Source organism: Aedoeadaptatus coxii (genome assembly GCF_001553115.1).
GTDB lineage: Bacteria > Bacillota > Clostridia > Tissierellales > Peptoniphilaceae > Aedoeadaptatus > Aedoeadaptatus coxii.
In genome coordinates this window covers 148,237-205,907 of the sequence record NZ_KQ960181.1, presented here as the reverse complement: position 1 = coordinate 205,907, position 57,671 = coordinate 148,237, and the positions used below count along the sequence as shown (strand labels likewise).

Below are 57,671 nucleotides of genomic sequence, written 5' to 3'. Positions count from 1 at the left end.
ATCGGTTTCCACAGCGAAACCCGGCATGGTCATCGGCCGTGGCGGTGCAGGCGTCGAAGAGCTTCGCGCTGAGCTTGAAAAATTAACGGGCAAAAGCGTCGTCATCAACGTCGACGAAATCAAAAACCCCGATTTAGATGCGACCTTAATCGCAGAAAACATCGCCGCTCAACTCGAACGCCGTATTGCGTTCCGTCGTGCGATGAAACAAACCATCCAACGTGTTATGCGCTTAGGCGTAAAAGGTATCCGTACCCAATGTTCCGGCCGTTTAGGCGGTGCTGACATGGCGCGCCGTGAAGGCTACAGCGAAGGTACGATTCCTCTTCAAACCCTTCGTGCAGACATCGACTACGGTTTCGCAGAAGCGGACACAACCTACGGTAAAATCGGCGTCAAGGTATGGCTCTACAAGGGCGAAGTCCTTCCCGAAGCACCTCAAGGTCGCAGAAACCGCAGAGACAGAAAACGTCGCGGCAATGACAACAGACGCCGCGGAGCAAACCGCAACGATCAAGGCCAAGGCCAAGACAGACGGTAAGTGAGGAGGACAGCACTATGTTAATGCCGAAAAGAGTAAAATATCGGAGACAACATCGAGGGAGAATGAAAGGTGTCGCCCACAGAGGCAACACGTTAACCTACGGTGATTACGGCATCCAAGCATTGGAACCGACCTGGATCACTTCCAATCAAATCGAGGCCGCACGTCGTGCCATGACACGTTACATCCGTCGTGGCGGTAATATTTGGATTAAAGTATTCCCCGACAAGCCCGTAACCGAAAAACCTGCTGAAACTCGTATGGGTTCCGGTAAAGGTTCTCCGGAATACTGGGTAGCAGTCGTTAAACCGGGTCGCGTATTATTCGAACTCGGTGGTGTCGATGAAGAAGTTGCAAGAGAAGCAATGCGCCTTGCGGCCATGAAGTTGCCGATCAAGACTCGTTTCATCACAAGAAACCATGAAGAAAGTGAGGGCGATTCGAATGAAAAATAAAGACATCCGTAATTTATCCGGTGACGAACTGAATAAAAAGGTGTCCGAGTTGAAAAACGAACTTTTCAACCTTCGCTTTCAACTGGCTACTGGACAATTAGATAACCCGTCCACCATTAAAAGCGTGAAAAAAGATATCGCACGCGTTAAAACCATCCAAAGAGAGCGCGAGCTCAACATGGAAAAGGAGGCGTAACTTATGGAAAGAAATCAACGTAAAGTGATCTCCGGTAAGGTCGTAAGCGATGCCATGGACAAAACGATTGTCGTAGCCGTAGAGACCTTCAAGACTCACCCTATCTATAAAAAGAGATTTAAAAACACCACGAAATACAAGGTGCACGACGAGAACAATGAAGCGGGTATCGGCGATACCGTTCGCGCGATGGAAACCCGCCCCCTTTCCAAGGACAAGAGATTCCGCCTCGTCAAAATCGTAGAAAAAGCGAAATAAGGAGGTTCTCGGAATGATTCAACAAGAAACCAGATTAAAAGTTGCCGATAACTCCGGCGCAAGAGAACTTGGCGTCATCAAAGTTCTCGGCGGCACCAATCGTCGTTATGCGAACATCGGCGACATCGTCGTTTGCTCCGTCAAACAAGCAACACCCGGTGGCGTTGTTAAAAAAGGCGCCGTGGTAAAAGCGGTTATCGTTCGTTCGAAAAAAGGCATTCGTCGTCCCGACGGAACCTACATTAAATTCGACGACAACGCAGCCGTTGTTATCAAAGATGATAAGAATCCCCAAGGCACCCGTATTTTCGGGCCCGTAACCAGAGAGCTCAGAGGCGATAACTTCATGAGAATTATCTCCCTCGCTCCGGAAGTTCTTTAAGGAGGTGGCATAGAATGCGCATCAAAAAAGGAGATACCGTCGAAGTCATTTCCGGCAAGGACAAAGGTAAAAAGGGCAAAGTTGTTCGCACCCTACCGAAACAAGATCGTGTAGTAGTAGAAGGCGTGAACATCGTGACCAAACACGAAAAACCCAGAGGACCGCAAAACCCGGGGGGTATCACCAAAGCTGAAGCCCCGATCCACGTATCCAACGTCATGTACTATGACACCAAGACCAACAAGAGAAGCCGCATCGGTTATACTTTTGAAAACGGTAAAAAGGTACGTGTCATCAAGTCCAGCGGTGCTACCATTTCTGATAAATAAGGAGGCCTGTGATGACATCGAGATTATATGAAAAAATCACGAACGAAGTCGCACCTGCTTTAATGGACGAATTTAAATATGACAATGTCATGCAAATTCCTCGTCTTGAAAAAGTAGTGATCAATATAGGACTTGGAGAAGCTAAGGACAATCCGAAAGCGCTTGAAAGTGCCATTAACGATTTAACCTTAATCTCCGGTCAAAAACCCATCGTAACCAAAGCCCGCAAATCCATTGCGAACTTTAAATTACGTGAAGGTTCCAAAATCGGTTGTAAAGTTACCCTTCGCGGCAGAAGAATGTATGAGTTCTTAGACAAGCTCATGAACGTTGCACTTCCCCGTGTACGTGACTTCCGCGGCGTTAAGAGCACCGCTTTTGATGGCAGAGGCAATTATGCACTCGGTCTTAAAGAACAACTGATTTTCCCTGAAATCGAATATGACAAGATCGACACGTTACGCGGTATGGATATTATCATCGTAACGACTGCCGAAACTGATGAAGAGGCTAAGTCTTTCCTCGCGAAGATGGGCATGCCTTTTGCAAAGAAGGAGGGTTAAACTGTGGCAAAGAAATCCATGGTCGCAAAGCAAAAACGTAAAAACAAATACAGCTCCAGAAACTACACGAGATGTAGCATTTGCGGACGCCCTCACGCAGTACTTCAAAAGTACGGTATTTGCAGAATTTGTTTCCGTAAACTAGCTTACGCAGGTCAAATCCCCGGCGTAAGAAAGGCAAGCTGGTAAGGCTAACCGAAAGGAGGAATTGACTATGATGACAGACCCTATTGCAGATATGCTGACAAGAATCAGAAACGGCAATGACGCAAAACACAAATCTGTTGAGATTCCCGCTTCCAAAATTAAGGCGGAAATCGCCCGTATCCTTCTCGAGGAAGGCTATATTAAAAGCTTCGACGTGCTTGAAGAAGGACCTCAAGGCAAAATTAATGTAGAATTAAAATACGGTCAAAACGAAGAAAAAGTAATTAGCGGTATTAAACGTATTTCGAAGCCGGGCCTTCGCGTCTATGCTAAGAACACGGAGATCCCCAAAGTATTAGGTGGTCTCGGCATCGCCATCATGTCCACATCCAAGGGCATTATGACCGATCGTGAAGCACGTAAGGCAGAAGTTGGCGGAGAAGTACTCTGCTACGTTTGGTAAGGAAGGAGCGTTAAGATGTCCAGAATCGGAAAAAATCCAATCGATATCCCTTCCGGCGTAGAAGTAAAAATGAACGGCAATGTCGTCGAAGTAAAAGGACCGAAGGGCAGCCTCAAAACTGAATTCAATCCTATCATCAACATTGCCATCGAAGATAATCAAGTCATCGTGACACGCCCCAACGACAACAAAGACGTTCGCGCGCTTCACGGCCTCTATCGTACCTTGATCGCCAACAATATCGAAGGCGTCCTCAACGGTTACGAAAAGAAACTTGAAATCATCGGAACAGGTTATCGTGCACAAAAACAAGGTAAAAAATTAAACATGAACCTTGGTCACTCGCACCCCATCGAACTCGAAGATCCGGAAGGAATCGAAGTCGAAGTTCCGAGCAACACGGAAATTACGGTTAAGGGAATCGACAAACAAAAAGTCGGCGCCTATGCTGCTAAAATCCGCAGCTTCCGTTCCCCTGAACCCTACAAAGGTAAGGGCATTCGTTACGTCGGCGAATACGTTCGCAGAAAAGTCGGTAAGACCGGTAAGTAAGAAAGGAGTGGAGTGTTTTGTTTAAGAAAATTGATCGCCAAGGCAATCGTAAAGCGAGACAAGCTCGCGTCAGACAGAAGATTAACGGAACCGAATCCAAACCTCGTCTTGCCATTTACCGTAGTGCGCACCACATTTACGCACAACTTATCGACGATGTGAATGGTAAGACATTAGCCAGTGCTTCCACCTTGGATAAATCCTTAGGTTTGGAAAGCACCAAAAACATCGAAGCAGCAAAAGCCATCGGTAAGTCCATCGGCGAAAAAGCCAAGGCAAACGGCATTGAAGAAGTTGTTTTCGATCGCGCAGGCTATGTATACCACGGCCGTGTAGCAGCACTTGCTGAAGCGGCTCGCGAAGCGGGACTGAAGTTCTAAGGAGGGAAAGATTGAACCGTAACAAAAACAATACCAGAGATAGAGACACGGAACTCGAAGAAAAAGTAGTAGCTATCAACCGTGTTGCAAAGACCGTTAAGGGCGGTCGTAATATGCGCTTCTCTGCCCTCGTCGTCGTAGGCGATAGAAACGGTAGAGTCGGTGTCGGCACCGGTAAAGCCCTCGAAGTCCCCGAAGCGATTCGTAAGGGTACGCAAGCGGCTAAGAAAAACTTAGTAGATATTAACCTTGTAGGAAATACCATTCCGCACCAAACCGTCGGTGTATTCGGTGCAGGTCGCGTGTTCTTAAAACCGGCTCGTCCCGGTACCGGTGTAATCGCCGGCGGCAGCGTACGTGCCGTATGCGAACTCGCAGGTATTAAAGACATTTATACACACAGCATCGGCTCTCCCAACCCGAGAAACACCGTTAACGCCACCATGGAAGGCTTAATGGGTCTTAAGACGGCTGAGAGCGTTGCAAAACTGCGCGGCAAAAGCGTAGAAGAAATTTTAGGATAGGGGGATTAACATGAGTACCATTAAAATTAAACTCAAGAAAAGCCCTATCGGAAAGATTGAAAAACACAGACGTACGATCAAGGCTTTAGGTCTCAGAAAGATCGGTCAAGTCGTTGAAAAAGAGGACACTCCTCAAATTCGAGGCATGATCCACACTGTAGACTTTATGGTCGAAGTCGTCGACTAAGGAGGTGGACGTAATGAAATTGCATGATTTAAGACCTAATGAAGGTGGAGGAGTCAAGGCAAAGAAACGTCTCGGCCGCGGTATTGCATCGGGCACCGGTAAAACAGCCGGTCGTGGTCACAAAGGCCAAAAAGCTCGTAGCGGCGGCGGTGTTCGTCCCGGCTTTGAAGGCGGACAAATGCCTCTTTTCCGTCGTCTTCCGAAACGTGGCTTCACCAACATTTTCAAAAAGCAATATGCCATTGTAAATGTTGAAGCTCTTAACCAATTTGATAATGGATCAGATGTTACCTTAGATACCCTCGTAGAACGCGGTATCGTGAAGCGCTCCGACGCAGTTGACGGCTTGCGCGTGCTTGGAAACGGTGAAATCAACGTTTCCGTAAACGTAAAAGCGGAACACTTCACGAAATCGGCAGCTGAAAAAATTGAAGCGGCAGGGGGAAAGGTTGAGGTGATCTAGATGATCCAGACCTTTAGAGATGCTTGGAAGATCCCGGAAATTCGCAAAAAGCTTCTCTTCACCCTTTTCATGTTGGTCGTATTCCGTTTTGGCAGCCACATTCCGGTACCCTTTATGGACCGGGCAGCCATTGCACAAATCTTTAGCCAACAAGAAGGTGGTATACTTTCATTCCTGGATTTAATGAGTGGTGGTAACTTTGGACACTTCTCCATTTTTGCTACGAGCATTTATCCCTATATCACGGCGTCCATCGTCTTGCAATTATTGACCATCGCTATCCCCAGTTTGGAAGCGCTCAGTAAAGAAGGCGAAACCGGACGTAAGAAAATTGCGAAGTATACAAGGTATCTAGCAGTTGTTCTCGCCGCGGTACAAGCTATCGGTTACACCTATGGTTTCTATCGCAAAGCCGTGAACACGAGCAACCCGTTCCAAGACGTAGTCATTATTCTTTCGGTCGTTGCAGGAAGTACCTTCCTGATTTGGATCGGTGAAATGATTACGGAAAAAGGAATAGGCAATGGGATCTCTCTACTCATCTTCGCAGGGATCGTAGCCAGATTCCCCGCTGATATTTGGGCATCGATTCGCCTGGCAAGCATTGGCAGAGTATCGTGGGCATGGGTTGCCGTGTTCGCCGTTCTCGCCATTGGCATTGTCGTTTTAGTCGTCGCCTTAAACGAAGGGCAACGACGGGTTCCCGTTCAATACGCCAAGCGCGTAGTGGGACGTAAAATGTACGGCGGTCAAAGCACCCATATTCCGATTAAAGTTTTAATGAGCGGCGTTATGCCTATCATTTTTGCTCAAACCATTATGAGTATTCCTTCCATTATCGTCATGTTCCAAGGCCCCAATTCTGAAGCGGCCAAATTCATGACCAAATGGTTTACGCCGGCCGGTGATATTGGAGTCTTCATCTATAGCATCTTCATGATTCTATTGATTGTCTTCTTCACCTTCTTCTACACGGCGATTCAATTCAACACCGTGGAATATTCCAAAAACTTACAACAAAACGGTGGTTTTATCCCCGGTATTCGCCCCGGCAAGAAGACATCCGATTACTTGCAAAGCGTAGTTAATCGTCTCGTATTCCCCGGCGCTATAGCATTAGCATTCCTATCCGTCCTTCCGACGATCTTAGAAAAAATCACCAAGCTGCACTTCAGCTTCGGCGGTACGAGCTTAATCATCGTCGTAGGCGTCATTATGGAAACGGCAAGAGTACTGGAACAACAATTAATGATGCGACACTATAAGGGATTCCTAAAATAAGGAGGATCATATGAGACTAGTCATTTTAGGCCCGCCGGGAGCCGGTAAGGGTACGCAAGCAGCATCTATCGTAGACACATTTAACGTCGTACACATTTCTACGGGGGATATCTTCCGCGAAAACATTAAAAACGACACACCGCTGGGCAAAAAAGCCAAGAGCTACATGGATCGCGGCGAACTCGTCCCCGATGAACTCGTAAACGACCTCGTCGTCGATCGCCTTCAAAAGCCCGACGTCGAAAACGGATTTTTACTGGACGGCTTCCCGAGAACGGTCAATCAAGCAGTCGCATTAGATGCGGCATTGGAGCAAATGGGCACCAAGCTTGATCGCGTCATTAACATCGTCGTCGCAAGCGACCTTCTCATCGACCGTGCGGTCGGTAGACGCGTTTGCCCGACCTGTGGAAGAACGTATCACATTAAGAATCAAAAGCCTGCCGTCGAAGGCAAATGCGACGACGACGGAGCATCTTTGATTCAACGTGACGATGATACCGAAGAAACGGTGAAGAAGCGCATCGATGTTTACGAAAGGCAAACTTCCCCGTTAATCGACTATTATAAAGCGCAAGGACTACTGCTTGATATCGACGGTTCCAAAGACATTGACGTCGTGTTTGAAGACATTCGCGCAGGCCTCGACAAAGAGGCTTAATCAATGATCGGGACCTCTGATATTAGAGTCGGTCAGGTAGTAAAATCCAAGGCGGGCAGAGATAAAGAAGGATTCTTTGTAGTCTTGGAAGTCATCGACGACAGATATCTTCTGTTGGCGGACGGCAAGAGAAGAACGCTCGATCATCCCAAGCGGAAGAAGGCTATGCATTTGCAGAAAACTCATTCTCTTGTGGATCTAAAACCTGAGGATAGACCGTTAAACGATAGTTATATTCGTAAACAACTGTCTCGCTTCCAAGAGGCATAAGGAGGATCTTTCATGGCAAAAGAAGATGTCATTGAAGTGGAAGGCGTCGTAACCGACGCTCTACCCAATACAAACTTTAAAGTCAAGCTAGAAAACGGACATGAAATACTGGCCCATATCTCCGGAAAATTGCGTATGCACTATATTCGTATACTACCTGGAGACCGTGTAACAGTAGAACTCAGTCCTTACGACTTGACCCGCGGACGTATTACCTGGAGAAAGAAATAGTTTAGGAGGGGACGAAATGAAAGTAAGACCTTCAGTTAAGAAGATGTGCGATAAATGCAAAATCATTAAACGCAAAGGACGCGTTATGGTGATTTGCGAAAATCCGAAGCATAAACAAAGACAAGGATAAGGGGGTGTTGGCATGGCAAGAATTGCTGGTATAGACTTACCGAGAGAAAAACGAGCTGAAATCGGGCTCACTTATATTTACGGAATCGGACGTTCCCGCGCCCAAGAAATCCTAACCAAAGCCGGTGTCGACTTTAACACATACATTAAAGATTTGACCGAAGCCGAAGTTGGCGCCATTCGTAAGGTAATCGACGATTACCACGTAGAAGGTGATTTACGTCGTGAAGTGGCATTAAACATTAAGCGTTTACGCGAAATCAACTGCTACCGCGGCATCCGTCATAAGAGAGGCCTACCCGTTCGCGGTCAAAAGACTAAGACCAACGCCAGAACGCGTAAAGGTCCTAAGAAGATAGTTTCCAAGAAGAAGTAGGAGGGCTAAATGGCTAAACAATCTAGAGCTACGCGCTCCAAAAAAAGAGTGCGCAAGAATATCGAAAAAGGACAAGCGCATATCGCTTCTTCCTTTAACAATACCATGGTGACCTTAACCGATCCCAACGGCAACGTGATCTCCTGGTCCAGTGCCGGACAATTAGGTTTTAAAGGCTCCAGAAAATCGACCCCGTTTGCAGCACAAGAAGCGGCACAAGAAGCTGCTGCCAAAGCAAAAGAACACGGATTAAAAAGCGTCGAAGTATTTGTAAAAGGCCCGGGTAGCGGACGCGAAGCTGCTATTCGTTCCTTACAAGCATCCGGTTTGGAAGTTACGATGATTAAAGACGTAACACCCATTCCTCACAACGGCTGCCGTCCGCCGAAACGTCGTAGAGTCTAACTCTTGAACAGATTACCTGTTCACTTGAACGTCTCCACCTTTCACCAATAGGAGGGCGCATAACATGATTGAAATTGAAAAGCCTAGTATCGTAGCTGAACATGTATCTGACGACGGCAATAAGGGAAGATTTGTTGTAGAACCCCTGGAAAACGGATACGGGATCACATTGGGCAACTCGCTCAGACGCGTACTGCTCTCCTCACTTCCCGGTTGCGCCGTATCTTTCGTCAACATTCGCGGCGTCGAACACGAATTTAGCGTGATCGAAGGCGTCTTGGAAGACGTCCCCGAAATCATCCTTAACATTAAAGGCATCGTGTTCACAAGTGATCAAGACGAACCCGTACGCTTAAGCGTAGAGAAAAAAGGTGCAGGTGAACTTACCGCCGGCGACATCGAAGTTCCCGCCGGAGTTACCATCGTCAACCCCGATCACCACCTCGCCACACTTAATGCGGATGCCGACTTCTATATGGAGCTTGTCATCGAACGAGGCAGAGGATACGAACCGAGTGAACTTAAAAAAGACGAGATCACAGAAATCGGTATTATTCCCGTAGACAGTAACTACACCCCGATTCGTTCCGTAAATTGGAATGTAGAAAATACTCGCGTCGGCTTAAGAACCGACTACGATCGTTTGACGCTGGACGTCGAAACCGACGGATCCATGCCTGCCGATGAAGCCACATCCCTTGCGGCGAAGGTACTCATGGAACACTTGGACTTATTCGTATCCATGACCGCTGAGGTCAACGATATGGACATTATGGTTGAAAAACCCGAAGGCAAAAAAGAAAAAGTCCTGGAAATGACCGTCGAAGAATTAGATCTGTCCGTTAGAAGCTTTAACTGCTTGAAACGGGCGGGTATCAATACCGTCGACGAGCTCACAGATAAAACAGAAGACGAAATGATGAAAGTGAGAAACCTAGGGAAAAAGAGCCTTGAAGAAGTACAAGAAAAACTTGCAGAACTCGGCCTTTCTCTCAAGGAAAACGAAGAATAAAGGAGGAAACCATTGTGGCACAGCTTAGAAAATTAGGTCGTCCCACGCCGCATAGACGGGCTATGTTAAGAAACTTAACCACCGATCTATTACGTGAAGGCCGTATTGAAACCACAGTGACCCGTGCAAAAGAAACCAAACGCATGGCTGAAAAGATGATCACCCTCGGCAAACGAGGCGATCTTCACGCAAGACGCCAAGCATTGGCTTACATCTTCGACGAAACCGTTGTTACGAAACTCTTCGAAGAAATTGCACCGAACTACGCCGAACGTCAAGGCGGCTATACGCGTATCCTCAAAATGGGACCGCGTAGAGGCGATGGCGCTGAAATGGCGATTATCGAATTAGTATAAAAGCCGGGGACACTCCGGCTACATAAAAAGCATCTCCGAGAAAGGAGATGCTTTTTTGGTGGAAACAAAAGCCCCGGGGCGAAAGAAAAACAATAGCAGCTCGGGCAGAACCAAAAGACATAGACTAAAATACGTTCAACACCTTCCAAAAGATAAAACGATAGAAGATAAAAAGAAAGATTTTTTTAAGAAACTATAATATAATCAATGGACAAGGAGAGACATATGGAAGAAAAAAGAAAACTCAAACTCATTCTTTACGCCTTTGCATTTCTGCTGATTTTTGGCATGATAGGTTTCAAATTCTTGCTGCAGGTCGATTGGGTAGATGCCTTCTACATGACCGTCATTACCATCTCCACCGTCGGCTTTGGCGAAATCGGTACCACGAGCAACGCATCCGAACTCTTTTCGGTGCTAATGATCTTTCTCGGAGTGGGCATTGTGGGCTACGCATTTACCACCGTCGTGGCCATGTTCGTGGAAGGAAAAGTAGCGGATTATTGGAAGGGAAGTAAAATGAATAAAAAAATAGACGCATTAAACAATCACTACATTATTTGCGGATCCGGCGAGACGGCGGAAGTCATCATCGATAAATTTATCCACGAGCAATTAGATTTCGTCGTCATCACCGACAAGCGGGAAGACCTGGCCGATTACAGCCATCACGACATTTTAGTGGTGGAAGGCCACGCCACTGAAGAAAACGTGCTGGAACATGCAGGGGTCGAAAGAGCAAAAGGCCTTATCGCCACACTGGACACGGAAGTGGACAACATCGTCACCGTCCTCACCGCACGAAACATGAACGACAACATCTACATCATCGCCAATGCCACTACCAAATCGGGAAGCGACAAACTTCTGAAAGTCGGCGCCGATAAAACATTATCCGCTGTGGAAATCAGCGGCAAGCGCATGGCGTCCCTCATGATTAAACCCAATATCATGTCCTTCCTCGACGTGGTGACGAGAATCGGCGACATAGAGCTGGATCTGGAAGAAGTCGTCGTCATGGACGGATCCTATTTACAAAATAAAAACCTTATCGAAGCGGAAATACCGCAAAAAACCGGCCTTACCGTATTGGCGATTAAAAAAATCGAAGACGGCAAGATGCTGTTCAACCCGCCGGTAGATTACATCTTTAACATCGGCGATGTGCTGATTGTTCTCGGAAGAGGAGAGCAGGTAGATAAATTACGTCACTTAGGCGATGAAATCAAATAACCGGCGAATCTATTTCCGATCCGGTTATGGAAGATCCTCAAAATAAAAGACAATAAAAAATCTGCAGCCCATTGGCTACAGATTTTCGCGCACTCTTTCTCGGAGCGGTTTTCGTTTGATCGGTTTTTGTTTTTCCGGGAAGGATATAATCAACACGGCAACGAGAATAAGGGCCATGCCTAAAAAGTCGGTTCCGGAAAAGGACAAGCCGTAAATAAATACGGCAACGATGGTGGAGAACACGGCCTCCATCAGGTTAAACACACTGGAAAGGGTGGGGCCCGTTAAATGAGCGCCTTCCAGGAAAAGCCAGAAGGGAATGAGCGTGCCGCCGATAACGCAATAGGCGACGGATGCGATAGCCTCGAGATCCCACACGGCCGCGCCGTAATCGGGCCGCGCAACCAGCGCCAATACCACGCCGCCGAGGAGCATGGACGGCCCCATAATTTCCATGGAGCGATAGGTCTTCGAAAGCCCTGTGGGCGCGACATTAAAATTCATAAAGCCCACGGCGGAAAGAGCACCCCAGAATAGGGTTTCCTTGCTGATTTTTAAACTGTGAATATCGCCGCCGGTGACCATTAAGAATAGTCCGGCACTACATATGGCGAGGGCGGGATAGATTTTAAACTTCGGCGGCGTCTTTGTTTGGATCGCCACGACGGCGACGATAAGAAAGAGTCCGCCATATTCCATGAGCGTCGCCGTCGGCGCATTGGCAGTGGCGACGGAGCAGAAGTAGCTGAATTGCATAAGGGTAAGCCCACCGAGAGAATAGAGGAGAAAGCTCGGAATATTTTCCCGTTTTCTCACGACGCGGAAGGCGTAGCGGCCGCTTCGCTTTAAATCCAGGAGAAAAACGAAAATGCCTACGGCGATGAGACGAACGGAAACCAGAATTTCGGGGGTAAAGTTTTTATGTTGAAAAATAAAACCGCCTACATTTCCGTTAAAAGCCCACAATAAAGCCGCTGAGGCTATAAGTAAAAAGCCTTTTAGCATAAACCACTCCCTTCTCGTTCTGCACATACGTTTTGTATCATAAAAATAGCGATGCGCAGGGCGCACCGAATGCTTCTACCATTATTATGGGGTCGGAGAGAGGTTAAAGTCAAGGGGAATCATGGGGAAATACCGTGAAAATGAAAGGAAGAACGAAGTTTTTCTATCCATAATACACGAGTGATTATTAACAAACGGAATAGGGCGAGAATTGACGAAAACCGCCATTTTCCCTTGACAAGAAAACCTATAGAACTTATAATGGCTCAGATAGGTATCCTTGCTCGTTAATCGAGCCGTCAGTCCACAAGGAGGTGACAGACAATGAACAATTACGAAGTAATCCTTATGTTCTATCCCGATGTTGAATCTGAAAGACGTGAAAAACAATACGATCGTCTTAAAAAGATTATCGCCGATCACGGTACGATCAAATCGGAAGATGAATGGGGCACCCGTAAACTCGCTTACGAAATCGAAGATTATAAAGAAGCTTTCTACACACTCGTCGAATTCCAAGCTGAGCCGGAAGCCATTAAAGAATTCAGCCGTATCGCAGGTATTTCGGATACCGTTATGCGTCACATGGTCGTTCGCGTAGATGAATAAAAAACGGGATTGGTGATATCGTGAACTTAGTTGTACTTTATGGAAGATTGACTCGAGATCCGGAACTCCGCTACAGCCAAAACGGCACGGCAAACACCTTTGCCACCATCGCCGTAGACCGTGGTTTGAGTAAGGAAAAAAGACAGGAAGCGGAAGCTAACGGCCAACCGACAGCTGATTTTGTAAGCATTAAAGCTTTCGGAAAAACGGCCGAATTATTGAGCAATTACTTTCACAAGGGTAATCGGATTGCAATTGAAGGCAGGATCAGCACCGGAAGCTATGAAAAAAATGGCGAACGGGTTTTCACAACCGACGTTGTCGTAAACCGCGTCCATTTTATCGAATCGGCTAAAGAATCCGGTAATATGGGTGCTAATCCGGGTGGCGCAGGCTTTAACGCTCCGCCCACTAACATGGCTTATCAACCTGTAAATTCCGGGAATAACCCGAACGCCGGCGGCTTCGGTCCGAAGTCTGACGACGAGGGATATTATCCCATCGACAACAATGATATCCCATTTTAACTTCAGTTAAGGGGTGAGAATATGCAAAGAAGATTTCGTTCCAGAAAAAAAGTCTGCATTTACTGCGCAGATAAAGATAAAAAGATCGATTACAAAGATACACAAACGTTAAAGCGTTTTATTTCCGATCGCGGAAAGATTTTACCGAGACGTGTTACCGGCGCTTGCGCTAAACACCAACGTAAAATTACCACTGCCGTAAAACGTGCGCGTCAAGTTGCACTTTTACCTTACAGTGCCGACTAATCGGAGAGGCTCCCTGCACGGGGAGCTTTTTTTGTTGGATAAAATCGGCGAAGCAGTGAAAGATTTTTATAAAATTGTGTCAACTTTATGAAACTTTCATAATATTCGATCCGCTGTTAACCCAGGGAATAGGGAATATAAACATTGAAAAGAAGCCATTTTCAGTTCCGTAACGACAAAAAAGTAAACCGTGGTTAATTAAAAAAACTAAAAGTTCTTTCTTGACGGCAATAAAATTTTTGGCTATTCTATAGACGATAAAAGTTATCATTATCAAAGAAAAAGTGTTTTTGCTCTCGACTCTTAAAGAGTCAATTTATAACAGGAGGATTGAATGAAAGGAAAAATGAGAGGTAAACGTCAAATAAGTTTGGCCATGGCACTCATGACCATTTTGGGATCGAGTCAACCGATTTTTGCATTTACACCGGCAAAGGAGGATACAAAACAAGCGATCATCCGAAAGGCGGATGAGATTTTAAAGAATCAGTCGATTCAAAAACATCTCCTCGGCACCGATTACTTAGCACCGAAACATAACTCTACTTATACGCCGGGCATCGACCTGGGTGACTACGAAGATGTGGAAGGCAAGGGAAAGCTTTACGGCAAAGATTCCTATATTTTAACGCCGGACCAAATCATTGAAACGCCGTGGTACGAAATTTATAATTTGGTGGCTCGAGCTAAAGAAAGTGTAAATAGCTTAGATGAAGCGAAAGCACAACGTTTACTCGGCGAGTTGGATACGATTTTACAAATCTATGCCTTAAACAGTGATACGAAGCTAAAAGAAGATGGCGACTATAAAGGAAATTATAAACTGGTCGATGTTCAATTAGTGGATAGCGACGGGCAAACAAACATTTATAAAGATTTAGGTACGGAAAAAGCGGATGCGAAGGGTCTTTTCCAAGAAATGGAAGTGACCAAATGGGGCAATGAGTTGGAAGTGCTTTTTGTTGCCAATAAAAACAAAGTATCTAAAATCAACAGTATGGTAATGAAGAGCGTCGCGGGAAAAGAAATTCGCGTTTCCCTTGGCTCCAGCGACCCGCAAGATCCGACGAAGACAAACTTAGTCGCCATTCCCATTCCTGCTGAATTAGACGGCTCGCAACTCGTCGTCGAAAGCATGAGTTATGTAGATAATCAAGGTGCTACAAAGCGGACGGGTCCTTTCGGTATTAAAATTGACTACAATACCATGCGTAAAACGACAGATAATTATAACCGCTATGAGAAAAAGACCAAGGCGAGAATTAAGTATTGGATTAAACGGGGCGAAATTTTAATCGGTAAATACTTAGATGCCGATGTACCGAAGGATCAGGCACGGATTAAAACGGTGCGGGAAAGCATTGAAAAGCTTAACCAATTACGCAATTCCAAGAAACCGTCGATGACGGAGGCTTTAAACATCGCTCAGCCGATTTACGAAATCGAAAATGCCTTTACGTTGCTTGAAATTTTAAATGAGCGTATTCATGAAGCCATGGACGACTTAGATTCCGGTACGATCTACAATGACAAAAAGTATACCAAGGAAAGTTTGGAAGCTTTTAGAAAGTATCTCGAAAAAACGGAACAAGAAGCAGGCGATATGGATGTGCCGGAACTGGTATCCAAGATCAGTGAGGTGCAAACTGCAAGCCAAAACAATCTTCTGAAATACAATACGGAAGCCCTACAAAAGCTTTTGAAAAAGGCGGACAAGTATGAAGAAAAATACTATGAAGAAGAATCCTTTGCCCAGTTTAAGCTCGTAAAGATTCAAGCGAAAAAGTGGGTTGAAGATAATGCCACCTATTCGCCGAACTTAGATGAAACATCGGATCACGTAAAGGCATTGGAGCAGGCGATCAATGCACTGCAAGCGAAGTCCGGCATGACGCCGCCTGAAATTAAAGAAGATGAGCGGGGCAAACAAGGGAAAGTGATGTACTCCATCCCCGTCACTTGTGAAAATGATGCAATCAAAAAGTGTTTGGCAGGCCCTGTAAAATACATTCCCTCGGAAAAGAAATACATTTTCTCCTTTAAGAAAGATGGGGATAACTTTGTCAATGAAGCGACGTCTAATACATCAGATTTCACGAAGAAGACAGGCGAGGTAATTGAAACTCTAGGAGAAGATGGCGGATACAAAATTGCCAAGACCATTGAGTTTGTCGATCCGGATACCAGCCTTGGCCCCATATATGCGAATGTAAATTACTATGATGGAAATAGGATGGGCACCGATAAAAAGAGTGTCAAATTCACCTTAGATATGACCAAGAAACAATTAATCGGTGGCGAGGAAGACAAGCCGTCCACGGAGCCCTATGATGTTACCATCGAGTATCAAAACCAAAATGGCGCCGGCAAGACCCATATGGAACGCTTGGTATCGGAAAAAGTTAAGTATGATCCGGTACAAAAGACCCTTACTTTCTACGCGAATCCTGAAATGGACGGCAAAAAAGTAAAGTCTTACCTTGAAAATATTAATTACGCTCCGAAGGGAACGTATATACCGGCGGATATTACGAAGAAAGTAGAATATGGTTTAGTATCCGAAAAACCGGATGTGGCAGGAGGAGCTGCTGAAAAAGCAGATGTTCCCATGGCATTTGTCTTAAAATACGACATCGATTCCAAAGAGAAAATTGCCGTCAATACCGATGTGGTCATTGGTCATAGCGACAAGCAAACGCAAAAAACAGGTGACACCATTTACCTCCATGTAAAGGGCGGAAAAGTGAAGACGACGAAAGAAGAATTGAAAGAATTGCAACTGGCGTTGCAAAACCGCATCAGTGATTTAAAAACCAATCACGCCATGGTTTCTAAAATTCTTCCCGAAGAAATCGACGTCTTCGACCACGTCGATCGCGGCGGCTCCGAAGAAAAAGTCGTTACGAAGAAAGTTAAAATTAACGACGCTATAGAAAAGGCACTCGGCCGCGCAGAAGTAGTGGATACAAAAGATCCCGAAAAGATCAAAGCGTGCATAAAGGAATTAGATGATCTCTCCCTTTCGATTTTGCCTTGGGTCAGCTTTATAAATGCAGTGGACGGCGAATCGCAAAATCTCGAAAAGTATAAGGCGGACACCCATTTCATCCCATCGACAGTGGCTGAGGCGGAAAGCAAATGGAAAGAGATTAAAGGAAAAACCACGGCCGCTATTTCCCGCGAGGATATTCGCGCGTATTCCCAAACCCTTACGTCTCTCTATGACGGCTTGCGTTTAGATCCGGAACCCTTGGAAAAGCTGGTAAAAGCTGCAGAAGAAAAGATTCAATCGGGCAAATATCAAGATGCCGGCGTCAAGGCGCTTAAAGAAACAATCGACGGCTACAAAGAACCGGACATCAGTTACCAACCTTATCCGGGCGGCCCGAAAATCGACTATAAGGGTAACTCCAACTCCAAAGGGGCGAAAGCGTACCTTGCCGATATCAAGGCACCGAAGTCTACCTATAAGAAAGATCCAAGTGACACGACACAAAACGGCACCAATTTGGATACGTCGGTTTACGATAGCTGGGTTTATCGTGTAGATGCCGGAATCAAGGCATTAAAACTGAAAGAAGCCGGCGATGTTACCAAGACTGCCTTGGAAGATGCCATTCAAGAGGCTGAAAAAGCCTTAGAAAAGAATAAGTCGAAAGAGGCGAAGGATACGTTGCGTGCGGCCATCGCCGATGCGGAAAAAGCAAAGGACTTTACGGAACAAGATAAAATCAATGATGCGGTTGCAACATTAAATGCCGCTATAAAAACTTATGAAGAGTCGAAAGATGTCTTTAAAACCGAAGCCTTACAAGCTGAAATCGATAAGGCGAAGAAACTTTTAAAGGCGACTAAAAAAGAAGAAGTAGTTAATGAAAAGCTTGCCATTGCCATTCAAGAAGCGGAAAAAGGCTTGAAGGCGGACAGCCAAGACAAAGTCGATGCCGCCTTAAAGGCCTTACAAGATGCCGTGGGAGAGTTCCAAGCATCCCCCGACAGAGTGGATCCGAATGCGAAGATTGAAGCGACGAAGACGGTCAACATTCAGCTGTATAAAGAGAAGAAAGATGAGCCGTCTATGGCTAACAGTGCCCTTTGGAATCAAGGGAAGCTCACCAAAGAAAATGGCAAGTGGTATTTGGAAATGCAGTGGGTCGACATGACTGCAGGTGAGGACAATAAAATCACCGGCGCCATTACGGATCTTTCCTATGCTGTAAATGGTGAAATGAAAAAAGCCCAAGTCTTAGCAAAACGTGATGTAACAGTGGGCTCCAACAAGTATGAGTCGCCGACTCGTGTTAAAATCGAAGTGACGGAAAATCAACAATTTGTTCCCGTTAAGGTATCTTATAAGACATCCCTCGGACCTCAAGAACACTCTCCGGCAGCGCGCATCGCCATCGACTGGCAATCGGCGACGGATGGCTTTAACGAAAACACGTACAAGGTAGACAAAGGGCAATTAATCGATGCCGTCAAACTTTATGAGATGCTGGCGAATGCCGCACAAGGCGTCAATCAAGATTTAATTGACGGCTTAAAGACAAATCTTGAAAAGGCAAAAGCAGTGATCAAAAATGGCGACGCGACCATTCAAGAGGTCAAAGACGTTTACAGCGACTTGGATAAAGCGGGCAGCGCCGTCAAATTTGCCGATGAAATTTACCGCGTGCACTTAACACAATTAAAGGCCAACCTCAACGAATTCAAAGGCGAAACAGGAAAGTACACGAAAGAGTCCTTGGAAAAATACGAAACTGTTATTACCCAAGGTGAAAAGGCATTAAAAGATGCAAAAACCTACGATGAAATTAAAGCGGCTTACGACGCCATTAAAACCATCGACGATAATCTACGTTATGATACGTCGGCGTTAGAGGCAAAAGTCAAAGAAGCTTCCGCCATGATGAATGGCAAGTACACTCAAGAGAGCAAAGATAATTTAGACGTCAAAATTAAAGATGCAAACAAGTGGATTAAGGAAGCAAAAGAAAAAGGTATTAAAGCCGGCTATAAGGCGCCTGATCTGTCCAAGGCTTTAGATGCCGCCATGAAGGGCATGGTAAAAGAAGGTGAAGTGCCGGCTAAAGTGGATAAGACAAAGTTGAAAGACCTTATCCGCGAATGTGAAGCAATGGATCTTAGCAAGTATACCGATAAAAGCAAGGATGAATTTGCGAAGAGACTAAACGAAGCGAAAACCGTAGCGAACGACGGTGAGGCAACGAAGGAAAATGTAGATGCCGCCTTCAATGATTTAAAGGCGGCAAAAGAGGGCCTTGTAGAAAAACAAGCACCTAAGGAAAAAGTAACCGTCACCTTTATGAGCGACAAGGGAACGGCGCCTGCTGCAGTTACCGTGGATAAAGGAATGAAGATTGCTGTTCCCGCCGGCTTTGAAGAAAATGCTTCAAAAGTTAAGGTAGACGATGTGACCTATGTTTTCAAGGGCTGGTACGACGGCAATGAAAAATTTGATTTCACAAAACCTGTTAACAGCAACAAAACGTTAACCGCTCGCTGGGAACAAGTGGAAGCACCTGCCGATCAAGAGGCTATTTACAATGTAGAATTTTCTTGGAAGAAGATGAATAGCGATGACGACGCGATGATGGGTAAAGTCTTTAAACACCCCGCCCAATTGATCGTCAAAGGTAATAAGGCCTTCTTCAGAGTGGAACTGCAAGATGCAGGCGAAGGGATCTACGTTACCGACATGGCCTATAAAGGTGAAACCCTCGTGCCGTCGAAGACGACAGAAGTCACTGTCGGCGGTGTTACCCAAATGAAGCCTGCGGCATTTGATATTCCCGTGGATATGAATGATGTGAACAAGACCTTTAGATTGACAGTGACCGTTGGGGCAAAGGGAATGAAGGGCAAGGCATCGGCAGACTTTGTCGTCGATGGCGCCGGTAAAACCTCGACACAACCTGCTCCTCAAGTGGACAAGAAGGCGCTGAATCAATTAATCGCCGAATGCGATGCTTTGGATTTAAGTCGTTACGAAGAAAAAGGTAAGAGCGATTTTATTGCGGCACTAAAAGATGCGAAGGCGATTTCGCAAAAGAGTGCTGCAACTAAAGAGGATGTGGAATTGGCCCTCACGAAGTTACAACAGGCAAAAGGGGCTTTAGTACTGAAGAAAGCGCCGAAACCGGAAGAAAAACCGGATACGCCGAAGCCCGATATTAAACCGAGTCCTCAAAAACCCGAAGTGGATTCAGGCAATTCCGGAAGTGGGTGGTACTTCTCTCCGATTCCGTCAAAATCTGCAGGAAAACAAACGGAACCTGAAAAGAAAAAAGAAGCACCCGAAACGAATAAAAAACATGTGGAATCGTCGAAAGCTCCCGAAGCAAACTTTAGCGATACTGCAAACCACTGGGCAAAAGAATCCATTAATTATGTAGTTAGCAAAGGGTACTTTAAAGGCGTAGGCGGTAATCGTTTTGCGCCGAATAATTCGATCACCCGTGCGGATTTTGTTACCGTCTTGGGACGTATGGCGGGTGTCGACCAAAGCAAGTATACGAACAATGTTTTCAAAGACGTCAACGGAGGCTACTATGCCGCCTATGTCAACTGGGCAAATGAAAACGGAATTGTTCAAGGAATCGGCGATGGTAAATTTGATCCCAAGCGTCCCATTACCCGTGAGGAAATGGCTGTTATCATGAACAAGTTCTTACAAGTGACGAACAAAACGCTTCTTGAAAAAGAAAGCAAAGCTTTCACCGACGATGGAACCATTGCGCCGTGGGCAAAAGATGCAGTGCATCATATGGCGAAGCTTGGAATCGTTAAGGGCATGAACGACGGATCCTTTGCTCCTCGTTCAAGCTTAACGCGAGCACAAGTGGCACAAATCCTTTACAATGTAGATAACAATAAGTAGTGAATGATCTCCAAATAATAAAAATGAACTTCGTGAGCAGAAGCTTGCGAAGTTTATTTTTGTTAGGCGAAAAAGGGCGCGAATAGAACTATCGTGGGAATTATGGTAAAATAGATCGATATGAGGTGATAGATTGTATCGTAAAATGTCAGGCTTAAACGTACTTAAGCTGTTTTTATATTCCATTCTGTTGTTTTTAGGTGGAATGGTCATGCCCATCTTTTTTGCCTTTATTCCGGCACTTTTCTTGTCGGAGATGCGACGCCAAGGGGTTCTTCCCGTGGCGGGCGTATTTTTAGGTGTGTGCGTGATCTTGGGTTTTTTAACCGATCCCATGACGGCCCTTTCCCTAATGACCATTATGGGCCCGTTAATTCTCATATTGGATTATTGCATGCGCACCGACAAGAGCGTGGACTTTACCATGGCCGTCGGCACGCTTTTATTTATCGCAAGCTTCGGCTTTATTCTCTACCGGAGCGGCACTCTACACTTAATTCAAACCGGCGAATTTTTATCCTATGCCGATAATATTCAGCAAGAGATCATTAAAAACGCGGGCCTCTCCTCTATGGATCAGGCGCGCATCGCCCTGCAATTAAAGACCTTTATGCGCCGCGCCATTAGTCTCGTACCCGCCTTCGTTGTGCTTTCGGGGCTTTTAATGAGCTATGTATCCTATCGCATCAGCGGACGGAACATGCGCATTGCCGGCGAAAAAGTCGTATGCCCCGGACCTTTCTTCCTCTTGCGCTTGCCCCGATTGGCTATGATTCCCTCGGTGGTATTGGTGGCAATAGGTTACGGCCTTATGCAGTCGTCTTTCCCCGGAATCGAGCTTTACGTATTGAATCTCGGCGCCGTCGTGGCGACGCTCTTGGCCTTTCAAGGCCTTGCCATCGAAAGCTTCTTCCTACTGCGCTTTGTGCGTCAGCCTTTGGCGAGAGGTTTGATTATGTTTTTAACCCTAACCAATCCCGTAGGGCAAATGGCCCTGGCGGCTCTCGGACTCATCGATCAAGTCCTGAACATCCGAAACATTCAAGGAGTGTGATACTATGGACCATCGATTTTCAGTAAAAGATTATTATCTCTATTTAGTATTGATCGCCCTCTTGGCCGTGGCACTTTTTATCTTTAATCCCGTCCTCGGCACATTAGGCGTCATCGCCTGGGTTATTTCCGCCTCTTACGCTTATCGCACGGCGAAAAAGTTTAACGAAACCCTAAGCGAACAATTTCAATCCTTGCACAAGGATTTTGAAAAAGTAACGGAACGCGCTATTTTCTCCATGCCTTTTCCCATGGTGGTCACCGATAAAAGCGGCGTCATCATTTGGCACAACTCCCATTTCGCCACCCTTTTAGACGGCGACAATTTACGGGGCAATGTGCTGCAAAAAGAAATTCCCGACCTTGGCAAAAATGCGGAGAAAGAAGAGGACGGCGTGCGTACTGTGGAAAACGGCGAAACCGTCTTGATTAAGGATGTGCCTTTCGCCACTTATCGAAACATCGTCGACTACCAACGAAGCGGCAACGCAGACATACTCTGCCTTTATTATTTCGTAGACCGCAGTGCCCTCTACGATTTGGAACGTCTTTACGACGATGTAAGCAGCGTGGTCATGGTCGTGGAAGTGGACAACTTCGACGAAGTGGTGGACGCGGCGCCTACATCGAAAAAGCCGTTGCTCATCGCCGAAATCGACCATCGCATCAACGAATATTTCCGTTCCCAAAATGCCCTCGTGCGCAAATTCCAGGAAGATATGTATCTGATCGTCATGCGGAAAATGGATATGGAACCTATGGTGAACGAAAAGTTCGCCATTCTCGACCTTATTCGGGAAATCGACGCGGGCACTACCGTCAACATTACCCTTTCCGCCGGCGTCAGTCGTCCGGGCCTTACCTTTATGGAAGCCTATAAAGAAGCGGACACCTGCCTCGATGTCGCCTTAGGCCGCGGCGGCGACCAAGTGGTCGTGCGTACGGAAGATACCTACGCTTACTTCGGCGGCAAGAGCAAGGCCGTGGAAAAGCGGAACAAGGTTAAGGCGAGAGTATTGGGTATCGCCCTTCGCCAGTTGATTGAAAAATCGCCGAAAGTATTTGCCATGGGCCACACCAATCCCGACATGGACGCCATCGGCGCCGCCGTCGGCGTCATGCGCGCGGCAAAGAATCAGGGCAAAGAAGGCTATATTATTTTAAAAGAATCCAACCCTTCCATCGATTTGCTGTTAAAAGTCATGGAAAAGGAAGAGCCGGAGCTTTATAAGCACATTATTCCCGGCGAACGGGCGGAAGAGCTTTTGCGTCAAGACGATCTTTTAATACTCGTAGACAATCACAAGCCTTCCTTTACGGAACACCCGCCTATGTTGGAACGCACATCCAATGTAGTGGTTGTGGACCACCACAGACGGGGCAGCGAGTTCGTCAACGATCCGGTGCTGAATTATGTAGAGCCTTACGCGTCCTCTACCTGCGAGCTGATTACGGAAATGCTCACCTATATGTACGACGACATGGACTTAACGGAATTTGAAGCCAACGCCCTGATGAGCGGCATCGTCGTGGACACGAAGAACTTTACCTTTAAAGCCGGCGTAAGAACCTTTGAGGCGGCATCGGCTCTCAAACGTGCCGGGGCAGATATGTCGAAGGTACGCTACTTCTTTGAAGACGATTACGACACCATTATTTCCCGGGCGGAAGTGGTACACAATGCCCGCATTATTTTCGACAACATCGCCATTTCCAAACTGGAAGGCGACTCGCCCAATTCCGTCTTGGTCAGCGCCCAAGCTGCCGATGAACTTTTGGGTATTCACGGCATTAAGGCGTCCTTCGTCCTCAACAAGAAAAAAGACACCGTTCATATTTCCGGAAGAAGTTTCGGCGAAATCAGCGTGCAACTGATTTTGGAATCCATGGGCGGAGGCGGCCACTTGAACATGGCGGGTGCCCAAGTGAAAAACGACGATATCGATGTCGTTGAAGCACAATTAATTCAAGCCATCAAAGACTATTTAGAAAAAGGAGAAAAAGAAGAATGAAAGTAATCTTATTAGCAGATGTCAGTAAATTAGGCAAAGAAGGGGATTTAGTCGATTCTAAATCCGGTTACGCTCGCAACTTCTTATTCCCTCGCAAACTTGCCGTAGAAGCTACGCCTGAAAATCTCGAAAACTGGAAAGAAATGAAGGCGAAAGAAGCGGCCGATGAAGCGGAAAGAGTGCGTCAAGCGGAAGAAACCAAAAAACTTTTGGAATCCAAATCCGTAGACTTAAAGGCTAAAGGCGGCGAAGGCGGCAGATTATTCGGCGCCATTACGGCAAAAGATATTGCCGAACGCATGGATGAACTTTTCAACGTCAAAATCGACAAGAAAAAAATCGTCCTTTCCGAAAACATTAAGGCCACCGGCAACCACAAGATCACCGTCAAACTTCACGGCGACATTACCGCCGATATTACCGTCGTCGTAACTGCTGAATAATGAGCGGCGACGGAGCCAGAGTCCCTCCTTACGACGAGCAGGCGGAAGCCTCCGTCTTAGGTGCCATGCTTTTGGATAAGACGGCCATTACCACGGCCGTCGAAATTATCCGCGGCGACGATTTCTATTACGACAGCCACAAAGCGATTTTCGAGGGGATTCTTCGACTTTATAACAAAAATGAGCCTGCCGACATGATTACCTTGTCCGATTTTCTGAAGAAGAACGGACAATTGGACGCTGTCGGCGGTTATACTTATTTAGGGCGCTTAACCTCGGGCACCGGCGCCATTTCAAACACGGAAGCTTACTGCCATATTATTAAGGAAAAATCCACCCTGCGCTCCCTTATTCGTGCCGGGGGCGAAATCGTAAATGACGCTTACGAAGATGACGACGACGTAGGCGCCATTATCGAAAAAGCGGAAAAATCCATTTTCGACATTACCCAAGACAATCAACGCAACGGCCTCGTACCCATGAGCGACGTGATGGTGACCACCTTCGATATTATGCAGCAGCGAGCGGAAAACAAAGGCGGCCTTACGGGGCTGACCACGGGCTTTATCGATTTTGATCGCAAGACATCGGGTTTGCAAAAGGCGGATCTCGTCTTATTGGCGGCGCGCCCTTCCATGGGTAAGACCGCACTCATGGTCAATATTTCCACCAACGCCGCCTTAAAAGGCAATGCCTCTGTGGCCATGTTTTCCCTGGAAATGAGCCGCAATCAATTGTCTCAGCGTATCCTTTCCTCCCTTTGCCACGTGGACCTTATGAAAATTATTTCAGGCGATCTTACCACCGAGGAATGGACAAAGGTCATCGAAACCATGACCTACATGAACGAAATGAAAATTTCCATCGACGATACGGCAGGCATTACGCCCTTGGAAGTGAAAGCGAAATGCCGCCGCTTAAAGGCGGAAAAAGGACTGGATCTCATCGTCATCGACTACTTGCAACTGATGGAAGTAGGGGGGCGCTCGGAATCCCGTCAACAGGAAATTTCATCTATTTCCCGTCAGCTCAAGGGCATCGCCAAAGAACTCGACGTTCCCGTCATCGCCCTTTCTCAACTTTCCCGTGCGCCGGAAATGCGCGCCGATCACCGGCCCATCCTATCCGACCTTCGTGAATCGGGCGCCATCGAGCAGGACGCGGACATCGTCATGTTCCTTTACCGCGACGAATATTACAATCCCGACACGGAGAAAAAGGGTCTCGGCGAATTAATTATCGCCAAGCATCGTAACGGGCCCACGGGCACGGTGGAACTTCTGTTCAAAAACGAATACACGAAATTTGTCAATCTACAAGTTTAATCGGAGGATTTATGGATATTATTCGCGTGATCATTTTGGGGATCATCGAAGGGGTAACGGAATTTTTGCCCGTTTCCAGTACGGGGCACTTAATTCTCGCCCACGAGTGGATTTCACTCAACCCCCAAAGTTTTCAAAACGCATTCGACGTATGCATTCAATTAGGGGCGATTTTGGCCGTCGTCGTCCTGTACTTTTCAAAACTATGGCCATTTTATAAAAGCGACGAAAACAAAATCAAAATCGACAAAAAAACCATGACCCTTTGGTTGAAGGTTATCGTCGGCGTCCTGCCCTCGGCGGTATTGGGCTTTTTGTTCGACGACTTTATCGACGCCCATCTCTTTAAGCCTCTCGTCGTGGCGGCGACCCTTATACTTTACGGGGGACTCATTCTCTGGATCGAGGGCCGCAACAAAAGAGAAAATAAACGGGTGAAAGTACACCGCGTGGAAAACATCCCCTACGGCATGGCGCTCTTAATCGGGCTGGCTCAATGTTTAGCCATGATTCCCGGCACGAGCCGAAGCGCCGCCACCATTTTAGGCGCTTTACTCCTCGGCGTGGGAAGGGGAGCGGCGGCGGAATTTTCATTCTTCCTCGCCATACCCACCATGTTCGGCGCCACGTTGTTAAAAATCGTGAAAAACGGATTGGCATTCAGTGGCTACCAATGGTTTTTAATCTTCCTCGGCGCCTTGGTAAGCTTCGTCGTCGCCGTCATCGTCATCAAACAATTTATGGATTATGTAAGAAAAAAAGACTTCCGCATCTTCGGCTACTACCGAATAGTATTGGGACTCGTCGTTTTCTTATATTTTACCCTTCACTAACAGTGCGACAAAACGCACTGTTTTTTTATACGCAATATTTTTATTATCCGCAATTTAATATTTTCTTTTATAAAAAACAAAAAAGTCTTTGAAAGATCTTATTACTTTGGTAGAATGATGGATAGACAATTTATATGAATTGTCTAACGGGAATCCCGTGTCGCCGGCGGAAATTTTCCGAGGCACTTTATTTCCAGTAGATAAGGCAAAGGCATAATAGCAATCCCTTCTCGCAATCATTGAGAAACTTTATTATTTCGTTGCCATTGAAACTTCTCGGTGTTATAGTTTAACTATTGAGAAACACTATTAATTTTTTTGGTATTTTTTTCGATACCTGCTGATAACAGGTATCACAAGTTAGGGGTGTACATATGAATTTGCTTTTAGCGCCGAAAGATGTCGATCTCAAGGTTCAACGTATTCGTGACCAAAAGCTCGACAAAAATCAAATTGCCCATTTGCAAAATCTGGGCTTTGTAGAAGGCGCCAATTTACGTGTTGTTTCCGATGTACAAGGCTCCGTCATCGTCATCGTCAAAGGTGTACGGGTGGGTCTTGGAAAAGATTTGGCAGAGTGTATTCGTGTTAGCATGTGAGGTGAAGTATGAATTTAAGTCAAGCGCAGGTCGGCAAATCCTATCAGGTCGATAAAATTACGGGGAAGGGGCCCCTGAAGCGACGCATTATGGACATGGGTATTACGAAAAATACCAAAGTGTTCGTGCGAAAATTCGCACCCCTTGGCGATCCCGTTCAATTAACGGTTCGCGGATATGAATTAAGCCTTCGCAAGGCCGATGCGGAATTTGTTGAGGTTACGGAAGTCGAAACGATTGAGGAGGAGGTTAAGTAATGAGAATTGCACTGGCGGGCAACCCGAACAGCGGCAAGACCACTTTATTTAATGCCTTGACCGGCTCCCACCAATATGTTGGTAACTGGCCCGGTGTTACAGTAGAAAAGAAAGAAGGGGAATACAAAAAGGACACGTCGATTAAAATTACCGACTTGCCCGGTATTTATTCTCTTTCCCCTTACACACTTGAAGAAGTGGTAAGCCGTAAATATTTATTGAACGAACATCCCGATGTTATCGTCAACATTATCGACGGTGTCAATCTGGAGCGTAACCTTTATTTAACTACCCAACTCTTAGACTTGGGCATCCCCGTCGTCGTCGCCGTCAACCGTATGGACGTCGTACGCAACAAAGGGGATATCATCGATGTAAAAGGTCTTTCCGAAGCCTTGGGTGCCGAAGTAGTGGAAATTTCCGCTCTTAAGAGAGAAAATCTCGACGGCTTAATGGAAGCGGCTAAAGCGGCGAAAGATCGCTACAAAAAAGGCCATCTCGTTTACGATCCCAAAGTGGAAGCGGCAGCGGAAGATATTTGCAACATCGCCTCGGCAGTAGGCGCTATCGACGCGAAACGCTTCTACGCCTTAAAGCTCATCGAAGGGGATTCCAAACTCGAGTTAAACTTGAGCGCAGATGAAGAAAAGAAAATTGCCGAACGCATTGGCGAATTGGAAAAATTCTACGATGACGACGGCGAAGGTATTATTACCGAAGCGCGCTACAGCGCCATTACCGACATCATTTCGGGCAACTATAAACCGGGCAGGAGAGGCCAAACCACCAGCGATAAGGTCGACGCCATCGTCACCAACCGCATCTTGGCACTTCCCATCTTCGTCATTATCATGACGGCCGTTTACTACATCAGTGCAAAGGTCGTCGGCGGCCCCGTTACCGACTGGGTCAACGATACACTTCTCGGCGAATATGTAGCCGGCGCCATCGACCACGTCGTCGATTCTTTAAATACGGCACCCTGGCTCCACTCCCTCGTCATGGACGGCATTATCGCCGGTGTCAGCGCCGTCTTAGGCTTCCTGCCCTTGATCGCGACGCTGTACTTCTTCCTCGCTATTATGGAAGATATCGGCTACATGTCCCGTATCGCCTTTATTTTGGATAGAATCTTCAGAAAATTCGGTCTTTCCGGTAAAAGCTTTATTCCGATTCTTATCGGTACCGGCTGCTCCGTACCGGGGATCATGGCAACACGTACCATCGAAAACGAAAAGGACCGTCGCATGACCGTCGTCGTCGCAAGCTTCATGCCCTGCGGCGCGAAAGTAAACCTTATCGGTTTGTTCGTCGCATCTTTCGGATTCTGGTACTTCCTGCCCATCGCATACTTCTCCGGTATTATCGCCGTCATTATTTCGGGCTTAATCCTGAAAAAAGCATCGATCTTCCAAGGGGATCCGGCACCTTTCGTTATGGAACTTCCGGAATACCACATGCCCTCTGCAGAAAATGTAATGAAGAGCGTGTGGGAACGCTGCAAGGCCTTCGTTAAAAAAGCGGGTACCATTATTCTCGTAGCATCTGTCGTCATCTGGGTCTTACAAAACATCTCCATTCACGGCGAATTTGTAGAATTTGCAGAATCCACCGACAGCATTCTTTCCGCATTAGGCAAACTTGTAGCGCCGATCTTCACTCCCTTAGGATTCGGAAACTGGCAAGCTACCGTCGCCAGCGTGACGGGTCTTGTCGCAAAAGAAGCCGTCGTTTCCACTTACGGCATTATCGGCGGCATCGCCGACGGCAACGACGCAGGCTTACACGCCTTTGTTATCAGCCAATTCACTTTCTTAAGTGCATTGTCCTTCATGCTGTTTAACCAATTAAACGTACCTTGCTTCGCTGCAACCGGTACTATTCGCGAAGAAATGAACTCCAAATTCTGGTTATTCTTCGCCCTTGCATACCAAACAGGTTTTGCATATGCCGTAGCACTCGTCGTATTCCAAATCGGCAGTTTACTCCAAGGTAAACCCTTCACTGTTTGGACGGGTATTGCCTTTGCATTGTTAATCGCCTGCATTTGGGGCATTATTAGAAAACCCTCCGGTCACAAAAAATCGACCATAGGGCATGAACAATTACAAGGTTAGGAGGAATTATGGGAAACTTCATTGTACTCGCCATCGTCATTTTGCTTGTAGCATTCGGTGTGCGCTCCATTTACAAAAAACGCAAAGAAGGCGGTTGCGGATGTGGATGCAGTTCTTGCGGAAGCGACCACTGTTCCCATACACACGAATAAAAAGAGATGCCTGCGGGCATCTTTTTTTGTGGGAACACACTGCAAAATTCAAAGTAATTCACTCTGGATTGTGAAAAAAGTAAATATAACGCTGTATTATTTAGCTTTTCCACTTGAATTATAATCCATCAATGCTATAATAAATTCAGGAAGAAATAAATCAGGCAGAACGGTTTACCGTTACATACCTGAAAATTATTTGGAGGTATCATTATGGCACATAAAATTACTGACGCTTGCATCGCTTGTGGCGCTTGCAAACCCGAATGTCCTGTAGATTGCATTTCTGAAGGCGACATCTACAGCATCGACGCTGACGCTTGCATCGATTGCGGTTCCTGCTCTGCAGTATGCCCCACCGGCGCAGCTCAAGCTGAATAAGATTATGAATAAAAAAAGACGTTCTCCGCAAGGACGTCTTTTTTTATTGCATCCGTAGCCAGAACGGGGAAGCTATGGTATACTAATGGCAATTGTATAAGGTGATGAAGAGGAAAAGTAAAAAGGGGAACGCTCAAGAGAGTCTGCGGTCGCTGGGAGCAGATGCGGGAAACTTTTGAATCCGCCTCGGAGCCTGTCAAATGAAGTGAATCGCACGGCGATTAAGTTGGGTGGCAACGCGGGTTCGACTCGTCCCATAGAGGATGATCGGAGCCCTTTTTTTATTGGAGGTAAACATGCTCGATATTCGTTTAATTCGGGAAAACCCGGAACTTGTAAAAGAAAACATTAAAAAGAAATTCCAAGACGAAAAAATCGCCCTCGTGGACGAAGTCTTAAAACTGGACGTGGAAAATCGCCAAGCCAAAACGGAAGGCGACGAACTTCGCGCCAAACGAAATCAACTGTCGAAATCCATCGGCGGCTTAATGAAAGATGGCAAAAAAGACGAAGCCGAAGAAGTAAAAGCGGAAGTAAAAGCCATTAACGACCGCATCGAAGAGCTGGAAATCGAAGAAGGCAAAAAGAGCGAACGCATTCGCGAGATCATGCTCGTCATTCCTCAAATTATGGACGACAGCGTACCCATCGGAAAAGACGATTCCGAAAACGTGGAAGTGGAACGCTACGGCGACCCCGTCGTTCCGCCTTACGAAGTGCCCTATCATATCGACATTATGGAAGCCTTAAGCGGCGTAGATCTTGACAGCTCCAGAAAAACATCGGGCAGCGGCTTCTACTATTTAATGGGAGATATCGCCCGTCTTCACTCCGCCATTCTTTCCTACGCTCGGGATTTCATGATCGACAAAGGCTACATCTACCACATTCCACCCTTCATGATCAGAAGCGACGTAGTCAGCGGCGTTATGAGCTTCAGCGAAATGGAAAACATGATGTATAAAATCGAAGGGGAAGATCTCTACCTCATCGGCACCAGCGAACACTCCATGATCGGGAAATACATCGATTCCATTACGGAAGAGAACACTCTTCCCCACAGATTAACCAGCTATTCCCCCTGCTTTAGAAAAGAAGTAGGCGCACACGGCATCGAAGAGAGAGGCGTGTACCGCATTCACCAATTCGAAAAGCAAGAAATGGTCATTATCTGTAAGCCCGAAGACAGCATGGCATTTTACGACGAACTCTGGCAAAACACCGTGGAATTCTTCCGCTCCCTGGATATTCCCGTGCGCACATTGGAATGCTGCTCCGGCGACCTTGCTGATTTGAAGGTGAAGAGCGTGGACGTGGAAGCCTGGTCGCCGCGCCAAGAAAAATACTTTGAAGTGGGCAGCTGCTCCAACTTAGGCGACGCACAAGCCCGCCGCTTAAACATTCGCGTACGCGGAGAAGACGGCAAACTTTACCTCGCCCATACCCTCAATAACACTGTTGTAGCGCCGCCGAGAATGCTCATCGCCTTCTTGGAAAACCACTACCAAGAAGACGGTTCCATTCTCATTCCCGAAGCCCTTCGTCCCTACATGGGCTTTAAAGAAAAAATCGAAGCGCCGAAAAAATAAGATAGGTCAACAAGACGCCATCGCGACGATGGCGTTTTTTAATGGGAAGATTGTTTAAAACAGTGTGCCGCCAAATCCATTGAACAAGGGAAAAGGCCTATTGAAAATACAAATACAGATTATTTTAGAGAGGGAAATTATAATGAAGTCCATTCCCTGTGTAGATTCTGTGGATGTTACAATAGATAACGGAAAAATAAAATTTAGGTAAAGGAGTTCTTATGACAGATTCAATGGGTTATCTCTTTTGGGGATTTCTAATCGTCTACGGCATTATTATGATGATTCTCTCCCCGAAACATGTTACGACGGAAGGATTCTTCCACGGTAAATCCAACGAAGGCCACGAGCCGACGCCTACTGTGCTTATGCTCAGTATTTTCATCAGCTGGATTTTTGCGAAATCCGTTACCAACGCCGCCAACCTCGGCGCGGAATACGGCTTTGTCGGCGGCTTATCCTACGCCATTTATTGGCTCTGCATCCCCATTACAGGCTATGCACTCTATCGACTTAGAAAACACTACGCCGCCAAGGGAATGGTAAGCTTCCTTACAAAAGAATACGGACAATTTGCATCCGTGGCCTTTTCCGCCGCCATCTTAATTCGTCTCTTCAACGAAATTTGGTCGAACACATCGGTCGTCGGCGGCTATTACGGCGATGCCGGCTCAAAAGCATTTATTTATTCGGCCCTGTTATTTACTGCCATCACCTTGATCTATTCGGTGATCGGGGGCTTGCGGAGCTCCATTATTACCGATTCCATTCAGGCGGTGATCTTTATATTCTTCATCGTCTTCGTCACCGTCGCCATTTTGCCGAAACACGGCTTAGGCGAATTTATTTCCACAGGCACGTGGAAAATGGATACGGGTCTGGATATGGTATTTGTAAGCATTATTCAAATCTTCAGCTACGGCTTCCACGACCCGGTCTTAACGGACAGAGGTTTTATTACCGACGAAAAAGTCATGTTGCGCGCCTTCGTCGTCTCCGGCTTACTGGGTTTCCTCGCCATATTAGTCTTCAGCTTTATCGGCATTCACGCCCGCTTAATCGGCTTGGAGATTACCAATAACATGCCTGCAACACTGGGTCGCACCCTCGGCGTGGCAGGTTACTTCGCCATGATCGTCGTTATGATTTCGGCCGCAGGCTCCACACTGGACTCCACCTTCTCCAGTTTAGGCAAACTGACGGCAAAAGACCTTCCGGAAATCGCCGGAAAGGGAATGCCGAAACATGCACGTACTATCGCCATCGTGGTCATGATCGCCTTCGCCATCTTAGGCAATCTCCCCATGATCGTCGGCACCGATATTTTAAAGGCCACCACCATTAGCGGTACTATGGTCGTCGGACTGGCGCCGATTTTCTTACTACACGGCATCGTCCGCCCGACCAAAGTCGGCTTCCATTTAGCCTTCTGGATCGGCATCGTCCTCGGCGTCTTGCTCGCCATGGATCTCGTGCCGGCGTCTTGGGCCATCGGCACGGGCAAAAACGCCATGACACTGGGCGTCAACCTATACGGCACCGTACTCTGCGCACTGGGCTATATTATCCCGAGCTTCTTCGGAAAAGGAACATGCGATTATGGCTGCGAAAACTAGTTGCTCTATCGAATACTTCCTCCCGAAGGATTGGGCGAAACATCCGAAGACGGTAGAGGAAGATATACTATACGTTATCGGCGGCCTTTACGGCAATCTCTTTTCCGTGGAAACATTCAATCAAATGGCGGAAGAGGAAAAAAGCGCGCCCCTTATGATCTTTAACGGCGACATGCATTGGTTTGACGTGGCATACGACGATTTTATGGCGGTGGAAAACAACACGAGGGGCATTAAACTCCTGGGCAATGTGGAATACGAACTGCCCACTTCGCCGGATAAAGCCGACTGCGGCTGCAATTATCCTCCCGATGTAGACGAAGGCACGGTGGCCCGCTCCAACGTGATTCACTCCACCATGAAGAAAAACCTGAGGGGAAAGGCGATCCTCGAGGAATTGGCGACGAGAGAAAAAGCCATGGCCATTTCCGCCTTAGGTCTTACCATCGCCATTACCCACGGCGACGAAAAGAGCATGTCCGGCTGGGATTGCGCAAGAGATGCCCTGCAAAAAAAAGAGCGCCGAAACGAACTGGCCGCTTGGTTAAAAGAAAACCGCGTCGACGTACTCGCCACCACCCACACCTGTCTGCCTGCCATCACCGCCATCGAAAACCGCGTCGTCAGCAACAACGGCTCCGCCGGCATGGCCAATGTGCAGGGGAAGACCTACGGCCTTATCACCCGCATCGCCAAGACACCTCATCCGAAAGCCGTGGCGACGAAGCAGGTAAAAGACGTTTACGTGGAACTTGTAAAAGTGGATTTTCCCATAGATAAATTCGTCGAACACTTCGATCGATGCTGGCCCGAAGGATCCCCTGCGAGCATTTCCTACCGCAACCGCATCGTAGGCGGCACAGCGGTGGAAGAAAAAGCCATCGACATCGACAAAGGCTACAACGATAAGAGAACTTGCTGCTGAGATTTGACGCAGGCACAAAATCTTTGATATACTATCTATCGAAACAAAGGGGAGTAACAATTATTCTTGGTCGTCAATCCGGCGTGAAGCCCGGCCAAGGATCCTAAACAGGCTGTGAGACTTTTGTCCTAAGGACAAGAGTCTCTTTTTTTAAGGAGGAATTATGGATTGGTATCAAATGACCCCGGACGAAGCGGTCGCCAAATTGGAAAGCGACAACCGCAAAGGGCTTTCCCAAGAAGAAGCTGAGCGCCGCTTATCGGAACACGGGACAAACGAATTACAGGAAGAAGAGAAAAAGCCACTGGCGAAAAAACTGGCGGAGCAATTTTTAGATCCCATGATCATTATTTTACTCATCGCCGCCGTTATTTCCGGCATGGTGGGGGAAGCGGTAGATTCCGTCATCATCCTCGTCATCGTCATCGTCAACGCGCTGTTAAGTATATTCCAAGAGGGCAAAGCGGAAGAAGCCATTGCCGCTCTTAAAAAAATGAGTTCGCCTACGGTAAAAGTTATTCGCGGCGGCGTGTCCAAAGAAATTAACTCCGCCCACGTGGTGCCCGGCGACATCGTCTTGCTGGAAACCGGCGACATCGTGCCGGCGGATCTGCGCTTGTTGGAAAGCACCAATTTAAAAATTGACGAATCCTCCTTAACGGGAGAATCCGTCGCCGTTGAAAAACACGCAGAAGAAAAATTGGAAGAAGAAGTAGGCATCGGCGACCGCCTGAACGTCGCCTATTCCGCCTCTATCGTCACCTACGGACGGGGCAGAGGCATCGTCACCGCCACAGGGGAAGACACGGAAATCGGCAAAATCGCCACCTCTCTTTCCACCATGGAAGACGAGCAAACCCCCCTTCAACGAAAACTGGCGGGACTTTCCAAGACACTGGGCATATTAGTCGTCGCCGTCTGCGCCGTAGTCTTCATCGTAGGTAAAATCTACGGCCACGACACCCTCAATATGTTTATGACCTCGGTCTCTTTGGCGGTCGCCGCCATACCCGAAGGCCTTCCCGCCATCGTCACCATCGTCCTTTCCATGGGCATGGGCAATATGGCGAAACGCCACGCCATCGTCAAAAGACTCCTCGCCGTGGAAACCTTGGGGACGACCACCTACATCTGCTCCGATAAAACGGGCACCCTTACGCAAAACGAAATGACCGTCACCCACGTCTACGTCGACGGGAAAATCCTCGACGTCTCCGGCACAGGCTACGCGCCCAAAGGAGACATTACCTTTGAAGGCAAACCCGTTACCTTCGACGACATTCACGGATTGAAGACACTTAGCACCATCGCCACCTTAACCAACGACGCCGATTTAAAAGAAGAAAACGGCGCCTACGGCATTATCGGCGATCCGACGGAAGGGGCGCTCATTACCTTCTCCGGAAAACAAGGCATCGACGAGAAAAAACTCGAAGAAGAATACCCGAGAGTAGACGAAATTCCCTTCGATTCCGAACGGAAAATGATGTCCACCTTCCACCAAAACTACTTTGAAGATAAAACCTCGTCCTTTACAAAAGGCGCGCCGGACGTGGTTTTAAGCCGCTGCAAATACTTCTTAAAGGATGGGGAAGTCGTCGAACTTACGGAAAAAGATCGAAAGGAAATTTCCGAGCAAAACAACAGCTTCGCCAAAAACGCCCTTCGCGTCTTGGCGTATGCTTATAGAAATTACGACACCCTGCCCTCGGAGATTACCTCCGAAACAATCGAAAAAGACATGGTATTCGTAGGGCTGACGGGCATGATCGACCCTGCCCGCCCGGAAGTAAAAGCCGCCATTAAAGAATGCCGCTCCGCCGGCATCGTTCCCGTTATGATTACGGGAGATTACCTCTTAACGGCGAAAGCCATCGCCGAAGAGCTCGGCATTTTACGAGAAGGCGACCACGCCATGATGGGCGAAGAGCTAAACGGCAAAAGCCCTGAAGAAATTCGCGAAATCGTCAAGACTACCCGCGTCTTTGCCCGCGTATCCCCTCAAAATAAAGTGCAAATCGTAACGGCACTGAAAGAAAACGGCGAAATCACTGCCATGACAGGCGACGGCGTCAATGACGCCCCCGCCATTAAAAAAGCGGACATCGGCATTGCCATGGGCATTACTGGCACCGACGTAGCGAAAAATACCGCCGACGTCATCTTAACCGACGACAACTTCGCCACCATCGTCCACGCCGTAGAAGAAGGCCGCATCATCTATGCGAACATTAAAAAATTCGTCACCTTCCTATTGAGCTGTAACATCGGGGAAGTGCTTGTGGTCTTCCTTTCCATTCTATTGAATCTGCCCACGCCCTTCCTACCTATACAACTTTTGTGGCTCAATCTCGTCACCGATTCCTTCCCCGCCCTCGCCCTCGGCGTGGAAAAAGGGGAAGCAGAAACCATGCACGAACCGCCGAGAGATCCGAAAGAACCGATCCTCGACAAAAGCGTCACCATTACCCTCATCATTCAATCCATCGCCATTACGGCGGCCACCATGGGCGTATACTACTACGCGCTGACAACACACGGCACCACAGGCGACGGCCTCATTTATTCCAGAACCATGGCATTCTCCACATTAGTCTTTAGCGAATTATTCCGCTCCTTCTCCTCGAGAAGCATCGACGACACACTGCTCAAAATGGGATTCTTCACCAACAAACGCCTGAATCAGGCAGTGCTCCTATCCCTATCTCTAGTCCTCGTCGTATTGTACGTGCCGGCGCTGGAAACAATGTTCCACATGACCGATCTCAATTTCATGGATTGGGCCATCGTATTAATTTCCGCCCTGATACCTTTAGTCATCGGCGAAATCCAAAAAGCCCTGCGCTTCGGCAGCCAATCCACCAGATAAAATGCACCGCCTTCGGGCGGTGTTTTTGCTTACAACAATTGAGCCCAAAGGCCATAAATGGTATGATGAAATCATTAAAGAAAAGGCTGGGATACAAGTGAGACAATATAGAAAAAGAGAACATGTAGAAAACTATTTAAAGACGGAACACAGAGGCAGCACACTCTTTGAAGACGTGTTTTTGCCCCATAACTCCTTGCCGGAACTGGCGCTCGAAGACATCGACACCACCACGACCTTCCTCGGCAAAGAAATCGCCTTTCCCCTTATGATTAACGCCATTACCGGCGGCACCGATTTCGCCGAAGCCATTAATGCCGATTTGGCGGAACTGGCCAAGCGGCTTGGCATTCCCATGGCCGTCGGCAGCGAAACCATCGCCATGGAAGATGAAGAAGCCATCGAAAGCTTTCGCATCGTCCGCGACATAATGGGCGAGGATGGCATCGTCATCGGCAACATGAACGGCAACCTGAGCCCGGAAGGAGCCAAGCGCGCCGTAGACATTATCGGCGCCGACGGATTGCAAATCCATTTAAATCCTGCGCAAGAACTGGCCATGGATGAAGGCGATCGGGATTTCAGAGGCATAAAAGAGCGCATCGTAGCGGCAAAAGACGCCCTGAATGTGCCTGTCATCGTAAAAGAAGTAGGCTTCGGCATGGACGCCGACGTCGTGGAAACACTATACGACGCCGGCATACGCTACGTAGACATATCGGGCTTCGGCGGCACCAACTTCTTCGAAGTGGAAAACCTCCGCTCCTTACGCCGCGACATGAGCGATCTTTACGATTGGGGGCTTCCCACGGCCTACGCCTTATCGCGCGCCGTCGCCCTCGAGAAAAAAGATCTGAACATTATCGCATCCGGGGGCATAAAAACCTCCCTCGATCTCGTCAAAAGCCTGGTCATCGGCGCGGACATGTGCGCCATGAGCGGCGAAATCCTGAAATACGTCCTTCACGGCGGCGTAGATTACGCCGAAGAATACGTCAGCGAACTCATTTATAAATCTAAAATCATCATGGTCCTTTTGGGATCGAAAGACATTCAAAGCTTAAAACACATCCGGTGGCGCGCTACCGGAAGATTATTAGAATTGTTGAGGTAACTATGTACGACGTGATCATTATCGGCGGCGGGCCGGCGGGGCTTACTGCCGCCATTTACACGAGCCGCGCCCACCTTTCCACCCTCATCCTCGAGCCCCAACTCGAAGGAGGGCAAATGGCACAAACGCTAAGCGTGGAAAACTACCCCGGCGTATTGGAAGGGGACACGGGCATGGCCATCGGCATGCGCATGAAAAAACAAGCCACCACCTTCGGCGCCGAAATCAAAAAAGAACGAGTTGAAAAAATCAGCGTGGCGGGGAACGAGAAAATCGTCGCCACATCAAAAGAAGAATACCGCGCCAAATACCTTATCGTCGCCACAGGCTCCAAACCCAATCAACTGGGCGTGCCCGGCGAAGCGGAATTCGTCTCCCGCGGCGTCAGCTACTGCGCCACCTGCGACGGCGCCTTCTACGGCAACGGCGAAGTCTACGTTATCGGCGGCGGCAACAGCGCCGTGGAAGAAGCACTTTACCTCGCCAACCTCGGCGCGAAAGTCCATATCGTGCACAGAAGAGGGGAACTCCGGGCGGAAAGCTTTATCGCCGAAGCGGCAAAGAATAACGCCAACATCGTCATCCATTGGCACACGGAGCTAAAAGAAATCAAAGGAGATAAAATGGTAGAGGGCCTGGTCCTTTACAACAACGAAACCGGAGAAACCACCACCGTGGAAAAAACCGATAAGCCCCTGGGAATCTTTATTTACGTCGGGCAACAACCTCAAACCGACGTCCTCGCGCCCCTGGTGGAATTAAAACGAGGCTACGTACCCGTGGACGAAAACTGCATGACGGCAACCGACGGCATCTACGCCGCCGGCGACATCGTGGACAAAAACTTCAGACAAGTCATTACCGCATGCGGCGACGGATGCATTGCCGCCATGGCCGTGGCGGAACGCATCGTGCAATATAAATAAGAAAGAACCGATTCGAAAGAGTCGGTTTTTTATTGCAAAAAAGTAGTGCGTCATATTTTCGAGGCAAGTCCGCGAAAGATAAGCGACACATATTTTATGCATAAATTGCCTCTCGACGACGATAAAGCTGCAAGGACTTAATAAATCATGGCAAAAAACGGGGAAATCCGGGTGCTGTTTTTTCCTCTACAGATTTAAAATAAGATTTTTAAAGAAAACCTGTCCAAAAAACGCACAAAAAACGCCATTAGCTGAAGAATCATAACGTGCTTCCTAAAATATTTTATTAAATCAAAAACATTAAACAAATCTTAATAATTCAAACAAATACCTTTATTATTGTGGTACACTATCTATACGAGTAGTCTTGTGCTATTCAGCTTGCTTTCAATCGAGAAATGTGGAAAATGTTTCCACAAAACTCGCGGCGAGATAAATCGGAGCTACGATTTTATAGCCCTGCTTCTTATCTGCCAAGTAAGCAACATAGATAAACGTTACTTTCGTATGTTTGACGAAAAGAGGGGAGCGATGGCCATTACAATATGAAGAAAATATCGAACGATCATGATCTGTTAAAGGGCTTGACAGGAAGTGAACGACGGATATCGCTTTCGCCGTGTAAACCCTTTATGAAGGAAGAACGTACACTTGTCGCCGATGTATAAGCCCATCGCAAAAGCGAGAGCGGAAATACATGAACGACGGCAGAACAACCATGTGAATCTATTCCGGCGAGCCATTTAGATGGCGGCTGGCAACCGATCAAAAATAAGAACCGCGATTCTATCGTGCGTTTTAAAATAGATCCACAAAATATAGCAACAAGGAGGAAGAATGTTAGCGAATAAAACGAACGGCTTCAAACGTGCCTTCGCACTTATGTTAGCCATTCTCATGCTCATTACGGTGGTGCCCTTTCAGGCATTCGCCGAAGTCGAGCCGGCCAATTGGGTGGACGACGTACAGACAGCTAGATACTGGCCCATTCCCCACCAAGGTAGACTGGTAAAAGTATCTTCAGCAGAAGCATTAAAGAACCCGTCCCTTAGATACATCGGGGGCTACACTAGACCGGACGGCAGAGAGGTAGTAAGACTTGCTTTTTCTGGATACTCAGGAGCAGTTACCGATGTGTGGCTAAGACTTATACTCAAGCCGGATAACAACCTAAACCAACTAATTGATTGGGACCTATCAGGTATTGGTAAAAAGAGAACTGAACAATTCCCAAACAACCACGACGGCTACAATTTTAACAAAGAATTTATTAAGTTTGAACCCTTATCAGCCAAACAAGGTGGTTCAGGTAACCTTAGATACGTAAGTATTGGTGAAAAAGGAACTCAAACTGTAAGAACAGGTTTATTAGGGGTAAACTTTGAAACCCCAATTGACCTAGTCCTTAAAAAAGGCGAGACAGTTAAAAACCTAAAGGAAAACCCTCTTATCCAAATGAGGCTTATGGACAGTAATTTCGAAAGAATTTACTCTACAACTATAGCAGAGAATGAAGAGGTACCATATTCATCCTACACTATGTCGACCTTCGTACCTGTAAGGGTAGACCTTAAAAAGGGAATTCTAAACACAGACGTAGCTCGTAACACAGAAAACACCTTCCAATCAGCTTCTTCTTATATTAAATATAACGAAGAAAAAGGATATATCGATGTATATACAAGAAGGAGCCAAGGTGCTGTAGGTTCTACTGCTGACTCCGGTGGTGCCTTTAACGCAGCTGATAAGAGAAACGAAGGCGACTACGGCTTTATGCAAACCTTCGATAAAAGCTTTATAGGTATCCTAAAACCACAAGACGAGTCTGGAACAGTAGCGCAAATCTTTGCTGCTAACAGCAATGATGCAGTAAGCTACCCATCTTCTGACCCAACAGTTCCACTTCCTGCAAACAGGATTGACTATTCAATAAATGATATTGAAAAGATTGGGGATGTAGGTGTAGTCAAGGTTACAAATAATACACCAGACAAGACCTTCATGAGAACAGGTACAACCCTAACAGGCTATGGCACATCTACTGTAGTTAGATACTTTATCGACAAAGACAAGCTAAAAGAAAGTTTCGGATCTACAGACATTGTATCTTACGAATTCTTCTCAACAGTCTTCGCTACCAATCCAACAGGTATAGAAGAATTTAAATCCGTTCCAAGAAATGAAGACATCATTCTAAAACGTGGTGACACTATCGACATCCGTTTTGATGGGAGACGTGATCTTATCACACTTGGTACTTTTGATACCAATGGTTCCGTCATCCAAATAGGCGATGACCAATATAAGTTTGGAATAAGGACGACTGGTGACAAGGCGAAGTATGTTGGCGGATCGGGTAGCTACATGCGTAAAATGACCGTGTCAGTTCCATTTGATATCAAAATCAAAAAGGACACGCCACTTACAATCTTCTCAAGAAAGACTAAGCTTATGGAAGTATCTCCTGGCATGACAGTTACATTTAACTACTCAGCACAGGATGAATCAGGAGCTAAAATAACTAAAAGCAAGACCTACAGATTTGAAAGACCTCTAATAGATGGTTATACAAGAAATGAAAAGGGCGAAATCTTTAAAGATGGTCAAAAGATAAATGATCCACAACAATCATTATTTATCGACAACCACGACCCATTAATGGTATCACGTCAAGAAAACTTCGGTGGCGGTATCTTAACAAGAACAGCTGATGCACCGGATATCAACGAAATCTTTACAGACTCTGAACACCTAACAGGTCGTTCAAAATACGATAGAGTGTATGTATATCCCTACGATGCTAATAAAAAGGATGTTACTACAGCAAAAAGACTTGGTACTATCCAAGCATCGGACCAAAAGATAGAAATGAACGTTAACGGCGCTGATGTTCAAGGTTTTGAATGGACATCAGCTTCTAACGATGCTCAACACAAGATTAACAAATCCTATTGGGCAGTAAAAGATACGCCACTATACTTTACCAACCAAGACGTTCTAGCAAACGCCCTTGAAAGTGAAAATCCTGTAATGGAACAAGTTCAAGCCAAGGTAACATTCAATTTAAACAGTGGTACACTAGATCAAAGTGTTATTTCTTATAAAGGCGTCGACAAAGACCAAAAAGTTGGTACAGAACACGCTTATATTACAAAGAGAGCTAACCAACAAGAAGAAGTTGTGCGTATAGCACCGATGAATGTGAAGTTTGCCAACCAAGAAGGCTATGTAGCCAACGGTTTTGAAGGAAAGAATGTTGACCTGAAAGACCACAACGGAAAGAACTTTGAACAAAACATTGCAGCAATTGAAAAGAAAATTGCTGAAACTTCAACTTCAACAGAGAAAACAAAACTTCAAGCCGAACTAGCTAGAACTAGAGAAGCTCTTGCACTTAGAAAGTTTGTTGAAAAAGATCCTAAAGTTTCCGGCAAGACTTTCTTAGGCTGGACGACTCAACCTCTGACCGGTACACCTCAAGAAGTTACAGAAGCTTTCTTAAAATTAGAAAAAGCGGATTCAGTAGATAAGTATCTAAGTGGTAAAAACCTCATATTTACAAGCACCTCGCCGATTACTGAGAACATGACTGTTTACGCGGCTTACGGTTCACCACTTGTAACTTTCCACACCAATCCGCCGGAAGGCTTAAAAGGTAAGACAGATGAAACGTTAACTCAAAGCTTAACGGAACAAAACCTTACAGACCGTACAGTTCGCCTTCAAAAGAACTGGTCAGATCCTAAGTTCAAGATGCAAGGCTACTCTCTAGTAGGTTACTCAACTAATCCTAATGCAGACATTCCTGATGAAAACAAAACAGGAACCGGCGTGAATGTTGATAACTATCTACGTGATGGAGACCAATATCCACTAACTGCCGATCAAATCAGAGATGGCGTCGACCTCTATGCGGTATGGAAGAAGAACTACCACGTAGACGTTGAAAAAGTTTGGGACCAAGGAACAGACAAAGACAAGAACATCGGCAAGCTTTATGTTGGTCTTTTAGCAAGACCGGCAGTAGGAGCAGCAGGCTTCGAAATTGTAGACCAAAACGCAGTTTACAGACCGGTACCGGGAACAGTGCAAGCATTAACAAGCGCAACGCCTGAAACTGGCAAACTAAATTGGAACGATCTACCCTCTTATGATGATGCCGGCCACAGAATGTCCTATATCGCAGTTGAGCTTACAGATTCAACAAAAGCTTTATTTGAAAATGGAAGTGTAAACTATAAAGACTACGGTGCAACTATTGTAAACACTAACCAAAACAAGGGATTAGGCGGATACAAGGCTCAACTTGTAAACACAGACGGTGTCGATGCCATGTCAGCAGCTACATTGCGTAGCCACTATACAAAAGATGGAAACCTTATCAATCCTAACGATGATAAGACAATGAAATACTTTGACACTTATGGCTATAGCATCAAACTTACAAACTCTAAGGTAGATGTTCAACCACCTACAATCGATCCGATCAAGTATGACGCAACACAAGTAGTCGTAAGAAAAGTTGGAAATCCAAGTAAGATTGTGACAACCCTACCTGATGGAAAGACCGTAATAGTTGCTAAAAACGCTGGCGGCACATTAGTTTATGACCAAGTGAACAGTACTTTCACAGGTAATGTTACAGTTGATGAAAATGGTGTAATCACTATTCAAACCGGTCAAATGCAACCGGGACAAGTTGTACAAGCTCAACAATTCAAGGCAGTCGGAAACCAAGAAAAAGGCTCAGAAATTGTAAAAGCTACGGTTCAGGAACAACCAGTTTCACACAAAGTAGTAGAAAAAGAACAACTTCCAAAGGATAAAGATGGCAACGGCGTTATAGAATTCAACGTGCCAAACCATCCACTTCTACCACCTAAAGCAGGATCAAAATATACTCTAGGATACTTCAAAGAAGAAAGTGGAGTAAAAACTTTCGTTCCACTAGCACCGGTTGATGCCAAGGGTGATATCGCTCCAGTAGTCTTAGACAAAGATATGAAGTCTGACGACACAACTGAGGTTAAGAGACAAATCTTAATTCCTGCAGATAAATTCGATGAAATAAATAAGCTAAAGGAACAAGGTATTAATCTTGTTATCCAATCTGACGAAGATGGCAAGAAACCTAATTATTCAGACGGATTTACCCTAGACTTAAAAGCACCAACAGCAGAAGCAAAACCTGTAGAAGACATGTGGAGACGTTGGGTAAATGTGGATCTATCGAACTTCAAGGAAGATACACAAGTAATTGTTGTTAAGTACAAGAACAATGCAGGAACTCAAATCCTTCGTCTACAAAATGAAGCTGAACTTAAGGCTACTATTGAAATGCTTAACAGACAAGGTTTTAGCAATGCTGACATTTCAGTAGAAGATAGATTTGGCAACGCAACAACCCTTAACCCTCAATACGTTCCGAGCAAGATTATCGATATCATGGTTCGTAAGGAACGTATAGGTAAAGACTTTGTTCATGTAAGAGCCTATGAAGAAGGTGTAACTGTTACCGTAAGAATCTATAACATTGAGGACCTTGAAGACGTTAGAACGAAAGCTGACGGCTACCAAGCAAAGGCTAAGGTAATGAAGCAAGAAACTGTCGGTAAGAAATATAAAAAGATTCAGCTGACAGACCTTCAAGGAAATCCCTACAAACTTAAAGATGGTGACATTATTGAAATCATCGGTACCAATGCAGAAGGTGCTTACACGAACCCCTATGCAAAAGTACTGGGGCAATAGTTACTGCAGTATTGAGAAATAGCAGATGATAGTCGGCAGAAAGATAGTAACCGGGGGAGGGATTCCCTCCCCTCATCATTAGGAGGAAGAATGAATAATACAAAGCATAGATTTCTAACCTTGCTTTTGGCTTTCGTTATGCTCTTTACCACATTGCCCCTGAATGTCTTTGCGGCTTCGGGCGTACGTACAGAGAGAAATGAAATCACCGACATCAAAACGGTTGGCGACAAGCAAGTTATTAATCTAGGAAAAGTACAAGGAAAATCGAGTTTTAGTTTTTTCTCAAGAAGCGCTAGACTTTTTGGATTTACAACTCAACAAGCTGGCAGTTCAAGTGAAACTGTAGCTCAAAAGGTTGAAATTAATCTAGAGACCATGGGCCTTAATTTTGAAGAGGATCAATTTGACCCTTCAGCACTAACTGAAGCAGGTTCATTTGACGTAGAGATTACTTTCAAGGAATTAGGCGGAACAAGAACAGAAAAAAGAACAATGTCTTTCCAAGCGGGAGAGACTAAAAAGACTGAAACTTTTTATCTTCCAAAGGACATGGGCCAAGGTGTTGTTGAAGCAGAAATCCCTAAACTTAGGGACAATATAGCCCTAAGAGTTTATCCAGGAGGCAATGGAACAACAAACTTCAACTTGGGTCAAGACATGACTTATAAATTTGAGCTAACTCAAATCATTCATCCAGTCATTGATTTAAAAGTTGTAGACCCATATGGAAAAGAACTTCAAGAGAATATTAATCAAGATCTAGGATTAAAGCTTACTTTAGAAGAAGAGCATGATTTTATTCTAAGAGCAAATACAAAGACTTTTAATATTAGAACGCTTTCAGACTTTGCAGGGAATGAAATCGAGCAATTAAACTCTACTGGAGCTAATCCAACATTAAGTCTTACAACAGCTCTCGACGCAAACAATAAACTAAAAGTTGGCGACAAAACTTATAAGCTTAACAAAATCACTTATAATGCCCTTGGGCAAGAAGTTGAAATCAACGGACAAAAGCAAAAAGTTGGTGGCTATATTGAATTTGCTACCCAACCCAAAATTGTAGTTCCGACACCGGACGATAACGGCAACCTGCCGAAGACACCGGACGGATACAAACGCCTAAGCTTCCACGCTGAATCAAGTCCTAACGCACAAGACGGTAGATTTAAAAACGGCGAAAAGCTTAAAGTAATAGATGTTCTGGAAGGAACAGAATATACTGATCAAGACCTTCAAAAACAAATAAAAGAAATTGGACAACCAACACCTCTTATTAATGGAAGAGTAGACGACAATAAAAAATTCCTAAAATGGAAACCGGAACTTCCAACAACAGGAAAAGTTGCAGATACAGACTACTATCCGGTATACCTTGCAAATGGTGGAGAAATCACACCAGGCGAAAAACTTCCCGATGGCGTATTCGCAGTTAAAGTAACTAAGGACGATACCATTGCAGGAGATGCTTTATATGGAAAATCCTATGGAGTATTCCAAGGATCAAAACTTGCAAGAGACAAGTTCCCGGATTTAGAGGCAGCAAAAGGCCACCAAAATCCTAAGTGGACAGCAACTCCGGAAGGAGAACAAACTGTAGATGAAGCAAAACCTTGGAATAGAGTAATTGATAAAAATATAGAATTTAAGGCAACTGCTTCAAAATTACCAGACATTATAGAAAACCCAACAAAGCCAACTCCGGAAGGATACGTAAGAGTAACATTTAAAGCTGGAGAAGGAGTAGAAGCCTTTAAAGATGCTAAGACTTACGATGTTAAGGAAGGCAAAGCATTAACTAAAGAACAATATCCTACTGCTAAAGCTAAAGTAGGATATAAAGATCCGAAATGGGACGTAGCACCAGGGACTCCTATAAAAGCTGATAATGCAACTATCACAGCAACAGCTACTAAGGAAAAAGACATTATACCTGGTGGAGACAATGTTGAAAAACCGGCAGGATATTATGTAGTTGAATTCCTTGAAGGAAAACATGGTAAATTTGAGCCAGTGAAAGAAAATGAAACAGAAAAAGCTCAAGTAACTGTATACTATGTAAATCCTGAAGCAAAAATTAAGATGTCACAAATAACAGCGCCAACAGTAACAGCAAAAGTTGGCTACAAATTTGACTCATGGTCAAAAGAATACCAACCTGAAGCTGTAATAACTGGTGATAGACAAATAACTGCCGTATATATATACGTAGACGGAGTTTCAACAGAGCCAAACGAAGGTTGGACAAAGGTTACTTTAAAATCAGGCGACAAAGGGGAGTTTACAAAGACAACTAATGTTGCTGAAGGGAAAACGAAGACAGAAGAATTCGATGATCTTGTGTATTATGTTGATCCGGCGAGAGAAGTAACTATTCCGGCCCCGGTAGTTAAAGCAACAGTAGGTAATACTTTCACTGGCTTTGACCAATCTCTAACAGGAACATTTAAAAAAGAAACAACTATAAATGCTAAGTATCTATCAACAAGCGATGTTATCGAAGATAAAACACCGGGCGATGATACTGAAAAACCTGAAGGATATGTAACAGTTAAATTTGACGCAGGCGAAAATGGAACATTTGCTCCAAACTCAGTTACAAAGTTCTTTGTAAACCCTGAAAAAGATGTTGAAATCGGAGCTCCTGGAATTGAACCAAACAAAAACTTTGTATTCAAAGGCTTCTTTAACGGCAATGAAGAACATTCTGCAGCTAAAAAGAAATATGCAGAAAATGTAACTTATACAGCTAAATATGAAGACAAGTCAAATGAATCAATAATCCCAGGCGACCAATCTAAACCAGGCGGATGGGTAACCATAAGCTTCTCAGCAGGAGAACACGGAACATTTGAATTAGTAGAAGGTAAACAACCAACTATTGCATACCATGTAAATCCTGAAAAAGAAGTTGTATTGAAGAAACAAGCACCTGCGATTAAAGCTAACGACGGTTACAAATTTACAAAATACGATCCGGATGTTGAAACTGCAAGAAAGTATACAACTGAAGGACAAGTAATAACAGCTCAATACAAGGCGACTGTTGTAACAAAAGATCCTAATGATGCAGAACACTACGCAAAAGTAGAATTCTTACCAGGAGATCAAGGTAAATTTGAACAAGTCGGCGGTAAAGATCAAGTAACTACTTTCTGGGTATGGAAAGGCGAAGAAGTAAAATTCAACGCACCTAAAGTAACTGCTAATGATGGCTTTGTATTTGATACTTGGGACCCAATACTTCAAACAAAATACACTGACAATCAAACTCATACTGCTAAGTATGAACCTAAATCAGATATTTCAGATAAACCTGTAGCAGGCTTCCAAGAAGTTAAATTCGTTTCTGGCAAAGACGGAAAATTTGAAGGCGACAAGACCGAAAAATCGGTTTGGGTTAGACCTAATGTACAGGTTGACCTAACAGGTAAAGCACCAAAGGTAATTGCTAACGAAGGTAAAGTTCACACAGGATGGAAACCATCACTTATAGGAACATTTACTAAGTCAGACACAGCTACAGAAATCACAGCTCAATACAAAACTGACGCTGATAAAAATGGTATTGCTGATGAAGACGAAAAGACACCGGCACCCACGGCGAAAGCATTGAACGTTGGCAAAGAACCCAAGGTAACCACCATTACGGGTAAAGCTGAAAAGGGTGCAACGGTAGTTGCTAAGGTCGACGGAAAAGAAGTCGGCAAAGCAACAGCAGATGCAGTAACCGGCGAATACACCATTACAGCAACCAAAGAAGGTAAAGAAAACGGCGGCGCACTTGCTGAAGACACAAAAGTTCAAGTAACCGCTCAAATCGAAGGCAAGCAAGTATCCGATCCCACCACCGCCGTCGTCAAAGCTGATAAAGACGGCAATGGAGTAGCGGATAACGAAGAAAACTTCGACATTAAGAAGGCTGCCAAAATCGAAATGGTAAGCGATCCGAACAAGATGGATTACCTTGTTACGAAACAAGACGGTACCGTTCCCTTCGAAGCTAAAGGCATGCTGGTTCGCGTAACGGACAAAGCAGGTAAAGAAAAACTTTACACTGCCGAAGAATTGGCGGCTGATACCACCAACTTCACCGTGGCGCCTGCTAATGGAGATAATCTGACCATTGAGGCAAACCACGATAAGAAAGTGAAAGTTACGCTGAAAACCGCTCCCGCCGACATGGCGACGAAAGAAGTCGAAACGTCAAGAGCACTTTCCATTAAATTGGATGCCAACAACAATGGCGTAGCGGACGATCAAGAAGTATTCGACATCGCAAAAGCTACAAAAGTTGAAATCATCAAGAATCCGAACAAGATGAATTACTCTGTAAAAGAAAAGACCGGTAAAACACCATTTGATGCTACAGGTGTAATGATTAGACTTACAGATGATTCAGGCAAGACAGCAACTTACACTTATGATGACATCATGAAAGCTGAAAACAAAGGTAAGTTCACTTTATCTCCTGCAGATAAAGAAAAAATCGGATTAAAAGAAGATGGTTCAGTAAATACTATTCCATTCACAGTTACAGTTACCGGAGCTGACAAAAAACCAAGTGTAACAGCAAAAGAAAACATCACAGTTATTCTTGATAAAGATGACAATGGAGTAGACGACAGAACCGAAAAAACGGCCGAACCCAACGTAATGGCACGTAACATCGGTAAAGATCCCAAGGTAACAACTGTAGAAGTTGAAACTGAACCAAAAGCTAAAGTTGTCATCGAATACAAAGATAAAGAAACTGGTGAAACTAAGAAAATCGAAGCTGAGGCTGATGACCAAGGTAAATTAACTAAGGAAATCCAACCGAAACTCGATAAAGACACCGAGGTAAAAGTTATTGTTAAGGACGGCGAAAAACAACCGACGGAAAAAACCGTCAAAGTATTCGACGACTTAGACAACAACAAAATCCCCGATACCCAAGCGGGACAAACGGAAAGGCCTGCAGCATTAGCTTCCAATATCGGTAAGGAACCCAAGTTCACTACCATTACCGGCGAAGCTGAAAAGGGTGCAACTGTTACAGCTAAGGTAGGTAGTGAAGTAGTAGGAACTGCAACAGCAGACAAAGAAACCGGCAAGTACACCATTGAAGCTAAACAAAACAACGCTCCCATCAAACAAGGAGTTAAAGTTGATGTAACAGCGATATTGAAACCGAAGACGGAATCCTTCAAACAAACCGTCGTCGTATTTAACGATACCGACGGAACGGGACAACCGGACTCCGCCAAAGATTTCGATGTTAAGAAGGCAAAAGAGATGCAAGTCATTTCATCGCCTGAGAAAATGGTATATAATGACGGTGATCAGCTAAATCTTGACGGACTCAAAGTTCTTATTACGGATGTAAACGGAAATCAAAAGATTTTCACCTACAATTCCAAGGACAACACTGAGTTTACAAACGCCGGTCTATCTGTTGATTACAAGCAAGGCGTTAAATTAACGAATGATGATAATGGCAAGAAACTGACCGTTACTTTAGATACTAAAGATAATAAAGAAGTGAGCAAAGCCATTACCGGTGAAACACCCACGGCATTAACTGTAAACAAAAAGCAATCAGCACAACCTACAGATGTAGTTGCAGCAAACCAAAAAGACGAAAAAGTCACCAAGGTAAAAGGTAAGGCAACTAAGGATGCTGTAATCAAGATTACAGATGCTAATGGACAAAGCCTACTTCCGGAAGGAAAAACAATCAAAGCAGATGCTAACGGCGACTTTAATGCAGATCTAAATAAATTATTAGATCCAGGAGTAAAAGTATTTGTTACAGCAACTGAACCAGGTAAGTCTGAATCTCCCGAGGCAGAAACATCTGTTATAAGAGATAAAGATGGAAACTGGAAAGCTGATACAGGCTCAAAACTTTCAACTCCGGTAATCGATCCAATAAGAGAAAAAGATGAAAAAGTTGTAGTAGCAGCTCCAAAGGCTGATGACAAGATTCAAACAATTGAAGTTTCAGACCAAAATGGAAACAAAGTAACACTTACAAAAGACTCTACTGGAAATACTTGGACTGTTGTAGGTTCAGACCCAGCAGTTAAAGTTACTGAAAAAGATGGCAAGCTAGAAATTCCTGTAAAGGATAAGCTTCCACTAAATGACAGAGACCAAATTAAAGTGACATTTAAAGACGGCGAAAAACCGGCTAATGAAGCTTTCGATAAGGCACCTGTACAAAAAGCAAGTCAAACGCCGAAAGTGGACCCTGTTTACACAGGCGACAAGAGCGTGAAGATTGCCGACCCGACGGTAGCAGACCCGACGGCGAAGACGATTAAGGTAAAAGTTGGCGACAATGATTCCATGACCGTCGAGAAACAACCCGATGGCAGCTGGAAAGTTAAAGAAGATCCCAACAAGGAAGTTAAGGTAGAAGACGGTAAAATCGTAGTACCCCTTGACCCGTCCGCTAAAAAAGATGACGTGATTAAGGTTTCTACAATCAACGACTCCGGCAAAGCCTCTCCGGCAGCGGAAGTAAAAGTTGTAGATAAAGAAAAATCCACAACACCAGAAGTTAATCCTGTAGCTACAAATGATACAAAGATTACAGGTAAAGCCGGACCTAATGCTGATGTTGTTATAACGATTACACCTAAAGACGGTGGAACTCCAAAGGAAATTGTTACAAAGGCTGACAAAGATGGAAACTTCTCAGTACCGGTGGATGGACTTAAAGATGGAGACACAATAGTAGCTAAGGCAACTGAGAAAGATAAGGCAACGACTACTTCCGATACAGTGACCGTCGGCGTCGACACCTCTGCATTAGATAAAGCCATCACTGACGGTAAGGGCGAACTCGAAAAGAGAAACGACGGCACACCGGCAGATAAAGCTTTAGAACAAGCCATTAAAGAAGGCGAAGATCTGAAGAAGAGAGATCCTGCTCCGAACCAAGGAGAAGTCGACAAGGCTAAAGATAAGATCGAAAAAGCTATCGAAGATAAAAAAGCTTACGACGAAGCAAAAGATAAGCTGAAAGAAAAGATCAAAGAAGCTGAAGCCAAGAAACAAGATCCCGAGTATCCGACGAAGCCGGACTACGCCAAGAAAGAACTGGAAGAGTCCGCAACCGAAGGTACCAATATCGATAACGATAAGACAAGTTCCAAAGAATCCATCGACAAAGCCATCGAAAAGATTCAGGAAAAGCTTGACCAATACAACAAACAACAGATTGGTATTAATGTTAGAAAGGTAACAAGCAATGACAAGACTGTTGTTGTAACAGCTACTGCTCCTAATGCTAAGGTTGAAGTCTTTAAAGTCGATTTCAACTATGACACATATGAAGATGTTTTAACACCCCTTGGAGAAGCTACAGATATAACCAGACTATTAGTCGTCTCTTTAAATGAAACACTGCCAAAGGGAACAAACTTATTCATCAAAGTGACTCATCCCGATTATTTATCTTATGAGAATACTGTTATAGTTGAATAAATGTAAATATAATATTTAGATAGGGGCTCTGCCCCTATCTAAAGTATTATAAAAGGAGGAAATATGAAAAGAAAACTAGCGCTCTTCCTAGCTTTTATCATGCTGTTGGGCATGCTGCCTACAAATGCCTTTGCTGCCACCGGCGCAGGCAAGCCGGCGCCGAAAAATGATAAGAACTACGAAGAAGTAACAATTAACGGTAGGCCCTACAAGGTCTACAAGGTAGCAGATCTACTGGATGCATCTTCAGCGGAGCAACTCAAGAGCTCTGGTGGCGTACCTAGATCAGCTAATCCCCTTGCGGACCCAGGTTCTACAGGAACAAATGATATTAAATTTGTTTTGGATCTAAGTTGGTCTACTATTGATAGACCGATAGACAATGTGACCATGTTTGTGTATGCTGGTCCGCCAAGTGACTCGAGATCTATAAAGCTTGGACACTTTGTGGTTAATTCAGTTGCTAAACCTGGAGTAAAGCAAAGATTTGAAATGGTCCAAGAGTATTTTGGTACAAAGCCTTCCATAGAAGCTTTGGTAAATAAGGGTTTTAGATCTATAACAATTGCCATTCCAGAAGATATGCGTTATGACTTTATCTTGGCTCCTGTAAAGTGGGATGAGAAAGATAAAGAAGGAACAGCCGGTGTAGACCAGAAAGTTGTCTTTAATATTGAAGGCAGACAAAATGTTATGCACGGCTACGGCATTAGATGGTTTGATAATGATGCGGCTAATCGGGATAAGATTGCTGCCAGATGGGAAGGCAAGGAAAATCAAACATCCGATGTCAAGCTTGCAACTGTAAATAGAGATTATTCTGTGTATAGTAACAACGTTCTTGATACAAACGATAAAACAAATGTAAAAACTTACCCTGATGGAATGAAGTATTCCAACTACGACTATTACTACAATGGCATAAAAATCACAACCTATGCTGATGCAGATAATAAAGGAAAGTACGATAATGAACTCTTAGCTATTGCAGAGAAATCTCAAGCCCCTTACGCAAGCCTAAAAGTAAAAGATGGCGAGAAATACAAATTAAAAGGCGAAAAGGTATTAAAGAACGATACTAAATACCTTTACAACTCCGTCGGCGATTACAGAACTTTCCACGTTCTCTCTATGCGTGAAGCTTTAAACGTCGAGTTTAATACCGGTAAAGGTAAATTGGCTGAAGATGGAAAAGCCGGTGTTAAAATTGATGATTCCCAAGAGATTGGTCACAGTGAAAAAATTAAGGGCAATGAATCCGGGCGTGAAATTACCTTCCCTGATGGAAGTAAACTCATTCCCCCGGCTAAACCCGAAGATCAAACCACTGAAAATGAATTTAAAGGTTGGAATACAGATGCAAATGCTACTGCACCTCTAAAACAAGATGAATTAGATGCACTGACATTTACTGAAAAAACAACCACATTCTATGCCATCTACGGCCCGAAAGACGATTACCACATTAAGTATGAATACGTCGATGAAAGTGGAACGGCAATTGATGCGAAGTACAAAATAGATGATCAAAAATATCCGGCAAGACAATCCGGTAAAAAAGACCAAGCTATTTCTGCTGAACACTTGAAAGCCCCGAAATTCCTCGGTTACGAACTTAAACAGACTAAGACTGACCCTGTTCCGGAACAAGGCAAACAAGCAACTTACACGAAAGACGGTACCTACACCGTTAAATTCATTTACAAGAAACTTGACCCGATCATTCCTGAAGATAAGGCAAGTGAGGATGTAAAGAAGACTTATATCCCCGTTACTTGGAAGATTGATGAAACCAAGGGCGAATTTAAGAAAGATGGAGCCGCAGTAGCGGATGCTTCTATCACTTACTATGTAAACCCTGTAGAAAACAAAACTTTTACAGATGTTGTAAATAAAGCCGGTTTAGTAGCTGCATCCAAGGATGAAAATAAGTATAAACTTAATACTGATAATCCCAACACCTTTGATCCTGCCAAAGTAAAATCCCAAAAAGGAGATCAAGAGCCGACTTTAACTGTAGAAGACGGAACTGAAATTACTAATTGGCGTTTTACTGTTGACAAGGGCCTTGTAGCCACCGTCAACTTTGAAGAAACCAAGGCAGAGCAATTCAAAGATAAGCTTAAACCTGTCGATATTAAAGTTTGGGAAAAAGATCCTATCGACTGGAAGAAGGGCGTTGAATTAAAAGACGCTAATGAAGATCTTCAAAAGATTTTAGATGAAAACACCACAGTCGTTACTGACGAAAATAACAGAACTTCTGCTACTGCCAATCTCCCCAACGGCGAAAAAGGTAATCTTAAAGTTACCTTCAGCGACGGTTCTTCTGTTATCGTTAAAGAGCAAACGCTCTATGTAGCACCTCACAAGAACGATAACAATAAGAACCTACCGAAAGATGCCGTAAAGGTTGAATTCAAGATTGGCGAAGGCGTTACCGGAACTGAAAAGACCATGTACGTTAAGCCGGGTACCGATGTTAAGTCGGATGCACCCGCTGTAAACTTAAAGAAAGGTTACAAAGACTTTAAATGGTACAAGGGCAATGAAGTAGCGAAGGATGAAGACTTTAAAGTATCGTCCGAGGTGGTCTTTACAGCCAATGCCGGTCAAACCGACGCTCAAAAATATGGCGATCAACTTGAAGTTCAAGACATTGTTAAATGGGTTGGCGATCAAGTTGAATGGAAAGATGGCGTGAAACCCATCGAAGGCGTTACCTTCAAGAATGTTGAAGACCTAAGCAACAGAAGCACTGCTAATGCTGGCGTATTCACCGGTAAGCTTAAGGTAACCTTCGGCGACGATTCCACTAAAGAAATTGATGGACAAAGATTAATCGTTCGCGCTAAAAAAGGCGATAAGGTAACACCGAGCAACGATGATCCGGGAACTTATCCTGAAGATGCAAGAAACGTTAAGTTTGTTGCAGGCAACGGAATTCAAGCACTAAATCCTGATAACAAGGAAATGGTTCTTCAAAAAGATGAAGCGCTAGAAGCAAATGATTACCCGACTGTAACTGTAAAGGCAAACCATGAAACAAAGGCTAATAATGTAGATTATTATGATGTGCAGCCTGGTAAACTTACAGCAAAGGAAACAACTATAACAGCTTCTACAACAGAAAAGGGTAAGAAGGATGTTGAGTTCTCCTTCGAGTTCTACAACAGCAAGAAACCGACTGAACAAATTCTCGCATCCGTTCTCAAAGGCAGATTTGAACCTACCGTTCCGGAAAAACAAACTGGTAAATATGTAGGTAGCGATATTACTTTACCGACTTTTGAAAATAAAGATGTAAATACCGGTGACTTACAAGGTACCTGGAAGTTTGATGGTTGGTATCGCAACGGAAACAAGTTGACTGAGGCGAAGGTTTCTGCAAATGATGCTGAAAACAAATTAGTCGGCAAATGGATCTTAACTGAAACCGAAACGGCTAAAGTCACACGTGAATTTGCTATTGATCCTGCTATTGTAGGAGCTGACAAAGATGTACCGACAAGTCACGCTTTACCGAAAGCTGTTAAGGATCAAAAACCCAATGATACGACCAACTATATCGGTTCCGAACAAACACCTGGCAAGGATAAGTTCAATAAGGTTGACGAAGAGATCAACGGTAAACAAGGTACTTGGACCTTTAAAGCTTGGAACAAGACTAAATTAACCGTCGATGCGAATGAAGCAAATAACGTATTTACCGGTACTTGGACTTGGACTGAAAAGGGCAAGATCAACATTAAGTATGTATTTAAGGGTGTAGGAACAGATCGAGCTCTTCCTCAAGAGATTTTAGATCAAAAACCCACCGACACTTCCGGCTATCAAGCACCCGCAGATCCTACTCTACCTGCTGTTGCATCCCACGATGTTATTGTAAACGGCGACAAGGTAGGTACTTGGACGAGAGGAGATAAGTGGAAGAAAGATACCGATACAGACGGAAATATCACGTATACTTTAATTTGGACATTTAAAGAAATAAAATCCGACGACCCGGTCATCAATCCCGTAAAACCTGGCGATAAGAAAATCGAAGGTAAGGGTAAACCCGGTTCAAAGGTTAAGGTTACGATTCCTGGAGTAGAAAAGCCTATTGAAGTTGATGTCAATGAAAAGGGCGACTGGACTGTTGAAGTTCCGAAAGATAAAAAGCTTAAAGACGGAGACGTCATTAAAGCAAAACAAAAGACGCCGGGCCTTCCTGAATCTAATGAAGTGACAAGAAAGGTTGAAGGCGATACACCCTCCGAACCGAAGAATTACGACGGTTATATTAACCTCGAACCTGTCGGTGAACAAGAAGCTAAGCGCGCAACGGATATTCACGTCATTTACCTCTATGGCTACCAAGACAAGACGGTTCATCCTCAAGGTGATATGACCCGTGCGGAAGCAGCTGCTATGGTTGCTCGTTTGAAGAATTTGGATATGTCTGACACATCCAAACCCGATTTCAAAGATGTTGAAAGCAGATGGTACAACTCTGCTATTAACGCCGTCGTTAAGGCCGGCTTAATGAAGGGTTATCCCGACGGAACCTTCGCTCCCAACGGTAAGATTACCCGTGCCGAATTTGCACAACTTATTAAGGGTATCGACAATCCGAACATGGCTGAACTTCCCTTCACCGATGTCGCAGGTCACTGGGGTCTCGATGCGATTAGCCAAGCTTACGCCAACAAACGTATTATGGGCTATCCCGACAACACCTTTAAACCGAACAACGACATTACCCGTGCCGAAGCTGTTACGATTTTGAACAGTCTCTTCGATCGCGGAATCAATGAAGCAGGTCTTGCTAATGTTCGCAAGGATATCGTCGAATTCAAAGACTTAGACAGAAGCCACTGGGCTTATTATCAAATCATCGAAGCTTCCAATACCCACGAATTCTATCGTGCAAAAGACGGTGAAGTACCGGAAGTTTGGGTAAGAGTCTTAAAGACTTGGAACGATTTTTTGAAATAAGCAGATCATAGACATGATGTAGCAATACATCATCATAAAAGAAAAGACCGAGGGCAACCTCGGTCTTTTTGTGTGGAGAAATGAAGTTTGTAAAGGTTCTATGTCAACCATTGAGGAGTCTAGTAAAACTGGGCTCCTTTTGTGTGCACTAAAAAATACCCCGCGTTTTGTACTGCCCCCAAAAGTTGGACCCAAAAAACCAATCTTTGGGGGTCTTTTAATGGCAAAATACAGTTACGAATTGAAGAAGAAAATCATCGAAGAAAACTTGAGAAGAAGATCAAACAGGGAAACTTCAAACAAAGAAACTTTACCTCGATCCGTACATGGACATACATAATATGGAAATCATCAGCTATATCCTCTTCGATCAGCTTAACGGCATCACCATGCTACGAGACTTAGAAGAAGCCATCGAACGAACCAACGGTTGCCCCTACCGCCGCACCTTCCACTCCGATCGCGGTTGGGGCTACCAAATGACCGCCTATCAAGCCATGTTAGAAGAACACCACATCTTTCAAAGCATGACGAGAAAAGGCAACTGCTACGACAACGCACCCAT

General features: G+C 45.2%; 50 protein-coding genes and 1 other annotated feature (1 of these 51 running past the window's edge). Of the genes, 49 read left to right on the top strand and 1 reads right to left on the bottom strand.

Translation table 11 applies throughout. The features are described from left to right. The 24 genes from rpsC to HMPREF1863_RS06530 form a co-directional block, all read left to right on the top strand. Positions 1 to 541 carry the 3' portion of a 30S ribosomal protein S3 gene (rpsC, locus tag HMPREF1863_RS06645; protein ID WP_068368922.1) on the top strand. Its footprint begins 197 nt before the window's first position, so the window shows 541 of its 738 coding nt (coding positions 198-738); its start codon lies off the left edge, out of view; it ends in the stop codon at positions 539 to 541. Between the two features lie 17 nt (positions 542 to 558). Next, positions 559 to 999 carry a 50S ribosomal protein L16 gene (rplP, locus tag HMPREF1863_RS06640; RefSeq protein WP_068368919.1) on the top strand — a complete coding sequence of 147 codons (441 nt, stop codon included), beginning with the start codon at positions 559 to 561 and terminating at the stop codon, positions 997 to 999. Further along, complete coding sequence (gene rpmC, locus HMPREF1863_RS06635) at positions 989 to 1,195, top strand: 50S ribosomal protein L29 (protein WP_068368916.1); 207 nt, start codon at positions 989 to 991, stop codon at positions 1,193 to 1,195. The genes rplP and rpmC overlap by 11 nt, the downstream gene beginning before the upstream one ends. Before the next feature lie 3 nt (positions 1,196 to 1,198). Beyond that, positions 1,199 to 1,453: a 30S ribosomal protein S17 gene (rpsQ, locus tag HMPREF1863_RS06630; RefSeq protein ID WP_068368913.1), complete on the top strand. Its 255-nt coding sequence runs from the start codon at positions 1,199 to 1,201 to the stop codon at positions 1,451 to 1,453. Positions 1,454 to 1,466: 13 nt separating this feature from the next. Continuing rightward, positions 1,467 to 1,835 (top strand): 50S ribosomal protein L14, encoded by a 369-nt coding sequence (rplN, locus tag HMPREF1863_RS06625; protein ID WP_068368912.1) that lies wholly within the window; start codon positions 1,467 to 1,469, stop codon positions 1,833 to 1,835. A gap of 14 nt (positions 1,836 to 1,849) precedes the next feature. Next, positions 1,850 to 2,164 carry a 50S ribosomal protein L24 gene (gene rplX, locus HMPREF1863_RS06620; protein WP_068368909.1) on the top strand — a complete coding sequence of 105 codons (315 nt, stop codon included), beginning with the start codon at positions 1,850 to 1,852 and terminating at the stop codon, positions 2,162 to 2,164. An 11-nt stretch (positions 2,165 to 2,175) separates the two neighbouring features. Then, the gene (rplE, locus tag HMPREF1863_RS06615; protein WP_068368905.1) at positions 2,176 to 2,727 is read left to right on the top strand and encodes a 50S ribosomal protein L5; all 552 of its coding nucleotides are present in this window, start codon (positions 2,176 to 2,178) and stop codon (positions 2,725 to 2,727) included. 3 nt (positions 2,728 to 2,730) lie between these two features. Next, positions 2,731 to 2,916, top strand: coding sequence for a type Z 30S ribosomal protein S14 (locus HMPREF1863_RS06610; RefSeq protein WP_068368903.1), 186 nt, complete (start codon positions 2,731 to 2,733; stop codon positions 2,914 to 2,916). A gap of 25 nt (positions 2,917 to 2,941) precedes the next feature. Continuing rightward, positions 2,942 to 3,337, top strand: coding sequence for a 30S ribosomal protein S8 (gene rpsH, locus HMPREF1863_RS06605; protein WP_068368900.1), 396 nt, complete (start codon positions 2,942 to 2,944; stop codon positions 3,335 to 3,337). 15 nt (positions 3,338 to 3,352) lie between these two features. Then, positions 3,353 to 3,889 carry a 50S ribosomal protein L6 gene (gene rplF, locus HMPREF1863_RS06600; protein ID WP_068368897.1) on the top strand — a complete coding sequence of 179 codons (537 nt, stop codon included), beginning with the start codon at positions 3,353 to 3,355 and terminating at the stop codon, positions 3,887 to 3,889. Positions 3,890 to 3,906: 17 nt separating this feature from the next. Beyond that, the gene (rplR, locus tag HMPREF1863_RS06595) at positions 3,907 to 4,269 is read left to right on the top strand and encodes a 50S ribosomal protein L18 (RefSeq protein ID WP_068368894.1); all 363 of its coding nucleotides are present in this window, start codon (positions 3,907 to 3,909) and stop codon (positions 4,267 to 4,269) included. Positions 4,270 to 4,280: 11 nt separating this feature from the next. Continuing rightward, entirely contained in the window at positions 4,281 to 4,793 is a 513-nt protein-coding gene (gene rpsE, locus HMPREF1863_RS06590) for a 30S ribosomal protein S5 (RefSeq protein ID WP_068368892.1), read from the top strand. A 10-nt stretch (positions 4,794 to 4,803) separates the two neighbouring features. Further along, the gene (gene rpmD, locus HMPREF1863_RS06585) at positions 4,804 to 4,980 is read left to right on the top strand and encodes a 50S ribosomal protein L30 (protein ID WP_068368889.1); all 177 of its coding nucleotides are present in this window, start codon (positions 4,804 to 4,806) and stop codon (positions 4,978 to 4,980) included. Between the two features lie 13 nt (positions 4,981 to 4,993). Beyond that, the gene (gene rplO, locus HMPREF1863_RS06580) at positions 4,994 to 5,443 is read left to right on the top strand and encodes a 50S ribosomal protein L15 (protein ID WP_068368886.1); all 450 of its coding nucleotides are present in this window, start codon (positions 4,994 to 4,996) and stop codon (positions 5,441 to 5,443) included. Then, positions 5,444 to 6,724 (top strand): preprotein translocase subunit SecY, encoded by a 1,281-nt coding sequence (gene secY, locus HMPREF1863_RS06575; RefSeq protein ID WP_068368883.1) that lies wholly within the window; start codon positions 5,444 to 5,446, stop codon positions 6,722 to 6,724. 10 nt (positions 6,725 to 6,734) lie between these two features. Further along, positions 6,735 to 7,385, top strand: coding sequence for an adenylate kinase (locus HMPREF1863_RS06570; protein ID WP_068368880.1), 651 nt, complete (start codon positions 6,735 to 6,737; stop codon positions 7,383 to 7,385). Positions 7,386 to 7,388: 3 nt separating this feature from the next. Further along, entirely contained in the window at positions 7,389 to 7,655 is a 267-nt protein-coding gene (locus HMPREF1863_RS06565) for a KOW domain-containing RNA-binding protein (RefSeq protein ID WP_068368876.1), read from the top strand. 12 nt (positions 7,656 to 7,667) lie between these two features. After that, positions 7,668 to 7,886 (top strand): translation initiation factor IF-1, encoded by a 219-nt coding sequence (gene infA, locus HMPREF1863_RS06560; RefSeq protein WP_068368873.1) that lies wholly within the window; start codon positions 7,668 to 7,670, stop codon positions 7,884 to 7,886. A 16-nt stretch (positions 7,887 to 7,902) separates the two neighbouring features. Then, a complete protein-coding gene (rpmJ, locus tag HMPREF1863_RS06555; RefSeq protein ID WP_008859825.1) occupies positions 7,903 to 8,016 on the top strand; it encodes a 50S ribosomal protein L36 in 114 nt (37 codons plus the stop codon). A 12-nt stretch (positions 8,017 to 8,028) separates the two neighbouring features. After that, positions 8,029 to 8,391 (top strand): 30S ribosomal protein S13, encoded by a 363-nt coding sequence (gene rpsM, locus HMPREF1863_RS06550; protein WP_068368870.1) that lies wholly within the window; start codon positions 8,029 to 8,031, stop codon positions 8,389 to 8,391. Between the two features lie 9 nt (positions 8,392 to 8,400). Beyond that, positions 8,401 to 8,796, top strand: coding sequence for a 30S ribosomal protein S11 (gene rpsK, locus HMPREF1863_RS06545; RefSeq protein WP_068368867.1), 396 nt, complete (start codon positions 8,401 to 8,403; stop codon positions 8,794 to 8,796). Between the two features lie 64 nt (positions 8,797 to 8,860). After that, the gene (locus HMPREF1863_RS06540; RefSeq protein ID WP_068368864.1) at positions 8,861 to 9,808 is read left to right on the top strand and encodes a DNA-directed RNA polymerase subunit alpha; all 948 of its coding nucleotides are present in this window, start codon (positions 8,861 to 8,863) and stop codon (positions 9,806 to 9,808) included. A 14-nt stretch (positions 9,809 to 9,822) separates the two neighbouring features. Next, complete coding sequence (rplQ, locus tag HMPREF1863_RS06535; RefSeq protein ID WP_068368861.1) at positions 9,823 to 10,164, top strand: 50S ribosomal protein L17; 342 nt, start codon at positions 9,823 to 9,825, stop codon at positions 10,162 to 10,164. A gap of 225 nt (positions 10,165 to 10,389) precedes the next feature. Continuing rightward, entirely contained in the window at positions 10,390 to 11,397 is a 1,008-nt protein-coding gene (locus tag HMPREF1863_RS06530) for a potassium channel family protein (RefSeq protein ID WP_068368858.1), read from the top strand. Positions 11,398 to 11,472: 75 nt separating this feature from the next. Here the strand turns inward: HMPREF1863_RS06530 and HMPREF1863_RS06525 are convergent, their stop codons facing one another. Next, positions 11,473 to 12,402, bottom strand: a complete 930-nt coding sequence (locus tag HMPREF1863_RS06525) for a DMT family transporter (protein ID WP_068368855.1) — start codon at positions 12,400 to 12,402, stop codon at positions 11,473 to 11,475. 324 nt (positions 12,403 to 12,726) lie between these two features. Between HMPREF1863_RS06525 and rpsF the strand changes: the two genes are divergently transcribed. From rpsF to HMPREF1863_RS06410, 25 genes are all read left to right on the top strand, one after another. Next, positions 12,727 to 13,011, top strand: a complete 285-nt coding sequence (gene rpsF, locus HMPREF1863_RS06520) for a 30S ribosomal protein S6 (RefSeq protein WP_068368852.1) — start codon at positions 12,727 to 12,729, stop codon at positions 13,009 to 13,011. 20 nt (positions 13,012 to 13,031) lie between these two features. After that, positions 13,032 to 13,538 (top strand): single-stranded DNA-binding protein, encoded by a 507-nt coding sequence (locus tag HMPREF1863_RS06515; RefSeq protein WP_068368849.1) that lies wholly within the window; start codon positions 13,032 to 13,034, stop codon positions 13,536 to 13,538. A gap of 21 nt (positions 13,539 to 13,559) precedes the next feature. Further along, a complete protein-coding gene (gene rpsR / locus HMPREF1863_RS06510; protein WP_068368846.1) occupies positions 13,560 to 13,784 on the top strand; it encodes a 30S ribosomal protein S18 in 225 nt (74 codons plus the stop codon). A 334-nt stretch (positions 13,785 to 14,118) separates the two neighbouring features. Further along, positions 14,119 to 20,685 carry an S-layer homology domain-containing protein gene (locus tag HMPREF1863_RS06505; protein ID WP_068368844.1) on the top strand — a complete coding sequence of 2,189 codons (6,567 nt, stop codon included), beginning with the start codon at positions 14,119 to 14,121 and terminating at the stop codon, positions 20,683 to 20,685. 145 nt (positions 20,686 to 20,830) lie between these two features. Beyond that, on the top strand, positions 20,831 to 21,739 hold the full coding sequence (locus tag HMPREF1863_RS06500; protein ID WP_269746517.1) for a DUF2232 domain-containing protein: 909 nt from the start codon (positions 20,831 to 20,833) through the stop codon (positions 21,737 to 21,739). Between the two features lie 4 nt (positions 21,740 to 21,743). Then, complete coding sequence (locus HMPREF1863_RS06495; RefSeq protein WP_068368838.1) at positions 21,744 to 23,750, top strand: DHH family phosphoesterase; 2,007 nt, start codon at positions 21,744 to 21,746, stop codon at positions 23,748 to 23,750. After that, positions 23,747 to 24,193, top strand: coding sequence for a 50S ribosomal protein L9 (gene rplI, locus HMPREF1863_RS06490; RefSeq protein ID WP_068368834.1), 447 nt, complete (start codon positions 23,747 to 23,749; stop codon positions 24,191 to 24,193). Before HMPREF1863_RS06495 ends, rplI begins: the two co-directional genes overlap by 4 nt. Continuing rightward, positions 24,193 to 25,518, top strand: a complete 1,326-nt coding sequence (gene dnaB / locus HMPREF1863_RS06485; RefSeq protein WP_068368831.1) for a replicative DNA helicase — start codon at positions 24,193 to 24,195, stop codon at positions 25,516 to 25,518. The genes rplI and dnaB overlap by 1 nt, the downstream gene beginning before the upstream one ends. Positions 25,519 to 25,529: 11 nt before the next feature. Further along, complete coding sequence (locus HMPREF1863_RS06480; protein WP_068368828.1) at positions 25,530 to 26,351, top strand: undecaprenyl-diphosphate phosphatase; 822 nt, start codon at positions 25,530 to 25,532, stop codon at positions 26,349 to 26,351. Positions 26,352 to 26,725: 374 nt separating this feature from the next. Next, positions 26,726 to 26,950 (top strand): FeoA family protein, encoded by a 225-nt coding sequence (locus HMPREF1863_RS06475; RefSeq protein ID WP_068368825.1) that lies wholly within the window; start codon positions 26,726 to 26,728, stop codon positions 26,948 to 26,950. An 8-nt stretch (positions 26,951 to 26,958) separates the two neighbouring features. Further along, entirely contained in the window at positions 26,959 to 27,207 is a 249-nt protein-coding gene (locus tag HMPREF1863_RS06470) for a FeoA family protein (protein WP_068368822.1), read from the top strand. Next, positions 27,207 to 29,324: a ferrous iron transport protein B gene (gene feoB / locus HMPREF1863_RS06465; protein WP_068368818.1), complete on the top strand. Its 2,118-nt coding sequence runs from the start codon at positions 27,207 to 27,209 to the stop codon at positions 29,322 to 29,324. The genes HMPREF1863_RS06470 and feoB overlap by 1 nt, the downstream gene beginning before the upstream one ends. An 8-nt stretch (positions 29,325 to 29,332) precedes the next feature. After that, entirely contained in the window at positions 29,333 to 29,476 is a 144-nt protein-coding gene (locus tag HMPREF1863_RS08975) for a FeoB-associated Cys-rich membrane protein (protein ID WP_083508551.1), read from the top strand. A 213-nt stretch (positions 29,477 to 29,689) separates the two neighbouring features. Next, positions 29,690 to 29,857, top strand: coding sequence for a DUF362 domain-containing protein (locus tag HMPREF1863_RS06460; protein ID WP_068368816.1), 168 nt, complete (start codon positions 29,690 to 29,692; stop codon positions 29,855 to 29,857). Positions 29,858 to 29,952: 95 nt separating this feature from the next. After that, positions 29,953 to 30,117, top strand: a binding site (T-box leader). A gap of 36 nt (positions 30,118 to 30,153) precedes the next feature. Next, entirely contained in the window at positions 30,154 to 31,446 is a 1,293-nt protein-coding gene (serS, locus tag HMPREF1863_RS06455; protein WP_068368814.1) for a serine--tRNA ligase, read from the top strand. Between the two features lie 221 nt (positions 31,447 to 31,667). Further along, positions 31,668 to 33,062 (top strand): sodium:solute symporter family transporter, encoded by a 1,395-nt coding sequence (locus HMPREF1863_RS06450; RefSeq protein WP_068368811.1) that lies wholly within the window; start codon positions 31,668 to 31,670, stop codon positions 33,060 to 33,062. Beyond that, on the top strand, positions 33,046 to 33,987 hold the full coding sequence (locus HMPREF1863_RS06445; protein ID WP_068368808.1) for a metallophosphoesterase family protein: 942 nt from the start codon (positions 33,046 to 33,048) through the stop codon (positions 33,985 to 33,987). The genes HMPREF1863_RS06450 and HMPREF1863_RS06445 overlap by 17 nt, the downstream gene beginning before the upstream one ends. A gap of 163 nt (positions 33,988 to 34,150) precedes the next feature. After that, the gene (locus tag HMPREF1863_RS06440; RefSeq protein ID WP_068368805.1) at positions 34,151 to 36,856 is read left to right on the top strand and encodes a cation-translocating P-type ATPase; all 2,706 of its coding nucleotides are present in this window, start codon (positions 34,151 to 34,153) and stop codon (positions 36,854 to 36,856) included. Positions 36,857 to 36,881: 25 nt separating this feature from the next. Next, positions 36,882 to 37,970, top strand: a complete 1,089-nt coding sequence (fni, locus tag HMPREF1863_RS06435; protein ID WP_322621805.1) for a type 2 isopentenyl-diphosphate Delta-isomerase — start codon at positions 36,882 to 36,884, stop codon at positions 37,968 to 37,970. 2 nt (positions 37,971 to 37,972) lie between these two features. Then, positions 37,973 to 38,896, top strand: a complete 924-nt coding sequence (trxB, locus tag HMPREF1863_RS06430; RefSeq protein WP_068368804.1) for a thioredoxin-disulfide reductase — start codon at positions 37,973 to 37,975, stop codon at positions 38,894 to 38,896. Between the two features lie 545 nt (positions 38,897 to 39,441). Then, positions 39,442 to 39,564 carry a hypothetical protein gene (locus tag HMPREF1863_RS09420; protein WP_269746516.1) on the top strand — a complete coding sequence of 41 codons (123 nt, stop codon included), beginning with the start codon at positions 39,442 to 39,444 and terminating at the stop codon, positions 39,562 to 39,564. A gap of 169 nt (positions 39,565 to 39,733) precedes the next feature. Next, a complete protein-coding gene (locus tag HMPREF1863_RS06425) occupies positions 39,734 to 44,647 on the top strand; it encodes a hypothetical protein (RefSeq protein ID WP_068368803.1) in 4,914 nt (1,637 codons plus the stop codon). 90 nt (positions 44,648 to 44,737) lie between these two features. After that, positions 44,738 to 52,126: an Ig-like domain-containing protein gene (locus tag HMPREF1863_RS06420; protein WP_068368802.1), complete on the top strand. Its 7,389-nt coding sequence runs from the start codon at positions 44,738 to 44,740 to the stop codon at positions 52,124 to 52,126. A gap of 492 nt (positions 52,127 to 52,618) precedes the next feature. Continuing rightward, positions 52,619 to 57,106 (top strand): S-layer homology domain-containing protein, encoded by a 4,488-nt coding sequence (locus HMPREF1863_RS09270; protein WP_198142726.1) that lies wholly within the window; start codon positions 52,619 to 52,621, stop codon positions 57,104 to 57,106. Between the two features lie 326 nt (positions 57,107 to 57,432). After that, positions 57,433 to 57,671, top strand: a 239-nt coding sequence (locus tag HMPREF1863_RS06410; RefSeq protein ID WP_157065098.1) for a DDE-type integrase/transposase/recombinase, incomplete at its 3' end; no start/stop codon positions are given.

Coding starts and splice junctions, on each gene's coding strand:
- rplP (WP_068368919.1), top strand. CDS start 559: ATGTTAATGCCGAAAAGAGTAAAATATCGGAGACAACATCGAGGGAGA.
- rpmC (WP_068368916.1), top strand. CDS start 989: ATGAAAAATAAAGACATCCGTAATTTATCCGGTGACGAACTGAATAAA.
- rpsQ (WP_068368913.1), top strand. CDS start 1,199: ATGGAAAGAAATCAACGTAAAGTGATCTCCGGTAAGGTCGTAAGCGAT.
- rplN (WP_068368912.1), top strand. CDS start 1,467: ATGATTCAACAAGAAACCAGATTAAAAGTTGCCGATAACTCCGGCGCA.
- rplX (WP_068368909.1), top strand. CDS start 1,850: ATGCGCATCAAAAAAGGAGATACCGTCGAAGTCATTTCCGGCAAGGAC.
- rplE (WP_068368905.1), top strand. CDS start 2,176: ATGACATCGAGATTATATGAAAAAATCACGAACGAAGTCGCACCTGCT.
- rpsH (WP_068368900.1), top strand. CDS start 2,942: ATGATGACAGACCCTATTGCAGATATGCTGACAAGAATCAGAAACGGC.
- rplF (WP_068368897.1), top strand. CDS start 3,353: ATGTCCAGAATCGGAAAAAATCCAATCGATATCCCTTCCGGCGTAGAA.
- rpmD (WP_068368889.1), top strand. CDS start 4,804: ATGAGTACCATTAAAATTAAACTCAAGAAAAGCCCTATCGGAAAGATT.
- rplO (WP_068368886.1), top strand. CDS start 4,994: ATGAAATTGCATGATTTAAGACCTAATGAAGGTGGAGGAGTCAAGGCA.
- secY (WP_068368883.1), top strand. CDS start 5,444: ATGATCCAGACCTTTAGAGATGCTTGGAAGATCCCGGAAATTCGCAAA.
- HMPREF1863_RS06570 (WP_068368880.1), top strand. CDS start 6,735: ATGAGACTAGTCATTTTAGGCCCGCCGGGAGCCGGTAAGGGTACGCAA.
- HMPREF1863_RS06565 (WP_068368876.1), top strand. CDS start 7,389: ATGATCGGGACCTCTGATATTAGAGTCGGTCAGGTAGTAAAATCCAAG.
- infA (WP_068368873.1), top strand. CDS start 7,668: ATGGCAAAAGAAGATGTCATTGAAGTGGAAGGCGTCGTAACCGACGCT.
- rpmJ (WP_008859825.1), top strand. CDS start 7,903: ATGAAAGTAAGACCTTCAGTTAAGAAGATGTGCGATAAATGCAAAATC.
- rpsM (WP_068368870.1), top strand. CDS start 8,029: ATGGCAAGAATTGCTGGTATAGACTTACCGAGAGAAAAACGAGCTGAA.
- rpsK (WP_068368867.1), top strand. CDS start 8,401: ATGGCTAAACAATCTAGAGCTACGCGCTCCAAAAAAAGAGTGCGCAAG.
- HMPREF1863_RS06540 (WP_068368864.1), top strand. CDS start 8,861: ATGATTGAAATTGAAAAGCCTAGTATCGTAGCTGAACATGTATCTGAC.
- HMPREF1863_RS06530 (WP_068368858.1), top strand. CDS start 10,390: ATGGAAGAAAAAAGAAAACTCAAACTCATTCTTTACGCCTTTGCATTT.
- HMPREF1863_RS06525 (WP_068368855.1), bottom strand. CDS start 12,402: ATGCTAAAAGGCTTTTTACTTATAGCCTCAGCGGCTTTATTGTGGGCT.
- rpsF (WP_068368852.1), top strand. CDS start 12,727: ATGAACAATTACGAAGTAATCCTTATGTTCTATCCCGATGTTGAATCT.
- rpsR (WP_068368846.1), top strand. CDS start 13,560: ATGCAAAGAAGATTTCGTTCCAGAAAAAAAGTCTGCATTTACTGCGCA.
- HMPREF1863_RS06505 (WP_068368844.1), top strand. CDS start 14,119: ATGAAAGGAAAAATGAGAGGTAAACGTCAAATAAGTTTGGCCATGGCA.
- HMPREF1863_RS06500 (WP_269746517.1), top strand. CDS start 20,831: ATGTCAGGCTTAAACGTACTTAAGCTGTTTTTATATTCCATTCTGTTG.
- HMPREF1863_RS06495 (WP_068368838.1), top strand. CDS start 21,744: ATGGACCATCGATTTTCAGTAAAAGATTATTATCTCTATTTAGTATTG.
- rplI (WP_068368834.1), top strand. CDS start 23,747: ATGAAAGTAATCTTATTAGCAGATGTCAGTAAATTAGGCAAAGAAGGG.
- dnaB (WP_068368831.1), top strand. CDS start 24,193: ATGAGCGGCGACGGAGCCAGAGTCCCTCCTTACGACGAGCAGGCGGAA.
- HMPREF1863_RS06480 (WP_068368828.1), top strand. CDS start 25,530: ATGGATATTATTCGCGTGATCATTTTGGGGATCATCGAAGGGGTAACG.
- HMPREF1863_RS06475 (WP_068368825.1), top strand. CDS start 26,726: ATGAATTTGCTTTTAGCGCCGAAAGATGTCGATCTCAAGGTTCAACGT.
- HMPREF1863_RS06470 (WP_068368822.1), top strand. CDS start 26,959: ATGAATTTAAGTCAAGCGCAGGTCGGCAAATCCTATCAGGTCGATAAA.
- feoB (WP_068368818.1), top strand. CDS start 27,207: ATGAGAATTGCACTGGCGGGCAACCCGAACAGCGGCAAGACCACTTTA.
- HMPREF1863_RS08975 (WP_083508551.1), top strand. CDS start 29,333: ATGGGAAACTTCATTGTACTCGCCATCGTCATTTTGCTTGTAGCATTC.
- HMPREF1863_RS06460 (WP_068368816.1), top strand. CDS start 29,690: ATGGCACATAAAATTACTGACGCTTGCATCGCTTGTGGCGCTTGCAAA.
- serS (WP_068368814.1), top strand. CDS start 30,154: ATGCTCGATATTCGTTTAATTCGGGAAAACCCGGAACTTGTAAAAGAA.
- HMPREF1863_RS06450 (WP_068368811.1), top strand. CDS start 31,668: ATGACAGATTCAATGGGTTATCTCTTTTGGGGATTTCTAATCGTCTAC.
- HMPREF1863_RS06445 (WP_068368808.1), top strand. CDS start 33,046: ATGGCTGCGAAAACTAGTTGCTCTATCGAATACTTCCTCCCGAAGGAT.
- HMPREF1863_RS06440 (WP_068368805.1), top strand. CDS start 34,151: ATGGATTGGTATCAAATGACCCCGGACGAAGCGGTCGCCAAATTGGAA.
- trxB (WP_068368804.1), top strand. CDS start 37,973: ATGTACGACGTGATCATTATCGGCGGCGGGCCGGCGGGGCTTACTGCC.
- HMPREF1863_RS09420 (WP_269746516.1), top strand. CDS start 39,442: ATGAAGAAAATATCGAACGATCATGATCTGTTAAAGGGCTTGACAGGA.
- HMPREF1863_RS06425 (WP_068368803.1), top strand. CDS start 39,734: ATGTTAGCGAATAAAACGAACGGCTTCAAACGTGCCTTCGCACTTATG.
- HMPREF1863_RS06420 (WP_068368802.1), top strand. CDS start 44,738: ATGAATAATACAAAGCATAGATTTCTAACCTTGCTTTTGGCTTTCGTT.
- HMPREF1863_RS09270 (WP_198142726.1), top strand. CDS start 52,619: ATGGTCCAAGAGTATTTTGGTACAAAGCCTTCCATAGAAGCTTTGGTA.